The organism is Alteromonas sp. AMM-1, assembly GCF_047290655.1.
GTDB classification, from domain to species: domain Bacteria; phylum Pseudomonadota; class Gammaproteobacteria; order Enterobacterales; family Alteromonadaceae; genus Alteromonas; species Alteromonas mangrovi.
In genome coordinates, this window is sequence record NZ_JBLBUE010000013.1 from 1 (window position 1) to 57,671 (window position 57,671).

Annotated in this window: 51 protein-coding genes and 1 tRNA gene (1 of these 52 running past the window's edge); 36 read left to right on the plus strand and 16 right to left on the minus strand. The window is 48.8% G+C overall.

Annotation, left to right across the window (positions count from 1 at the left end; all coding sequences use genetic code 11):
* The 3 genes from ACLR2L_RS04485 to ACLR2L_RS04495 form a co-directional block, all read left to right on the plus strand.
* On the plus strand, positions 1-397 hold a 397-nt coding region (locus tag ACLR2L_RS04485), incomplete at its 5' end, for a succinylglutamate desuccinylase/aspartoacylase family protein (RefSeq protein WP_413366068.1).
* A gap of 18 nt (positions 398-415) precedes the next feature.
* Positions 416-619: a lipopolysaccharide assembly protein LapA domain-containing protein gene (locus tag ACLR2L_RS04490; RefSeq protein WP_140958739.1), complete on the plus strand. Its 204-nt coding sequence runs from the start codon at positions 416-418 to the stop codon at positions 617-619.
* 31 nt (positions 620-650) lie between these two features.
* Positions 651-1,037: a zf-TFIIB domain-containing protein gene (locus tag ACLR2L_RS04495; protein ID WP_413366070.1), complete on the plus strand. Its 387-nt coding sequence runs from the start codon at positions 651-653 to the stop codon at positions 1,035-1,037.
* 14 nt (positions 1,038-1,051) lie between these two features.
* Here ACLR2L_RS04495 and ACLR2L_RS04500 read toward each other — a convergent pair whose 3' ends face one another.
* Together ACLR2L_RS04500 and ACLR2L_RS04505 are read right to left on the minus strand one after the other, a co-directional pair.
* Positions 1,052-2,146 (minus strand): acetate/propionate family kinase, encoded by a 1,095-nt coding sequence (locus ACLR2L_RS04500; RefSeq protein WP_413366072.1) that lies wholly within the window; start codon positions 2,144-2,146, stop codon positions 1,052-1,054.
* A complete protein-coding gene (locus ACLR2L_RS04505) occupies positions 2,143-3,537 on the minus strand; it encodes a bifunctional enoyl-CoA hydratase/phosphate acetyltransferase (protein ID WP_413366074.1) in 1,395 nt (464 codons plus the stop codon). Before ACLR2L_RS04505 ends, ACLR2L_RS04500 begins: the two co-directional genes overlap by 4 nt.
* A 170-nt stretch (positions 3,538-3,707) precedes the next feature.
* Here ACLR2L_RS04505 and ACLR2L_RS04510 point away from each other — a divergent pair, with 170 nt between their 5' ends.
* Positions 3,708-5,441 (plus strand): PHA/PHB synthase family protein, encoded by a 1,734-nt coding sequence (locus tag ACLR2L_RS04510; RefSeq protein WP_413366076.1) that lies wholly within the window; start codon positions 3,708-3,710, stop codon positions 5,439-5,441.
* 20 nt (positions 5,442-5,461) lie between these two features.
* Here the strand turns inward: ACLR2L_RS04510 and ACLR2L_RS04515 are convergent, their stop codons facing one another.
* The 3 genes from ACLR2L_RS04515 to ACLR2L_RS04525 all read right to left on the minus strand — a co-directional run bounded on the left by ACLR2L_RS04515 (position 5,462) and on the right by ACLR2L_RS04525 (position 8,308).
* On the minus strand, positions 5,462-5,983 hold the full coding sequence (locus ACLR2L_RS04515) for a DUF1566 domain-containing protein (RefSeq protein WP_140958748.1): 522 nt from the start codon (positions 5,981-5,983) through the stop codon (positions 5,462-5,464).
* Between the two features lie 2 nt (positions 5,984-5,985).
* Positions 5,986-7,665: a DUF1566 domain-containing protein gene (locus ACLR2L_RS04520; RefSeq protein ID WP_413366078.1), complete on the minus strand. Its 1,680-nt coding sequence runs from the start codon at positions 7,663-7,665 to the stop codon at positions 5,986-5,988.
* Positions 7,666-7,756: 91 nt separating this feature from the next.
* Positions 7,757-8,308, minus strand: a complete 552-nt coding sequence (locus ACLR2L_RS04525; RefSeq protein ID WP_413366080.1) for a sugar O-acetyltransferase — start codon at positions 8,306-8,308, stop codon at positions 7,757-7,759.
* Between the two features lie 192 nt (positions 8,309-8,500).
* Between ACLR2L_RS04525 and ACLR2L_RS04530 the strand changes: the two genes are divergently transcribed.
* The 25 genes from ACLR2L_RS04530 (at position 8,501) to tldD (ending at position 37,827) form a co-directional block, all read left to right on the plus strand.
* Positions 8,501-9,454 (plus strand): MSHA biogenesis protein MshI, encoded by a 954-nt coding sequence (locus ACLR2L_RS04530; RefSeq protein WP_140958753.1) that lies wholly within the window; start codon positions 8,501-8,503, stop codon positions 9,452-9,454.
* Positions 9,451-10,068 (plus strand): hypothetical protein, encoded by a 618-nt coding sequence (locus ACLR2L_RS04535; RefSeq protein WP_413366082.1) that lies wholly within the window; start codon positions 9,451-9,453, stop codon positions 10,066-10,068. The genes ACLR2L_RS04530 and ACLR2L_RS04535 overlap by 4 nt, the downstream gene beginning before the upstream one ends.
* Entirely contained in the window at positions 10,065-10,712 is a 648-nt protein-coding gene (gspM, locus tag ACLR2L_RS04540) for a type II secretion system protein GspM (RefSeq protein WP_413366084.1), read from the plus strand. Before ACLR2L_RS04535 ends, gspM begins: the two co-directional genes overlap by 4 nt.
* Positions 10,702-11,052 carry a hypothetical protein gene (locus tag ACLR2L_RS04545; protein WP_413366086.1) on the plus strand — a complete coding sequence of 117 codons (351 nt, stop codon included), beginning with the start codon at positions 10,702-10,704 and terminating at the stop codon, positions 11,050-11,052. The genes gspM and ACLR2L_RS04545 overlap by 11 nt, the downstream gene beginning before the upstream one ends.
* A complete protein-coding gene (gene mshL, locus ACLR2L_RS04550) occupies positions 11,033-12,739 on the plus strand; it encodes a pilus (MSHA type) biogenesis protein MshL (protein WP_413366088.1) in 1,707 nt (568 codons plus the stop codon). Before ACLR2L_RS04545 ends, mshL begins: the two co-directional genes overlap by 20 nt.
* A gap of 2 nt (positions 12,740-12,741) precedes the next feature.
* Entirely contained in the window at positions 12,742-13,665 is a 924-nt protein-coding gene (locus ACLR2L_RS04555; protein WP_140958761.1) for an ExeA family protein, read from the plus strand.
* Positions 13,662-14,735 (plus strand): tetratricopeptide repeat protein, encoded by a 1,074-nt coding sequence (locus ACLR2L_RS04560; protein WP_413366091.1) that lies wholly within the window; start codon positions 13,662-13,664, stop codon positions 14,733-14,735. Before ACLR2L_RS04555 ends, ACLR2L_RS04560 begins: the two co-directional genes overlap by 4 nt.
* Positions 14,732-16,540 (plus strand): GspE/PulE family protein, encoded by a 1,809-nt coding sequence (locus ACLR2L_RS04565; RefSeq protein WP_140958765.1) that lies wholly within the window; start codon positions 14,732-14,734, stop codon positions 16,538-16,540. Before ACLR2L_RS04560 ends, ACLR2L_RS04565 begins: the two co-directional genes overlap by 4 nt.
* On the plus strand, positions 16,533-17,759 hold the full coding sequence (locus ACLR2L_RS04570) for a type II secretion system F family protein (RefSeq protein WP_413366093.1): 1,227 nt from the start codon (positions 16,533-16,535) through the stop codon (positions 17,757-17,759). Before ACLR2L_RS04565 ends, ACLR2L_RS04570 begins: the two co-directional genes overlap by 8 nt.
* Position 17,760: 1 nt before the next feature.
* Positions 17,761-18,270, plus strand: coding sequence for a hypothetical protein (locus ACLR2L_RS04575; RefSeq protein WP_413366095.1), 510 nt, complete (start codon positions 17,761-17,763; stop codon positions 18,268-18,270).
* A gap of 30 nt (positions 18,271-18,300) precedes the next feature.
* Positions 18,301-18,939 (plus strand): prepilin-type N-terminal cleavage/methylation domain-containing protein, encoded by a 639-nt coding sequence (locus tag ACLR2L_RS04580; RefSeq protein WP_140958771.1) that lies wholly within the window; start codon positions 18,301-18,303, stop codon positions 18,937-18,939.
* 68 nt (positions 18,940-19,007) lie between these two features.
* Positions 19,008-19,514, plus strand: a complete 507-nt coding sequence (locus tag ACLR2L_RS04585; RefSeq protein ID WP_413366097.1) for a prepilin-type N-terminal cleavage/methylation domain-containing protein — start codon at positions 19,008-19,010, stop codon at positions 19,512-19,514.
* 17 nt (positions 19,515-19,531) lie between these two features.
* The gene (locus ACLR2L_RS04590) at positions 19,532-20,095 is read left to right on the plus strand and encodes a type IV pilin protein (RefSeq protein ID WP_413366100.1); all 564 of its coding nucleotides are present in this window, start codon (positions 19,532-19,534) and stop codon (positions 20,093-20,095) included.
* Positions 20,085-20,678 carry a type IV pilus modification PilV family protein gene (locus ACLR2L_RS04595; RefSeq protein ID WP_413366103.1) on the plus strand — a complete coding sequence of 198 codons (594 nt, stop codon included), beginning with the start codon at positions 20,085-20,087 and terminating at the stop codon, positions 20,676-20,678. Before ACLR2L_RS04590 ends, ACLR2L_RS04595 begins: the two co-directional genes overlap by 11 nt.
* Positions 20,678-21,520 carry a PilW family protein gene (locus ACLR2L_RS04600; RefSeq protein ID WP_413366105.1) on the plus strand — a complete coding sequence of 281 codons (843 nt, stop codon included), beginning with the start codon at positions 20,678-20,680 and terminating at the stop codon, positions 21,518-21,520. The genes ACLR2L_RS04595 and ACLR2L_RS04600 overlap by 1 nt, the downstream gene beginning before the upstream one ends.
* On the plus strand, positions 21,510-21,935 hold the full coding sequence (locus ACLR2L_RS04605) for a type II secretory pathway protein (protein WP_413366107.1): 426 nt from the start codon (positions 21,510-21,512) through the stop codon (positions 21,933-21,935). The genes ACLR2L_RS04600 and ACLR2L_RS04605 overlap by 11 nt, the downstream gene beginning before the upstream one ends.
* 67 nt (positions 21,936-22,002) lie before the next feature.
* The gene (locus ACLR2L_RS04610; RefSeq protein ID WP_413366109.1) at positions 22,003-27,054 is read left to right on the plus strand and encodes a DUF6701 domain-containing protein; all 5,052 of its coding nucleotides are present in this window, start codon (positions 22,003-22,005) and stop codon (positions 27,052-27,054) included.
* 152 nt (positions 27,055-27,206) lie between these two features.
* Positions 27,207-28,250, plus strand: coding sequence for a rod shape-determining protein (locus ACLR2L_RS04615; RefSeq protein ID WP_140958785.1), 1,044 nt, complete (start codon positions 27,207-27,209; stop codon positions 28,248-28,250).
* 38 nt (positions 28,251-28,288) lie between these two features.
* Positions 28,289-29,155, plus strand: coding sequence for a rod shape-determining protein MreC (mreC, locus tag ACLR2L_RS04620; RefSeq protein ID WP_413366112.1), 867 nt, complete (start codon positions 28,289-28,291; stop codon positions 29,153-29,155).
* Entirely contained in the window at positions 29,148-29,627 is a 480-nt protein-coding gene (mreD, locus tag ACLR2L_RS04625; protein WP_370298050.1) for a rod shape-determining protein MreD, read from the plus strand. Before mreC ends, mreD begins: the two co-directional genes overlap by 8 nt.
* A gap of 10 nt (positions 29,628-29,637) precedes the next feature.
* Positions 29,638-30,216, plus strand: coding sequence for a Maf family protein (locus ACLR2L_RS04630; protein WP_140958789.1), 579 nt, complete (start codon positions 29,638-29,640; stop codon positions 30,214-30,216).
* The gene (rng, locus tag ACLR2L_RS04635; RefSeq protein ID WP_140958791.1) at positions 30,213-31,679 is read left to right on the plus strand and encodes a ribonuclease G; all 1,467 of its coding nucleotides are present in this window, start codon (positions 30,213-30,215) and stop codon (positions 31,677-31,679) included. The genes ACLR2L_RS04630 and rng overlap by 4 nt, the downstream gene beginning before the upstream one ends.
* Complete coding sequence (locus ACLR2L_RS04640; protein ID WP_413366115.1) at positions 31,676-35,581, plus strand: YhdP family protein; 3,906 nt, start codon at positions 31,676-31,678, stop codon at positions 35,579-35,581. The genes rng and ACLR2L_RS04640 overlap by 4 nt, the downstream gene beginning before the upstream one ends.
* Complete coding sequence (locus ACLR2L_RS04645) at positions 35,565-36,401, plus strand: carbon-nitrogen hydrolase family protein (RefSeq protein ID WP_413366117.1); 837 nt, start codon at positions 35,565-35,567, stop codon at positions 36,399-36,401. The genes ACLR2L_RS04640 and ACLR2L_RS04645 overlap by 17 nt, the downstream gene beginning before the upstream one ends.
* Positions 36,385-37,827: a metalloprotease TldD gene (gene tldD / locus ACLR2L_RS04650; RefSeq protein ID WP_413366119.1), complete on the plus strand. Its 1,443-nt coding sequence runs from the start codon at positions 36,385-36,387 to the stop codon at positions 37,825-37,827. Before ACLR2L_RS04645 ends, tldD begins: the two co-directional genes overlap by 17 nt.
* Positions 37,828-37,858: 31 nt before the next feature.
* Here tldD and yjgA read toward each other — a convergent pair whose 3' ends face one another.
* Positions 37,859-38,404: a ribosome biogenesis factor YjgA gene (gene yjgA / locus ACLR2L_RS04655; RefSeq protein ID WP_413366121.1), complete on the minus strand. Its 546-nt coding sequence runs from the start codon at positions 38,402-38,404 to the stop codon at positions 37,859-37,861.
* Between the two features lie 72 nt (positions 38,405-38,476).
* Here yjgA and pmbA point away from each other — a divergent pair, with 72 nt between their 5' ends.
* The 3 genes from pmbA to ACLR2L_RS04670 all read left to right on the plus strand — a co-directional run bounded on the left by pmbA (position 38,477) and on the right by ACLR2L_RS04670 (position 43,846).
* The gene (gene pmbA / locus ACLR2L_RS04660) at positions 38,477-39,808 is read left to right on the plus strand and encodes a metalloprotease PmbA (protein WP_140958799.1); all 1,332 of its coding nucleotides are present in this window, start codon (positions 38,477-38,479) and stop codon (positions 39,806-39,808) included.
* A 156-nt stretch (positions 39,809-39,964) separates the two neighbouring features.
* Positions 39,965-40,894: a choice-of-anchor A family protein gene (locus ACLR2L_RS04665; RefSeq protein ID WP_413366123.1), complete on the plus strand. Its 930-nt coding sequence runs from the start codon at positions 39,965-39,967 to the stop codon at positions 40,892-40,894.
* An 81-nt stretch (positions 40,895-40,975) separates the two neighbouring features.
* The gene (locus tag ACLR2L_RS04670; RefSeq protein WP_413366125.1) at positions 40,976-43,846 is read left to right on the plus strand and encodes a tetratricopeptide repeat protein; all 2,871 of its coding nucleotides are present in this window, start codon (positions 40,976-40,978) and stop codon (positions 43,844-43,846) included.
* A 65-nt stretch (positions 43,847-43,911) separates the two neighbouring features.
* On the opposite strand, the gene arcA is transcribed toward ACLR2L_RS04670, so the two are convergent.
* The 7 genes from arcA to ACLR2L_RS04705 all read right to left on the minus strand — a co-directional run bounded on the left by arcA (position 43,912) and on the right by ACLR2L_RS04705 (position 50,957).
* Complete coding sequence (arcA, locus tag ACLR2L_RS04675; RefSeq protein WP_140958805.1) at positions 43,912-44,619, minus strand: two-component system response regulator ArcA; 708 nt, start codon at positions 44,617-44,619, stop codon at positions 43,912-43,914.
* Between the two features lie 152 nt (positions 44,620-44,771).
* On the minus strand, positions 44,772-46,427 hold the full coding sequence (locus ACLR2L_RS04680) for a sensor histidine kinase (RefSeq protein WP_413366128.1): 1,656 nt from the start codon (positions 46,425-46,427) through the stop codon (positions 44,772-44,774).
* A gap of 120 nt (positions 46,428-46,547) precedes the next feature.
* On the minus strand, positions 46,548-46,886 hold the full coding sequence (locus ACLR2L_RS04685) for a hypothetical protein (protein WP_413366130.1): 339 nt from the start codon (positions 46,884-46,886) through the stop codon (positions 46,548-46,550).
* Positions 46,883-48,310, minus strand: coding sequence for a glycogen synthase GlgA (glgA, locus tag ACLR2L_RS04690; protein ID WP_413366132.1), 1,428 nt, complete (start codon positions 48,308-48,310; stop codon positions 46,883-46,885). Before glgA ends, ACLR2L_RS04685 begins: the two co-directional genes overlap by 4 nt.
* Before the next feature lie 61 nt (positions 48,311-48,371).
* Positions 48,372-49,457, minus strand: coding sequence for a methyltransferase (locus ACLR2L_RS04695; RefSeq protein WP_413366134.1), 1,086 nt, complete (start codon positions 49,455-49,457; stop codon positions 48,372-48,374).
* The gene (trmB, locus tag ACLR2L_RS04700) at positions 49,454-50,173 is read right to left on the minus strand and encodes a tRNA (guanosine(46)-N7)-methyltransferase TrmB (protein WP_140958816.1); all 720 of its coding nucleotides are present in this window, start codon (positions 50,171-50,173) and stop codon (positions 49,454-49,456) included. Before trmB ends, ACLR2L_RS04695 begins: the two co-directional genes overlap by 4 nt.
* A 97-nt stretch (positions 50,174-50,270) precedes the next feature.
* A complete protein-coding gene (locus ACLR2L_RS04705; protein ID WP_413366136.1) occupies positions 50,271-50,957 on the minus strand; it encodes an alpha/beta fold hydrolase in 687 nt (228 codons plus the stop codon).
* Between the two features lie 123 nt (positions 50,958-51,080).
* Here ACLR2L_RS04705 and mutY point away from each other — a divergent pair, with 123 nt between their 5' ends.
* Entirely contained in the window at positions 51,081-52,124 is a 1,044-nt protein-coding gene (gene mutY, locus ACLR2L_RS04710; protein WP_413366138.1) for an A/G-specific adenine glycosylase, read from the plus strand.
* Here mutY and ACLR2L_RS04715 read toward each other — a convergent pair.
* On the minus strand, positions 52,119-54,506 hold the full coding sequence (locus tag ACLR2L_RS04715; RefSeq protein ID WP_413366140.1) for a response regulator: 2,388 nt from the start codon (positions 54,504-54,506) through the stop codon (positions 52,119-52,121). The genes mutY and ACLR2L_RS04715 overlap by 6 nt on opposite strands.
* A gap of 310 nt (positions 54,507-54,816) precedes the next feature.
* Between ACLR2L_RS04715 and ACLR2L_RS04720 the strand changes: the two genes are divergently transcribed.
* The 3 genes from ACLR2L_RS04720 (at position 54,817) to ACLR2L_RS04730 (ending at position 56,727) form a co-directional block, all read left to right on the plus strand.
* Positions 54,817-55,950, plus strand: coding sequence for a response regulator (locus ACLR2L_RS04720; protein WP_413366142.1), 1,134 nt, complete (start codon positions 54,817-54,819; stop codon positions 55,948-55,950).
* Between the two features lie 123 nt (positions 55,951-56,073).
* The gene (locus tag ACLR2L_RS04725; protein ID WP_140958841.1) at positions 56,074-56,349 is read left to right on the plus strand and encodes an oxidative damage protection protein; all 276 of its coding nucleotides are present in this window, start codon (positions 56,074-56,076) and stop codon (positions 56,347-56,349) included.
* Between the two features lie 302 nt (positions 56,350-56,651).
* Positions 56,652-56,727: transfer RNA gene (locus tag ACLR2L_RS04730), tRNA-Phe, on the plus strand.
* A 60-nt stretch (positions 56,728-56,787) separates the two neighbouring features.
* Here ACLR2L_RS04730 and ACLR2L_RS04735 read toward each other — a convergent pair.
* Entirely contained in the window at positions 56,788-57,075 is a 288-nt protein-coding gene (locus tag ACLR2L_RS04735) for an ATP-binding domain-containing protein (protein WP_413366144.1), read from the minus strand.
* Between the two features lie 44 nt (positions 57,076-57,119).
* Positions 57,120-57,671, minus strand: part of the annotated coding region (locus ACLR2L_RS04740; protein WP_413366146.1) for a UvrD-helicase domain-containing protein (this coding region is incomplete at its 5' end). 975 nt of the annotated region lie beyond the right edge of the window; 552 of its 1,527 annotated nt are in view.

A 57,671-nucleotide genomic window follows, 5' to 3' on the forward strand; every position in this document is an offset into this window, starting at 1 on the left:
CGTGTTGTCGAGTTTAGGCATGGTGCCAAAACGACGTAAACGCGCTCAAAAAATTGAACCCTTTGTCGCCAACCGCAGTTTGTGGCTGCGTGCACCGGAAAGCGGCATAGTGCGCAACCTGAAACAGCTGGGTGACAGGGTAAAAAAAGGCGATTTACTGGCAAATGTGTGCAGTCCAAGTGGTGCCTATATTCATCCGGTCACTGCGCCGCGTTCTGGGATAATCATTGGGCAACAGAATATTCCGCTGGTGCAGGAAGGGGATGCGATGTTCCATATTGCGATGTTCGAAGAGCCAGGTGATGTGGTCGAAAATATGGACTTACTGGTGGAAAACCTGATGCCCAGTGAAGACGCAGTACCAGTGGATCCACAAACTGTTTTATCTGCCGGATAGATGGGCGGGGAGAGAGCAATGAAACGTGCCAAAATGACGGCTATTATTACGCTATTAGTGTTATGTGCCGTGTTTATTTTACAAAACACCAGTACAGTGGAAATTACCTTTATCTTCTGGACAGTGAGTATGCCCAGGGCAGTTTGGATTGTGGTAGTGCTTCTGGTGGGTATCGTTATAGGTGCACTATTGAATCATAACAAGCGGTATATTTTTCGGTAGCGCTGTCATTATCCTGAGAGGGCAAACTTCTATGCGAATTGGTATAAATTTGTTCTGTCCAAAATGTCACGGGAAATTCGACCATGTGCAAACGCCAATGGGTGTCATTGAACGGTGCAGAAGCTGTGGCGGATTATGGTTTGATGTACTGGAACACGCCGATCACAAAGTGATCGCCAAGGCCATCGATACCGGCGATAAAGAATTGGGCGCCTTGTATAACGACACCCGGGATATACATTGCCCGGTTTGCGTGAACACCCGCATGTTAAAAATGACAGACAGTGCGCAAACTCATATTCAGTTTGAAAGTTGCCCGGGCTGTCATGGTCGATTTTATGACGCCGGCGAGTTTGCCGATTTTGCACAGTTAACTATCAGCGATGTCCTGAAGCGCGTGGGTATACTGAAAAAATAGTATTGTGCTGGCATTTACTTGTGCAGCATAGCGCGCATGTGTCGGGCAATCACTGCTTCCTCATCGGTGGGAATAACCCTTACTTTCACAACACTGTTAGCACTGTGAATAACGGGTGAATCGTTAAGATTTGCCGTTTCGTTGATTTCTACACCTAACCAGCCAAGTTGCCCACATACCCGTTGGCGAATAGCCGCAGCGTGTTCGCCAACGCCTGCGGTAAACACCAGAGTGTCCAGCCCTTGTAATTCAGCAACCAAGGAGCCTATGGCTTTAATGATATAGTGGCAATATAAGGCAATAGCCTGTTCTACGGCTGGCTGATCGGTGTAGTCCAGCAGTACTCGCAAGTCACCGCTCATGTCAGACACACCTTTTAACCCGGAATCTTTGTATAACATTGCCGTGAGCGTGCTGGCATCTATGCCTAATTGGGTTTGGCAATGCAGCACAAGGCCAGGGTCCAGGGAACCACAGCGGGTAGCCATCATAAGCCCTTCAAGTGCTGTAAACCCCATCGTGGAGCTGATACTTTTACCTTTGTACATGGCACACGCGCTGGCGCCGCTGCCCAAATGCAAAACAATGCATTTCCCACCACTTCCTGGGGTAAGGACGGCCAGCTGCTGACTGATGTATTCGTACGACAGTCCGTGAAAGCCATATCGACGCAAGCCTTTATTGCGCAGCGTCGCTGGCAGTGCATACAGGGTGTGCAGTGTTGGTTGCGACTGATGAAATGCCGTATCAAAACAGGCTACTTGCGGCAATTCCGGGTGCGCTTCCCGTAATACGTCGATAGCATGCAGGTTATGAGGCTGATGCAAGGGAGCCAGTCCACAAAGATCATGCAAAATAGCAAGATTGTTGTGATCAATGACCACCGGTGCTGCATATTTTTCACCACCGTGTACAACACGATGGCCAACGGCTGCCACGTTACCGGCATGATGTAATATGGATTCCAGCGATTGCGAAAAGGTCGCTGGTGAAATATCCATATTGCCACGTTCTGCAACACTTAAGTCGTCAATGTTGAACACGGCATATTTGAGCGTTGAGGAACCACTGTTAATAACCAGATAGTGCCCGGCAGAATCTGCATTCATTGCCCTTGTCCTTCACGTTTGCGCTGAAAGACCAGCGCCATGGCGCAGGACGCCTTGCGCGTCATGGGGCCCCCCGCACGACTGGTGAGAATAATCGGTGCCCGGGCGCCAAGCACAATACCAGCCCCCTCAATGCCAGACAGATAGCGCATTTGTTTGAATAACATGTTGCCGGATTCCAGATCGGGTGCAACCAGAATATCGGCATCCCCTGCTACCTGAGACATAATGCCCTTCGATTTTGCGGCTTCGCTGGAGATGGCGTTGTCCATGGCTAATGGCCCATCCAGCAATCCTCCGGTGATCTGCCCGCGTTCGGCCATTTTGCACAAAGCGGTAGCATCCAGTGTGGACGGAATTTTCTCTTCAACGGTTTCCACCGCAGACAGGATCGCCACTTTGGGCGTGCTGTTAGTGAGCGTGCTCACCAATTCGATGGCATTTTGAATAATGTCTTTCTTGGCAGCCAGATTCGGCCGGATATTAATGGCTGCATCGGTTAAAAACAGTGATTTATGGTAGCTGGGAGCATCGAGTGCAAAAATATGGCTCATCACCCGGCCAGTGCGAAGCCCATATTCTTTATTGAGCACTTCATGCATCAGTTCGTCGGTGTGTAAATGGCCTTTCATCAGGGCTTCTGCTTCACCCGCAGATACCATTTTTACTGCCGTCTCTGCAGCAGCGTGGCTGTGCGGTGTGTCTACCAGCCTAAACCCGGTAATATCCAGATCGTTTTCCGCAGCAACCTGTTCGATTCGAGCCTTCGGACCCACCAGAATGGGCTCAATCAGGTTGTCTGTGGCCGCTTCTATCGCCCCAGCCAGAGAGTTCACATCAACCGGGTGCACCACACAGGTTTTGAGCGGACGCATGCCTTTCGCCATGGTCATAAACTGCTGATAGCGAGCGCTGGATTCTTCTTTCAGTTCTATTGCGGGCAGAGAAGCGCGCGGGCGGGCAATACTCTCAATCGGTGCTTTAACCAAGGCTTGCCCTGTGATCACCGTTTCGTTTAACTGATTTACACAGGTGCAGTTTAGCAGCACTCTGTGATGCTCCTGCTTTTCGGCTACGGTCACTGTAACGGTCAGATTGTCGCCCAGTGAAACCGGCTTCAAAAAGGTAAAGTCCTGTTTTAGATAAATAGTACCCGGCCCGGGGAGTTGGGTGCCTAACACAGTCGAAATCAGCGAGCCGCCCCACATGCCGTGAGCAATAATGTGATGAAACTGCGAACTGTTGGCGTACTCTTCGTCCACATGTGCCGGGTTCACATCGCCCGACATGATGGCAAATAGCTGAATATCCTTGCGCGACAGTGTGCGGGTAAGTGACGCTGAATCGCCAATGTGAATAGCATCAAATGGCTTGTTACGGATCATATCCATGTAAGGTCTCCGTGAGAAAAAGGTCAAAAACAGCAAATTGCGGTATCAGATTAACTTATTTCGAAAATTCGATATTGATACCCATCAAGATCAAGCTTTTTAATGATTGCTGGTGATAAATTAATCGTATCAGTCTGCAAATTTTCCCGTGCCTTCAGTAAGGAATTACCATGATCAATCGTGAAAGCAATGTCATTGAATACACCTATGCCGACCGGCATGCCACTCCGGATGATGTGAGCGAACCGCTAAAACCCGATTACGCCATCAATCAGCTGTTGAGCCAGTTCACCGGAGGCATTGACCCGGTTGCCTATGGTCTGGCGTTCGCAGATTGGCTTATTCATCTATTGCTGTCGTTGGGCAAACAGCAGGCGCTACTGGATTTGTCTGTTACGCATGCATGCGGGCAAAACCCCGAATGTGAAGATGCTGCGGACGACAACCGTTTAGCGGGTGCAGAATGGATGCCCTGGCCTTATGCCTTGTATCGTCAAAACTACCTTGCTATGCGTCAATGGTGGCAGCTTGCTACCCGCGATGTGCAAGGCGTGGAAAAGCATCACACCGATATGGTTAACTTTGCCGTGCGTCAGTGGCTCGAAGCGTTGTCGCCGGCAAATTATCTATTCACCAACCCCAAGGTAGCGAAGGCTACGCTGGAAACATCAGGTAATAATCTGGTGAAGGGGATGGATAACCTGTTACACGATATTTCCCGACAATATTTGGGCGAAGCACAAAAAAATGACAGCCTGTATCAGGTGGGTAAAAACCTGGCCGTTACCCCTGGTAAGGTGGTGTTTAAAAATGCCTTATTAGAGCTCATTCAGTATTCACCCTCTACGGCAACGGTAAAAGCAGAGCCTGTGCTAATTACCCCTGCCTGGATCATGAAGTACTACATACTCGATCTTTCCGAGCACAATTCGCTGGTAAAATTCCTCGTTGATCAGGGGCATACCGTGTTCATGATTTCGTGGAAGAATCCCCGGCAGGACGACCACAATGTGGGGCTGGTGGATTACCTGAAACGGGGGCTGGGTGAAGCCATCGCTGAAGTGCAAAAACGCACACCAGAGCAGCGTATCCACGGTGTAGGGTACTGCTTGGGCGGCACGCTGCTGAGTATGGCAGCAGCCTGGTTGGAGCGTGAGAACCGCAGTCCGTTTTGCTCGTTGACACTGCTGGCTGCGCAAACCGATTTCAGCGACGCGGGCGACTTGCGGTTGTTCATCGATGAGAGCCAGTTAGCGATGTTGGAAGCGGTGATGGCCAAAAACGGCTATTTACCTAAAGAAAGTATGGCCGGCACCTTTGTTATGCTGCGGGCAAACTATCTGTTGTGGGCGCGCTGGGTACAGGAGTATCTGATGGGTGAACGTCAGCATGCCAATGATTTGCTTGCCTGGAATCAGGATGCCACTCGCATGCCCGCGCGTATGCACTCAGAATATTTGCGCCAGTGTTATCTGAATAACGCACTGGCTGGTGGCCAACTCATGGTAGATGGAAAACCCATAGCGTTATCGGATATTCAGGTGCCATTGTTTGTGGTGGGTACGGCCAAAGATCACGTTGCACCCTGGCAATCGGTGTATAAGGTGAACCTGTTGATCGATAAAGACATTACCTTTTTACTTACCAATGGTGGTCACAACGCGGGCATTATCAGTGAGCCTGGCCATGCTCACCGGGTGTATCAGGTGGCGACCAGAAAAGAAGACGGGCAGTATTTACCGCCCCAGGCCTGGCTGGATGAAGTACCGATGCACGAAGGTTCATGGTGGCCGGTGTGGCAACAGTGGCTGGTCGATAATTCGGGAGCAGATGTACCGTCCCGACAGGTTGAAGCACAGCCCGGACTGGCTGACGCTCCGGGACTTTATGTGCTGGAACCCTGAGGCGAGACAGAGGCGAGAGCTTATTCGGTAGGCAATTTAGTGCGTACCAGTCGCAGATAAACGGTGCGGTCTTTTTCCTTAATGGAATGACTGGCGTTAAAAAACGCGACTGTCCAGGCGCGCAGCGGATCCAGTACCGACGGCGTTGAGGTCCAAAAGCTGTCTGGAGGCGTGGCAGGGAAAAACGTGCTGTTAATGGCCGGGCGAACACAATCCCGCTCAGCCAGGCTGGCCAGTTCCTTTAAGTTGGGTACCCGCCAGCCCTGTAATAAATCTGCGTCGTATTCATAAGCGTAAGTCAGTGCTTCCTGCCAGGTCATTTGCGATGCCTCACCGGTACAGGTAGTACCATCGAAGGTTTGCCCTACCGCACAGCGCTGCCAGATCAAGCCGGTGGGCGTGTGCAGGGTTGTGCTGGTGGTTATATTGGCGAAATCTTCGTCCGGTGTAGTGTCATCGGCATTGGCAAGACAGGTTTGTGCAAATCCGGAATGTGAAACCGTTAGTAAACACAACATTGAAAAGAGAATGCGTTTTCTCATGATTATCGCCCCGCTCTTACCAGCCTGATACTGGCCGCAGATGATTTGTTCAGGAAGTTATCAACGCCGGAGATAAAGTCGATTGCCCAGGCATTTTGTGCTGCATCGTTGCTTACGCCATCGGCACTGGGAAGACTGGTCCAATACCACAATGCGCTGGCGGTGCCATTACCGGTATAAGGGAAATACTGGGTATCAATACGCGGTGAACTGCCTTTGCCAAAATGCACCAGCGATAACAATTCACCATGGGTCGGTAAACGCCAGTCGTAAAAACCGCATAAGCCAGCACTGTTGATTGCGGTAATATATTCTTCGGTATTGCAATTGGTAATGGAACACTGGGTGCTGGTGCCATTGAGTGCGCCTTCAGCACCGCCGTTGTTGTCGGTGCTGTACCAGCTGTAAAGGTGATCCTGATCGCGCAGACCGCCATCAGTGGTTTTAATCTCCCAAACCAGCCCGGTAACGTTGTCGCGTACACAACTGAATTGCGTTACGTCATCATCCTGCTCATCGCCGTTGGCGTTGAGTTTGGTGAAATCGAACCCGGCCTGTCCGCGGCCAGCTTTATTCAATATACCTGCGCTTGCCAGTGCGTCTGCACCTTTGTGTGCATCCTGGCCGGGCCATGCGTTTTGATGACTGGTGCCATTGGCCGTGTTATTGGCCTGCAGTGACATACCGGTATCATTCAGTACACGAACCGGAAACGGGCGCACTGTTACCCTTTTGGTTTCCGTTACAACATTCCCATAACTGTCTTCAACGGTAAGATAGAACTCTAACGACGTTGTGCTGGTCACCAGTGGTGCAATGGCATAGGTATCCGTTTGCGTGGCCTGAACAATGGTTGGCTCACTATCACCGCTGTAAGTCCACAATGCACTCAGTGGGTATGCTGCCTGTAACGAACTGCTGGCGGTACCGTCGAGCAGAATTATTTCGCCGCCAAAGACGGCCTGATCCATTCCGGCGGATACCTGTGGCTGGGTTTCAAAGGCAGACAACACCGTAATCGAATACGTTGTGCTGTTAGTGGCGCCTTCCTGATCGGTTACCGTGAGTGAAAATGTCAGTGTTTGACGGTTATCAGCAATTGGCGTAGCAATGACCAGTGTGGATTGGTCAGCTTCCAGTCCGGTAAGCACATCGCTGCCTGCTGTTTGTTCCCAAAGCCATTTGGCAATAGCGTTGCTGTCGGTGTTATCACTGTCAAAACTGCTCCTGCCATCCAGTGTAACCGATACGCCAGCCGGGTAAGTACCGGGGTCGGCATCCGGCCAATCGGCAACGGTAATCACCGCAGTTGGTGCGCTGTTCTGAGGTGTCACCGTAAGTACAAAGCTGTCTGTTGCGGTTTGGCTGCTGGCATCGGTAGCGGTAACTGAAATCGTGAATTGGGTTTCGCTGGTAACCGCTGGAGCAGTTAAGGTTGCCGCCGAACTGGTGGTGGCTTCCTGGGTGATTGTTACCGATGACGGTGCAGTCCAGCGATAGGTTACGTCTCCTGAAGGGTAAGACACCTGTGCCGACAGCGAAATCGAGGATTGCTCTGCTATCGTGCGGTCGCGCCCGGCATTAACGGCGAAGGTTTCGCTGGCGGTCTCTTTGCTCAATCCGCCACAAGCTGTCAGCAGCGAAGCCGTCATTATCAGGGCGAATAGTTTTAATTGCGTCAAACGGATATACGTCATGTCACCTGAGTTTTGTTGTGAGTCTTTGGAGCCGGACTGCTTAAACCATAGTTGGTTATCGGCAACCCTGCTTAATTCATTGAGGGTTTTGCTGAATTTTCCTTATTACTTTGGCAGGGTGGCCGTAGGCGAGGGCATTGGCCGGAAGAGATTGGGTAACCACGCTACCTGCGCCAATTACGCAGTTATCGCCAATGGTTACACCGGCCGAAATATAAACATTGGCGCCTACCCATACCCGGTGCCCCAGGGTAACTGGTAAGGCAGTTTCCTGTGGCTGGGATGGTCCCGGTGTAAAGCGTCCCACCACGGTACTTATCACCGTATTTGGCCCAATCAGCACCTGATTGCCAATGTGTACCGGGCAGGCGTCAATAATACAAACGTGATGATTTAAAAACGTACCCTTGCCCAGATGGGTATTTATTCCGTACTCCACCCTGAGAGAGGATGCTACCTGCACGCCTTTAGCTTTTGCGAACAAGTCCGATAACAGCAAGGCGCGTTGAGCAGATTCTGCCAGGGGCAGTGCGTTGAATTTGTTGCACAGCAATAATGCATGCTGGCGAGCATCACTCAGCGAGTTGTCGGTTGTCAAATAGGGCTCTCCGGCAACTACCGGCGACATTGTGTGTGGGGGGCTAGTGGCATTCAATACTTTATGGCCTATGATTAGGAAAGCAAATATTCAGAGCCTTAAAGCCCACAATGCTATCAAGAGACTGATATAACTCAACTAAAAGGTAATACCATGGGCTGGTACTTTAATGCAAACTCTGGTGTAATCGGCATAACTCTTTTAAGGACATAACTGAATTTCATGCGCATAGGTTGGCGTACATACTTAAAGCAAGCATTCAGAAAAAAATCGGCCTACTACGCGGTGGGTGTTGCGATTTCCCTGGACACAGTCACGTTTTGTGCTTTGCGTAAGCAAGGCGCGGCGTTGCACGTTGCGCATGAAGAAACCGTTAGTTTTGGCCAATGGGGCAAAGCCCTATCCCGCTGGACAGAAAAGCACAATCTGGCTGGCACGCCTGCCTATGTGGCATTTTCGATTCACTGGTACCAGATGTTGCAAATTGATCGCCCTGCTGTAGAAGCGGATGAAATTGTTGCGGCGATGACCTGGTCGGTAAAAGAACTTACCGGCAGCGATCAGGAAATGGTGATTGATTACATCGACTTACCGGTACCACTGGCTGGCGCTGCGAAGGTTAATGTGATTGCGATACCTAAAAAAGACGTGGCGACTACCTGCGAATACATTTTTGAGTCGGGTTTGACACTGCGACACATTACCGTGGAAGAAGTGGCTACCTGCGACTTAATTGAAGCGTCCTCAGACGCCATTCTTACTTTAGTCCAGGAAGCGGGCGAGGAAATCTGTCTTAATATCGTGAAAAATGGCCACTTGTACCTGAGCCGACGTTTAAAAGGGTTTGAAAACCTCGGCAGCTTTACCAACGAAGAGCTGCAAATGGGCATTGGGGAATCGCTGAGTGTACAGGTTCAGCGTTCAATGGATTTCTACGAAAGTCAGCTTCGCCAGGCTCCTGTTCGTCAGATTAAATTGCGACTGGACACCCAGCATACAGATGCACTTGCGTTGCAAATCAATCAGGTTGTGAATGCCGACGTTAGTCAGTTAATACCAGCCGGTATTGTGTGTGATACCCCGCTGCCATTACACCGTTTGAATTACACCAGCCTTGGTGCTGCCCTGGGGGCCACCAAAGCAATGATGGTAGTACCTGCGGAGGCTGCCGCGTGAAGCAGCGTATCAACCTGTATACAGCAGAATTTACACCGCGCCTGGATGTGTGGTCGTTAAGTACGGTAACGGCGGTGTGGGGTCTTGCCTTTGTGATTCTGGCCATAGTGTGGGCTGGCGTGACCTGGTATGGTGCAACTTTACAGGAAGAGTTGATGGCCAAACAACGCCAACAACAGCAACTTCTGCTTACCGTGAGTACGTTGCAACAAGCCCTCGAACAACGCAAACCCGACGCTGGCCTGGAACGACAGTTAGAGCAGCGTCGGCAGGAATTGAGCAACCGTCAGTTACTGTTGAGTGAACTGAGTCTGCGCGAACAAATTAAGCGGCAGGGATTTGCAGATCTGCTGGATAATTTGGCAGCTAAAAACAGCCGGGATATTTGGCTTGAAACGATTCAGGTAAGTGAGCACATGATGTTGCTACAGGGTCAGCTTAGCAAACCGGAGGCAATGCCACAGTGGCTGCAACGCCTTGGGCAAACAACATCGTTTTCCGGACGAACCTTCGATTCGGCCCGATTGTTCCGCGACGAACAGCAACTGCGTTTTGAACTCAGTATGTCGCGTACTGCTGAGTCAGGCGCGCCAGCGCAGGGAGGCCAGCGATGAGCTTTGCGAAATACGATGCTCAGTTTGAAAGCCTGAGTCAGCGCGAAAAAGTGCTGATATTTGTTACCGGCCTGATTGTGATTATGGCGATTATGGTGTTTTTGCTGATCGATCCTGCACTGCAAAAAAACACCAAAACGGCTGATTCGCTTCCGCCATTAGTAACAGAAATTCAAACACTTCAGCAAACCTCTATAATTTATGAACAAGCGTTAGCCGAAGACCCCAACGAAAAACTGCGTGAGCAAATTGCCAGTGTGAACGACCGCATGCAAGTACTGCAAAACCAGTTTTCTGCGCAACTGTCGGATTTGATCCTGCCAAGGCAAATGCCGGTGCTGATTGAACAGGTATTTGCTCAGGCAGAAGGGCTTAAACTGGTTGAAATGGCATCAGTGACGCCGGTGAATATTTTTGCCGATAACCCGGCAATGGAGGGCGTTCCTCTGTACCAGCACGGTGTGAAGCTCACCTTCGAAGGTCGCTTTTTTGCGGTGCGGGATTTTCTGGCCAGTCTTGAACAGTTGACCAACCAAATATATTGGCGTTCAATGGCTTACCAGGTTTCCGAGTACCCTAACGCCGAAGTGACACTGGAAGTGTATACCCTGAGCACAGAGAAGGCGTTTATTGGTGTTGAATAAATTAATTGTTTTACTCATGCTGCTGAGTTCGCCGGTGGTAGCGCAAACACTGGAAGATCCAACGCGTCCGTCTCATTTTTCATCATCAACACAACAAGCTGTCAGTGGCGTAAAGCTGGTACTTGAAGTGGAAGCGATCATGCGGGTAGGCCAGCAGCGTCGTGCTGTAATTAATGGCAAGGTTGTGTCAGAAGGGCAGAGTATTCAGGGGGCAACTGTAAAGGCCATACATCCTTACAGTGTCGATATCGTTCATGAATTGAACGGTGAATGGGTTGAGAAAACCCTGTGGGTTGCCAAAAGCGGTAACGTAAAATCCAATGCAGCAGAGAATTATTAACATGGGATACGTGGGCAAGCGGTTTATCTTCGTTGTCATCGCCACATTACTTTCGGGGTGCCAATCTTCTGCGCCGCCTTCGGTGGTGGAACAATCGCTAAAAGAGCAACTTGCCAGGCAGATCGCCCACGAGCAAGCCAAACAGCAACAGAGTGCAACGGTGTCGTCTTCATTAGAAGCGGTACCCAAAAATGTGACGGATTTACTTAGTGAAGTGCCGTTAACAGGTCAGCCTGCTTCTTTGTTTGGCCCTGAAAAATACGATATCGAAGCTGATGGTGTGGCCGTGCGTGCATTTTTTGCTGGTCTGATGGCCGAAACGCCATACAGCGTTGCAATTCATCCCGAAGTGAGTGGCGACATTTCACTGAGCCTGAAACAGGTAAGCATGGAACAGATCATGGAGTTGTTAGGTGATCTGTATGGCTATGATATCAGCCGTAAGAATAACGTATATCGGGTGCTACCAGCGGGCATGCGTACCGAAACATTCACCGTAAACTACCTGCTGATGACACGCGATGGTGCTACCCAAACCAGTATTATCTCCGGCGGTGTGTCTCAGGCCGATGGCAACAACAGCAATAGCAACTCTAATAGCAACTTCAACAATTTTTCGGGCAACTCCGCCAATAGCAATAATCTGGGCAACCAGTTTGGTAACAATGCCAACGGTACCTCTATTTCAACCCGCACAGAAACCAATTTTTGGGATGACCTGAAAACGTCACTGGAACTGATGGTAGGTAACGAAAATGGTCGGGCGGTATTTGTAACACCACAAGCTGGATTAGTCACCGTGCGCGCCATGCCCGACGAAATCCGCGACATCAAACGCTTTCTGAAGGTTTCTGAAGCCAGCTTGCAGCGTCAGGTTATTCTGGAAGCCCGTATTCTGGAAGTGGCTCTGGACGATGGCTATCAACAAGGTATCAACTGGTCAGAAGTAGTGGCGAGTGCAGGCAGTACTGATTTTACCTTCGCAAATTCAGCAGCCACCATTGGCAACGAGATTTCAGCTTCGCTTGGTGCAGTAACCAGTTTGTCCTTCTTAAATCAGGATTTCTCCGGCGTTATTTCACTGCTCTCTACCCAGGGCAATGTGCAGGTGCTCTCCAGTCCGCGTGTAACGGCTATAAATAATCAAAAAGCGGTAATCAAAGTGGGCGACGATGAGTATTTTGTTACTGATATTTCCAGTCAAAATACCATTACCTCAACCACCACGTCGGTTGTGCCGGATATTGAATTAACCCCCTTCTTCTCGGGGATCGCGCTGGACGTAACGCCGCAAATTGATGAAAACGGCTCGGTGTTATTACATGTGCATCCCTCAGTTATTGAAACCAAGGAACAGGAAAAAGTGGTTAGCCTGAACCAGGAGCAGATTGTGCTGCCACTGGCGCAAAGTACTATCAGGGAATCCGATACCATTATCAGAGCAGCGTCGGGTGAAATTGTGGTGATTGGCGGGTTAATGCAAACCAGTATTACTGACAGCGAATCCAAAACCCCTTTGTTAGGCGATATTCCGTTGCTGGGTGAGTTATTCACTAATAAAAGCCAGCGCGAAACGAAAAAAGAGCTGATTATTTTACTGAAACCTACTGTAGTGGGCAGTGGAACCTGGGCTGAGCAAATTGAAATGAGCCGTGAAAAGATGGCTGACTGGTTGTACGTAGAATAACTATGTACCTGTATCACTTTGGTATTCGGGAATTACCGTTCACACTCACGCCAAATACCAGTTATTTCTTTGGCCTGCCTACGCACAATGAGGCAATGCAGGTATTGCTGACAGCGCTGAAAACCGGTGAAGGCTTTATTAAGGTTACTGGTGAAGTAGGTACGGGAAAAACCCTGATATGCAGAAAGCTGTTAAATGAACTGCCAGAACACTTTGTTACAGCCTACATTCCGAATCCTTTGCTATCGCCTACGGAATTGCGCCGGGCTGTAGCTAACGAGTTGGGAGTTGAATTATCTGCAGACTCTGATCAGCAGGAGTTTACGCAACGAATTCAGCAGCGCTTGATTGCCATTCATCAGTCGCAGCAAAGTGCGGTGCTGATCATCGATGAAGCCCAGGCATTGCCAGTTGAGAGCATTGAAGCATTGCGTTTAATGACCAATTTGGAAACGGAATCCAGAAAATTGCTACAAGTAGTGCTATTTGGCCAGCCTGAATTGGATGAAAAACTGGCGCTGCCGGAATTACGCCAATTGCGTCAGCGTATTACGTTCAGTTATAGCCTGTCGCTGATGGATGCCGATCAGGTTTATCAGTATGTGCGCCACCGGGTGTCTGTTGCCGGATATCGGGGAGGTGATTTGTTTAACCGCCGTTGCTGTGAGCTGCTGTTTAAGGCCAGTGGCGGAACGCCGCGCATAGTGAATGTGTTGTGTCATAAAGCACTGATGCTGGCTTTCGGTGAAGGGAAAACCAGTGTAGAACCTGAGCATATTGCATTGGCGAGTGCAGACACCGAAGCGGCCAGAACAGTCAGTCATCAGTGGTGGCAAACGGCAATGATGAAGTGGGCTACGGTGGCCGTGAGTATTGTATTTATCGGTGTAGTAGTGGGCATTATTTTCATGGAGAAATCTGTTTGAGCGTAGTAAACAAAATGCTCAGAGATTTAGAGCAGCGCGAATCCGGTGACGCAACGCAGGCCAATTACCAGCCGCCAGCGAAGAAAGCCGTGTCTACTCGTTTGTTGCTGATTATTGTAGTGGGCATTATTGCCATTGGTTTAACCCTGTTTTGGCCCGAGCAAAATTCAACGCCTGTAGCGCAATCCCCGGTAGTACAGCCCATTAATCAGTCGGATAGCCAATCGGATCGCCAACCGGATAGCCAATCGGATAGCCAATCGGATAGCCAACCTGAGAGTGGACCTGATAGCCAGCCTGCTAATCAGGTGGCATCGCCGGTACAGCAATTATCCGGTAATCTTCAGTCACCCTCTGAGCCCACTCCAGCGTTACCGGCAGCGCAACAAGGTGCCATTGTGGCAAGCAGCACAATAACGGCAATAACGCCGTCTATTACCGTTGATGACGCTCCCAAAATCGCAGCTAAACCCGTGGTTCGCAGCAGTAACGACCCCAATAAAACCGGCTTGAAGGCGCAAATTGCAGATGCCATCGAGCGCAACAATGCCAACGAAGCCATTCGCCTGCTAAAAACACTTATCCTGCAACAGCCCGATAATACCGCAGCGAAAAAGCGCCTGGCCGCGTTGTACTTTAGCGAAGGTCGCAGTGAGGATGCGCAGCGCTTGCTGCAGGAAACGCTATCCAATACGCCTTCCGACAGCAGTGTCCGCCTAATGTATGCCCGGTTAATGGCACAAAAAAATGAACCGGATTTGGCCTATTACACGTTAAGAGAAGCTGACGATTTTCCACCCGCTAACATTGAACTGCTGGGTTTCAGGGCATCTATGGCCCAACAGTTAAACAAGCCGGAAGAGGCGCTGGCCGATTACCGTGTGCTGGTGAATTTAGACGCACGCAATGCCAAATGGTGGCTGGGTCAGGCCGTTGTGGCCGATAAACTGGGTGAGCGCAAACTAGCCATAGACAGTTATCGAGAGGCATTTGCCCTGCAAAGTCTCGATGTCAGCATACAGCGTTTTATACAACAACGCTTACAACTGTTAACCGGAGTAGCGCCATGAGTGTAAAAGTACGCTTAGGCGACCTGCTGGTTCAGCAGGGACTAATAGACGAATCTCAGCTAATGGCCGCTCTGGCGGAACAGCGTCAGACCGGACGTAAGTTAGGGGCCACCCTGATTGCCATGGAACTGGTGTCAGAGCAACAATTGCTCGAGTTGCTATCAACTCACTTAAACGTACCGTTGATCGACATCGACCAATACACGGTTAATCCTGCCGCCGTTAAGTTGCTGCCAGAAGTGCAGGCGCGTCGTTACCGGGCGCTGGTGCTGGAAGACAAAGGCAACACTTTACTGGTAGGTATGAGTGATCCCGCTGATATTACCGCGGTGGATAACCTCAGCGAACTGTTGCCAAAACCACTGGAAATAGCAGTGGTCAGTGAGCAGCAATTATTTAGTGCCTACGACAGTTTTTATCGGCGAACCGAGGAAATTGCCTCGTTTGCTCAGGAACTGGCCAACGAATACCGCGACGACCAGGAATTTGAACTCAATGCCGGTCTTGCCGATGAGCAGGACACCGCCGTTGCCCGCCTATTGCAATCCATCTTTGAGGATGCGGTACAAGCTAAAGCTTCTGACATTCATATCGAACCCGATGAACAGCAATTACGCATTCGTCAGCGCGTGGATGGTATTTTGCAGGAAACGGTGATCCCCGAGCGCAATATCGCTGCGGCACTGGTGTTGCGCTTAAAACTCATGGCGGGTCTGGACATCTCTGAAAAGCGATTGCCGCAGGATGGGCGTACCCAGGTAAGAGTAAAAGGCCACCGAATCGACGTGCGTTTGTCTACTATGCCAGTGCAGTCGGGTGAAGCCGTAGTAATGCGTTTGCTCGACCAGTCTGCGGGTTTGCTTACGCTCGATCAAACAGGCATGCCCAAGCCACTACTGGATCGCCTGCGCATTTTATTGCAGCGGCCACACGGCATGATTTTGGTTACCGGGCCAACGGGCTCTGGCAAAACCACTACCCTGTATGGTGCGCTCAGTGAACTGAACAAGCCGCAGCGCAAGATTATTACCGTTGAAGACCCGGTAGAATATCGTTTACCACGTATTAATCAGGTACAGGTTAACAGCCGGATTGGTCTGAACTTTTCCAATGTACTGCGTACCACCTTGCGTCAGGACCCTGACATTATCATGGTGGGTGAGATGCGCGATCAGGAAACCGTCGAAATTGGATTGCGCGGTGCACTAACCGGTCACCTGGTATTGTCTACGCTGCACACCAATGATGCTATCTCCAGCGCCATACGCTTGCTGGATATGGGCGCGCCAGGCTACCTGGTGGCCAGTTCACTACGTGGGATCATTGCCCAGCGTTTGGTTCGTCGAATTTGCGACAACTGTGAAACCACCTACACGCCCACACACGATGAATTGTTCTGGTTAAGTCATATCGATAAGCATGTCGACAAGGTTACGTTTAAGCGCGGTATGGGCTGCCAAAAATGCAATCACTCCGGCTATCGCGGGCGAATAGGGGTTTTTGAGCTTCTGGAACTGACCGATCCTATGATGGAAGCGCTTAAAAACGCTGATACCGCTGCGTTTAGTTCACATGCAACCCGAAGCCCGGGCTATAAGCCTTTGTCTCATGTGGCATTAACCTATGCAAAAATGGGCCGAACCACCGTTGAGGAAGTACTTAAATTGGTGGAGATGGTGGCTGAAGTGCCGCAGACTGAACATGGTGTTGAACAGGCCGAAACAGTGCTACACCCGCAGAACGACAGCGAAAAGCCGGGTAAATCCGCAGGCGGATTGAGTCTGGAGGATATTCCGGATGCCTAAGTTTGAATATAAAGGGCGTGAGAGTAATGGCGAAATGCGTACGGGATTAATCGACGCCCTTGATGCCAACGCAGCGGCTAAAATGCTATTGGCCCGCAGTGTTACGCCTATTTCTATTCATCCTGCTGCCGGGGCGGAAGCACATGCAACCGTTGAGACGGTTAACTTTCTCACTCCCAGGGTTTCACTTGACGAACTGGTGATATTTTCGCGTCAAATGTACTCCCTTACTCATGCCGGGATCCCTATTTTAAGGGCCGTAAGTGGTCTGGCGGAATCCACCAGTTCGTTGCGGTTAAAACTGGCGCTAACCGATATCATCAGCTTACTTGAACGCGGCCGAACGATGTCGTCAGCCATGCATCAACACCCTAAGATATTTTCAAGGTTATATGTGTCGGTCATCCACGTGGGTGAAAATACCGGTAGGCTGGATCAGTCGTTCCTGCAACTGGCCGCTTATTTAGAGCGCGAGCAGGAAACCCGCCGGCAAATAAAAGCGGCTACCCGCTATCCTATTTTTGTTGTTATTGCCCTGATTGCCGCGTTGGTAATTATGAATGTATTTGTTATTCCAAAATTTGCCGATATGTTCAGTAAATTCGGGGCCGAGTTACCGCTGATGACGCGATTTTTGCTGGGCATGTCAGACTTTTTTGTGAATCAGTGGATGTTCCTGGTGGGAGGCGTACTCTTGCTGGTGTTTTCCGTTCGGCACTATCTGAATACTCCTGAAGGACTATTGAACTGGGATCGGCGAAAACTGCGGATGCCAGTAATTGGCAGTGTGCTGGAACGTTCATTGTTAGCGCGCTTTTGCCGCAGTTTTTCCATGATGCTGCAGGCAGGTCTGCCACTCACGACGGCGCTAAATCTGGTTGCAGAAGCTGTGGGTAATCGCTATATGGAACTGCGCATCATTACAATGCGCCAGAGTATAGAGAAAGGCGAAAACTTGTCCCGGGTAACTCAGGCAAGCGGTTTGTTCACACCTATGGTGTTACAAATGGTGAATGTGGGTGAAGAAACCGGACGCGTGGATGAGTTGCTTGCCGAAGTCGCCGGTTTTTACGAACGCGAAGTAGACTACGATTTAAAAAGTCTGACCGCCAGAATTGAACCTATTCTGATTGGGATAGTAGCAGGCATGGTACTGGTGTTGGCATTGGGTATTTTTACGCCAATGTGGGACATGATGAGCGCGATAAAGGGAAAGTAGGGTGAAGCCAAGAGACGAAACCGATGAGAATCTGCGCCGGGTAATGATAAACCTGGTGGTGATTGCGGTTTTCACCATTTTAATGGGCACCGCCATTGTGTACATGTACGACGCAGAACCCGACATTGAAGCTGAATTGATGGACGGCTACGCCAGGCAGTTTGCTGGCAGTGCAACCAATGCTCACTGGCAATGGCAGGCCGAAGGCCGTCCGGAAATGATCATGCTGGTGCATTACGATCGCGATGGTAAAGAAGTCGGTCGCAGGCCGGTGCGCATGGCTCACTTTGGCTGGCCAAAGGTAGAAGCTAATTCAGAGGGTTGCACCCGTGTGTGGGAGCAATTGCTGAATATGCCAGCAAAAGTTGAGGGATTCAGAGTAATTGGCGAGTATTACGCCAGTGACAATGACGATGCAAAAGTGCCCAATGCACGATGCCGGTTTCGGGTGAGTACCGGACCGTACTTTGATTACAGTATATACACTGGTGTGGTTACCCGCGGCGAATAAACTGCGGGCAATAAGGGTTAGGAGATAAACATGATAAACCGAATGGCTGGTTCAACTGCACCTCAGGGGATTGCAACCAAGCAGGGCTTTACCTTAATTGAACTGGTAATCGTGGTGGTACTGCTTGGCTTGTTGGCTGCCGTTGCCATACCGAGATTTCTTGATGTTACTGAACAAGCTGAAGATGCCACTGTAGAAGGGGTGGCGGGTGGCTTTGCTACCGGGGTGGGACTGGTTCGCGCCGAATGGGAACTGGAAGCGCGCCCTCAGGATAATCAGGCCTCCAATCAAACGTTTGTAACGCTGGATGGCATTTTGGTAGCGGTAGATAAGAATACCGGCTACCCCACCGGCCAGTTAAATAACGATGGCAGCACAGAAGACGACAGCATGACTAACCTGGACTGCGAGAGCATTTTCAACCTGATTATGCAAAGTGCGCCAACCATTACGTCTGACTGGGCTAACCGTCCTTTTGACAAATTCAGGTACTTTACCACCGCCAGTAACGGTACGGGCTCCGGTGGTAACGATTTATGTTTTTATTATCTGAGTAAATCGGTGCAAAACCGAACGGTACAACCTACCGACGATACCGCGGGTGATGGCTTTATTTATGACCCGCGAATCGGCCAGGTGGTTGTGTTTAATAACATTTCGTCTAATTAACGGGCTTTGCACTGTACTGTAGACTAAAATAGTGAATAATAGCGTTATCCATTTTAAGGGGAATTAACATGCAGCAACGTGGTTTTACGTTAATCGAACTGATCATCGTGATCGTAATCTTAGGGATTTTGGCAGTAACAGCGGCACCTCGCTTTATTGACTTCCAGGGCGATGCTCGGGCTTCAACTGTCGAGGGTATAAAAAGTGCATTGTTGGGCGGAGCTCAACTAGTTTATGCGAAGTCAGCTATCGCTGGAGAACAGGATAATCCAACAGGCACTGCAAATAACGGTGCGCAGGTGACAATAAATAATGTAGCTATTGAAACTCATTATGGTTATCCAGAAGCCGAATCGATGACGTTTACAAATTTGGCAGGTTGGACTGATATTAGTGATACAGATTGGGATATGACATTGAGCACAGCAACTGGCGGCCCAAGTACAGGAAGTACCGCGTTTACTCCAGATGGAGTAGCTTACTCAACTACGGCTAATGCTGCGTGCTATGCTTTGTATACAGAAGCAACAGCTAGTACTCCTGCAACCGTTACCGTTGTTACTACAGGCTGTTAAGTTAAATCAGGCAGTCGATGCAGCATGATATAAGGTTAAGTCGCGGTAATTGTTCGCAAACTGGTTTCAGTTTAGTTGAGCTAATTACCGTGGTGATACTGATAGGTGTGCTGTCTGTGGTTGCCGCAACGCGATTCCAAACCCGTAAGGGCTATGTGGAATACACCTATCAGGACAGACTCATTACTGCCCTGCGAAACATGCAAACCCGCGCGATGCAAGACACTCGCAGCGGGTTTTGTTTTCGTATCAATCTGGCCTACGGCACGGCAAGCGCCTATGGTCCTCCTTCGTTAAATTATGCGCCCGGCAACGGTTCAGCTACCTGCGCGAGTGGAATTAGCACCAGTGCGCCCGGGTATCTGGCTGTTCAGGCAGCAGAATTGGCCGCGGAATCTGTGGTACTCAGCAGTGCAGACGGCAATTACAGCAATTTTTCGTATTTAGCATTCGATGCACTTGGCAGGCCTTTAAACGGCGCAGCCAATTGCAATACCGGCAGACCCTGCCGGATTACCCTGACCGGGGAATCAAGTGTACAGGTATGTGTGGAAAGTCAGGGATATGTGCATGCGTGCTAATTCCCGTGCTTACACCCGTGGCTTTACATTGATTGAGCTGATCATTGGCATCGTGGTGTTTTCCATAATCATGCTGGTGATCATTGGTGTAATTGGGCCGCAGTCGCGTCTGAGTATTGAGCCTATCTGGCAGATCCGCGCCAGTGAATTAGCCCAGTCGTTGTTAACGGAGATCAACGCCAAGTCATTTGATGAGCAATCTGATCACACCGGCGGAGCCACGCGATGTAACGAAGCGCAAAGTTGCACTGCGTCGGGATCTTTGGGACCGGATAGCGGTGAAACCCGTAACAGTTTTGATGACATCGATGATTACCACGGATTAAATCAAACCGGCGCCAGTATTCTTAATGTGCAAGGCCAATCCATGCTGAATAACGGTGTTAGTCTCTACAATGGCTTTACCGCACAGGTTTCGGTGTATTACGACAGCAACGAAGACGGTATTAACGACGACGATGCCGACCAGAATGGTGTGCCGGATACGGGTACCCTGGTGGGCAATGTGAAACGCATTACGATCACGGTGATAACACCGGGCGGTGAGCCGTTAACCTTTGCCAGTTATCGGTGGAATTTTTGATGCGAAATAGCAAAGGTTTTACCTTAATTGAGCTGATTACCGTGGTGATTATCCTGGGGGTAGCCAGCGCGGGCATTGCTGCCTTTGTGCGCAGTTCTATGCAAACGTATATCGACGTGAGTACCAGGGAACAACTATTAACAGAAAGCCGTTTTGCCATAGAACGGTTAAAGCGCGAAATAGCCAACGCCGTGCCTAACAGCGTACGTATTACCGGCAATACCAGTTACCATTGCCTGGAATTTGTACCCATAAACTGGGCCACTGTGTATACCCGGTTACCCGCACCGGGCAATCTGACCATGGATGTGGTTGCCTTGCACGATATCAACGATGTGCCTTACTCCCTGCCAACAGGCGATAATTTTGCTGTTGTGTATCCTACCCGCAGTGAAGATGTTTACGACGCTACACGAAGTAAGCGAGTAAACGTAACAGCCTGCAGTGACGATGGCGATGGCAATTGCAACACGCTGGATGATAGCGATGATGTAGTACAGCTTACGGTTACCGGTCAGTTTGCGCAGAGTTCACCTGCGTCCCGGGTATACCTGGTGGATCGCGCCGTGAGTTTTTGCGTGTATCAAAATAAGCTTATCCGCTACGAAAATGACATTATCACCAATCAATTAGGGGCGTTTCCCGGATTGCCTGTGCTGGCTGAGCACGTTGCCAATAGTCTGTCGTCAAATCCGGTCGGCAATCCAGCCGAGGATGATCCGTTTCGGATAGTGTCAACCAGCTTGCAGAGTAATGCCATTGTGGAAGTGCGTCTGCGTTTTGTGGATAACGACGAGCAGATAGCCTATCAACAGGAGATACACGTTGCCAATGTGCCATAATCCTAAACAGCAAGGCAGTATGCTGGTGATCACCTTGTTTGTTATCGTGGTGTTGTCGTTTTTGGGCCTTACCATGATCAATTTATTGTCGGGTACCAGTCAATCGGTGATCTACGAAGTACTGGGCGCGCGGGCAAAATTTGCTGCGCAAAGTGGCTTACAGCGTATTGCCGCCAGTGCATTCCCCTTAAATTCGCCGGTAGCCGCATGCAATACCACGTTCACCAGCAGTACTGCACTGGGTCAGGGTGACGGTTTAGAGAATTGCCTGTATCAGGCAACCTGTACAACGACAGCCATCACCAAACAAAGTCAGCAGTATAACTATTACCGTTTCGCGAGTACCGGGGTGTGTCAGGCGGGTGATATCTGGGTGAGTCGTACGCTGGAAATGGACGCATTTGAAGAACAGTAATGCGGCATTCGCCGTAGTGCTATACGTTGAACTACAATAACTGAATATGGGTGTGAGGGCATAAACGTTGAAGCAGTGGTGTAAACAGCTTTTGGCATTGGTTGGGGTGTCGGCCTTTTCTGTTGGGGCGTATTCCGCAACCTGTCAGTCGGTGTTCCCGGATCCGGCTTCTTCGCATTCAACTTCAGGTTACATTCAGTTTCAGCCACAAGCCAAATTGATTGGCAGTGACGGTTTGCTCAATGTAGCCACTATGCTCGACAACAGCGGAGGAGTAAGTTGCGATACCGCCGCTTGTCTGATTACGGGGAGCCCCAGTGGTGGTATTTCTTTACCGTCTTATCAGTATTCCTCGAGTGCAACGGATGTGCGGGTAAACGACTACTCCAGCGGTACGCTGCAGGCAGGGCAATACCGCACCGTAACAGTGGGGAATGGCGGGAGCCTTGCTACCAATGTTGCTGCGCAACCGTTTATCATTAAAACGCTGAATGTCAATTTTAATGCCACGCTAACGTTAAGTTCGGGTGTGTATTGGATAGAACAACTTACCCTGGGGCAAAACGCCAAAATAGTGCTGGCATCGAATGCCAGTGTTGTGATTTACACACGGGCAATGTCTACCAATATTAACAATGCCATTAATGTCAATGGTCAGCCTTCTCAATTGCTGATTCTGTCGGAAGGCTATGTAAGTATTGGGCAGTACTCTCAGGTTAAGGGATTCATTTACAGCGCGAGCAGCGTCACTTACAACACCGACATTACTCATGTGGGGGCTACTAATGCTCAGCAGATTATTTTGCATGACCGCACCAGGGTTACATACGACCAGACTGCATTAACCTCGCTGAATGTTGACGGGCTATGCACGCAACCGGCCACTGTACCTGCGCCTATTGCACACTGGAGCTTAAATACTTGTGCACTTACCGGCGCCAGCGGAGAAGTGGTTGATAGTATCGCGGGTAACAACGGTCGCTCGGTTAATTCGCCCAGTATCGACAGCAATGGTCAGTACTGTCAGGCAGCGTATTTCCGCGGAGATAAAGATTATCTTAATCTGCCTCATAGCAGCGCCTATACCGTAGCGCAGGGCTCGGTATCCTTCTGGATGAACACCAATAACCTGGCATATTTTAATGTACCTCAGGAAGGGGGTATGGCTCTGCTGTCAAAGGACGAAAGCGGGTTGGGCAATGGTGGGCATTTTTCAATGTGGGTAACCAGCACTGGTGCGATTAAAGTGAATCAGCAGTCTGCCTCAACTACCTATCAACTAAACACTTCGCCTGTGATTGTAGAAGGGCAATGGCACCATGTAGTGTATACCTTTGGCTCGTTGGGCATGCAGGTGTATGTTGATAACGTGCTCGTTGGCACTAACGCTAACTATACCTCTGGCTGGCAAAGCAATACTAAGCCGTTACTGGTAGCCGCGAATGCAAACCGGCATAACCCACAGGACAGTGCCTATAATGATCTGGGGGATTTTTACCAGGGTCGTATCGACGACATTCGGTTGTTTCGCCAGCAACTCAGTGCCGAACAAATTGCACTACTCAATGCCCAGGCCGAAGAAACCTGTATTACCTGCGGCTCCAACGCAACCCTGATTTCTCACTGGAAAATGGATGTGTGCAGTTTAACCGGTGCTGCCAATGAAATTGTGGATGTGGTAAGGGGTTATAACGGCAGGGCAGTAAATGGGGCATCAGCGATACCGAATGGTCGCTTCTGTCAGGCGTCTGGGTTCGATGGCAGTGCGCAACACGCTAACATTGCTCATGGCTCCGCCATGCAGTTGTCGTCTGGTACGTTAACCATGTGGTTTAAAGTCGCAGACCTGGACCACAATCGCGACCAGTATGGAAATAGTCTTCAGGGGATTTTTTCTAAGGATTCCAGCGGTCTGGACTATGGTGGTCAGTTTACATTGTATGTCGACCAGGACGGTAAACTCATTTTCCATCAGGAAACCCAATCCCAGTCCTTTGATATTTATACTGGCAGCGTGATCGAAGAGCGCGAGCAGTGGTATCACCTGGCTTACAGTTGGGGGCCGGGCGGTATGAAAGTGCACCTAAACGGCGTTTATCTTGGGGGGTATTTTCAGAGTGGATTCAGCTGGCAGCAAAATCAGGAGCCTATTATTTTAGGGGCCAGTGCAACTAACTCCGGAAACTATCAGTCGCAACCCTGGGAGCTTCATCATTTCCTGCGTGGAGAAATCGACGATGTGAGACTGTATTCTGGTGAACTCACTACTGCCGATGTGCAAGCACTGTTTACCGCCTCCGACTACGCGTGTACTACCTGTAACGGAGCGGGACCGCGCCTTCACTATAAATTTGAGGAGTTAACCTGGCCTGCCATTTCCACTGTACTGGACTCTTCAGCTAACTTGAATAATGGAACCCCAATGGGGAATGTGCAGCCGGTTTCCCCCAGCAATGATATTTCCTGCCGGGCGCTCGATGTACCAGAGAACTACAACACTTATCAGGCGGCGGTGAATACCAACCTGGATCTGAATCAGGTGGGTGACCGTGGTACAGTCTCCTTCTGGTATCGCAGCGATCAACCGTGGATTGGTGGTGGCAATCGTCAGTTGTTCGATGCCTCATCGCAGTTTTACTTTTATATGTCGCTCACAAATAACGGCGAATTGGGCTTCGGGATGGAAGATGCCAGCGGTAACAACATGGATGTGCGAACCCAGCAATTGGGGTATGCCGCCAACGAGTGGGTACACATTGCGTTAACCTGGAATATGCCAGGCGAAGACATTGATTTGTATGTGAACGGCAGTCGCGTTTTTATGTACGGAAACTGGAATCTGACCAATCCGGCACTGGGCAATCTTACTACCATGAAGGTGGGTGATAATTCGTCATCCAACTTTGTGGGGTACATGACTGCGAATTCCGCAAACGGTCAGTTTGATGATTTCCGCCTGTATGATTACGAGCAGTCACGCGAACAAATGCGCGCTGATATGGCCGATGTGGAACAATGTTATGCGGTACATCATTATGAAATTACGCATCCGTCACAATCACTTACCTGCAGCGCTGCAAGCGTTACAATCAAGGCCTGTGCAAACGCCAGTTGTTCAGAATTAGTGAGTGAAGCGGTGAGCGTTAATCTGCCATCCGGAAACTGGTCTGCGTCTAATCCGGTTACTTTTACTGGTACCACTACGCTAACCCTGGCCGAAACGACTGAGGCACCGTATACCCTTTCAGTTACCGCGGCCAATCAGGCTTCATCACCGTTAAATGCTACTCAGTGTACCAACAATTGTGTGATTAACTTTGTTAATGCAGGCTTTGAATTCTATGATACCGCGAATCCTTATCAGACAGCGTTGCCTGACCTTATCGCCGAGTCTGATTTAGGGAGAATAGGATTAAGAGCGGTGCAAAATAACGCGGGCGTATGTAAGGCGTTACTCAATGGACAACAATCGGTAACACTGGGTTATGATTGTGTGTCTGACAACACCGCCAGTTATTCACCGGATCAATGTAGCGTGCCATTCGCGGGTATACCCGTCTCAGGCAATGGTTTGGGGGAAAACAGTGCTGCCGTAACGCTGACGTTTAACAACAACGGCGAAGCGAGTCTGGCTGGTCGCTCTTATGCCGATGCCGGGCGGCTTGCGCTGTCGGCAACCGCAACCATTAGTGGTACAACGATTTCGTCTGGTACCAGCCAGTTTGATAGCGTACCAGCACAGCTTCAGGCTACGGTTGATGCTGCTACGGTAAATCGGGCCGGTGCGGGGCATAATCTGAGCATAAAAGCACTGGGCGCCAATGGTAGTACCTTGCCAGGCTATGCGCCGGGCAGTTTACAACTGGCGGTAATACGACTGTTGCCAGTTTCTGCATCAGCCAGTGAAGGCCAGTACTACGTGAGTGCAAATCAGTCGGTAGCCAGCAGTGATGCAACTACCTGGAATACGGTTGCTTTGCCGTCCTTCGTAAACGGTGTTTATACATACAATGACGCTTATATAAGCGAAGTGGGTACTTACCAGTTTGATCTACAGGATGCAGGTTATTTGGGGCAGACGATTGCTGCCGATAGCGTGAACCTTGGACGTTACACTCCGGCGTACTTCGATGTGTCTGCCGCAAATACGCCTCAACTTGAACCGGCTTGTAGCGCTGCATTTACCTATCTTGGTCAGTCTTTTGGTTTTGCCGCAGGCGCCGAGCCTTCCGTGCAGGTAACCGCCTACAATGCACGGGGGCAGGTAACCGCAAATTACACCGATTCGCAATGGGCATTGTCGCCTTCAACAGCGGCACTCAGTAACCTGTATGTCACCGATAACACTGGGTACACCGGCAGTTTGTCTGTGATTTCAGCCGGGACTGAACCGGTCATCACTGAGAATGTGGATTACGATGGCAATGGCGTAATGACTATCTACGATACCCGTCTGTCATACAGTAAAATTGCTACACCCACTGCGGCGCCGGGGTATGGTTCAGCGTTTAACTCAGATCTTGATATCGTGTTAGGGGCCAGTGTGCTCACTGATGCTGATGGTGTGTGTTATCAAACCAGTTATCCCAATGGTTGCGAAAGCTTCACGCTCGCGTCAGTGCAGGGCAGTGAAATGCGATACGGCAGATTGCGGCTCGATAACAGCTACGGGCCTGAGTCGGCATCATTGCGCATGCCGGTAGTGGCTGAGTACTACAATAATGGCAATTGGATACTCAACACTCAGGACAGTTGCACTGCGGTAGCTTTTACGCAAAGCAGTGGTCAGCTAACACTTGAAAATACGTCAACGGGGGCGGATGAACAGGATATAACCGGGCTCTTATCCGGCATAGCCGGTAGCGGTACGCTAACCAATGGTGAAAGTGGCAACGGTGTGATAGCCGTGGGGCCGCCGCTTTCTAACGGGGTTGGGGTGAGGGGCGCTGTACGCATCCGGCTGGATCCGTCTGCACCCGGTGCCAACTGGGCTAATCATCTGAACATAGACTGGGACGGTGACGGTGATATTGATGCCGATGACAGCCCCGCTGCCGATCTCTTCTTTGGCATTTATCGGGGCAATGACCGCACTATCCACATGCGCGAAGGCTTTTAACTGAGATATTTTTTCTTTAATGGGGGCAGTTTACTTGCTCAAAATAGCCCCCATTGTTAAAGTGTGCGCAACGTTATCAGTTTGCGTCTGAGCGCTGTCTTCCCACACCTTACGGTGTTAATTCAGACGTATATTACAGGAAATACCACTACATGTTTAAGAAGCTTCGAGGCATGTTCTCTAACGATCTGTCCATCGACCTCGGAACAGCGAATACGCTGATCTACGTTAAAGATCAGGGGATAGTATTAAACGAACCTTCCGTTGTTGCCATTCGCCAGGAGCGAGCCGGCGGACCTAAAAGTGTCGCAGCCGTAGGTGCGGAAGCAAAGCGCATGCTTGGACGAACACCAGGTAACATCCGGGCTATCCGCCCAATGAAAGACGGTGTGATTGCCGACTTCTACGTTACCGAAAAAATGTTACAGCATTTTATCAAGCAAGTTCACGACAATAACTTTTTACGCCCCAGCCCCCGGGTACTGGTGTGCGTACCTTGCGGTTCTACACAGGTAGAGCGACGGGCAATTAAAGAGTCGGCGCTGGGCGCTGGTGCACGCGAAGTGTACCTGATTGACGAACCTATGGCGGCTGCAATTGGTGCGGGTCTACCTGTATCAGAAGCAACCGGTTCAATGGTTGTGGATATCGGTGGTGGTACTACCGAAGTTGCCATTATCTCGTTGAACGGCGTGGTGTACTCATCGTCAGTGCGCATTGGTGGTGACAAGTTCGACGAAGCCATCATCAACTATATTCGCCGCAACTTTGGTTCACTGATTGGTGAAGCCACAGCAGAACGCATTAAGCACGAAATCGGTGCGGCGTACCCAGGTGAAGAAGTTCGCGAAATTGAAGTGCGTGGCCGCAACCTGGCTGAAGGTGTACCGCGTGGCTTTATTCTTAACTCCAACGAAATTCTGGAAGCGCTGCAAGAGCCATTAACCGGTATTGTGTCTGCCGTCATGGTAGCGCTGGAACAATCTCCGCCTGAACTTGCATCGGACATTTCTGAGCGTGGTATGGTGTTAACCGGCGGTGGTGCACTGCTTAAAGACCTCGACCGCTTGCTAATGGAAGAAACCGGTATTCCGGTGGTCATTGCCGACGATCCGTTAACCTGTGTGGCGCGTGGAGGAGGTAAAGCCTTCGACATGATCGATATGCACGGTGGCGACTTGTTTAGTTACGAATAAACGAACAAGGCAACCTCCTCAGGTTGCCTTGCTGTTTTATGGATACCATTTTTACCCGCGGCCCCTCACTGAATAACCGGCTGGCATTGGCGTTAACCATGTCGGTGGCTTTGATGTTCCTGGATTTTAAGCTCGATGCTTTTTCTTCATCGCGGGTATTCCTGAATTCACTGATGAGTCCAATTCAGTATCTGGCCAATTTGCCCGGACAGTTTCTGGAAGTCAGTGCCCAGCGATTCACCTCCCGACAAGCACTCATAGCTGAAAACGAGCAACTCACTAATAAACTGCTATTGATGAGCGAAAAATTGCAGCGATTCGAAGGTCTTGAACGTGAAAATGCACAGCTTCGCAGGCTGCTGGACGCGCCGATAAGACAGGATATGCGCAAAATGGTGGCTGAATTAATGGCGGTAGACAATACCCCTTACAGTCAGCAGATTGTTATCAACAAAGGCGCAATCGACGGTGTTTTTTTGGGCCAGGCTATCCTGGATGAACGCGGTATCGTAGGCCAGGTAATGGAAGTAGGTTCCACTAACAGCCGGGTTTTACTGATCAGCGACGTTACCCACTCCATTCCGGTGCGCTCGGTTCGCAATAATGCACGCTTTATTGCCAGCGGCGGGGGCGTTATCGACGAATTGTTTTTAGAGCATGTCTCCCACAGCACTGATGTCGAAGTAGGCGATGTGTTAGTTTCGTCTGGATTAGGCGATGTATTCCCGGAAGGCTATCCGGTTGCCGAAGTAACCGAAGTGGTACGCGACGAATCCCGCCCGTTTGCACAGGTAACTGTACTGCCTCTAGCGCGCCTCAATCGCCTCAAATATTTGCTGCTGCTGTGGCCAGTAGATGGTGACGCTGCTCCGGAAACAGATGACGTTGAGGGTGCCGATGATTAAGGTTCGTCACTACACTATTGCCATCAGCATAATCATTGCCATGGTATGCCAAATAATACCGGTGCCCATTCAGGTAGATATGTATCGACCTGATTGGGTGTTAATTGTATTGGCTTACTGGGTTATGGCGCTACCACACCGGGCAAACGTTGGTGTGGCATTTATCAGCGGTTTGGCAATGGATATTTTGCTTGGCACCGCACTGGGCGTGCACAGTTTCGCCCTGAGTGTATCGATTTACGTACTGGCAGCAAACTACCAGCGCCTGAGAAATTACTCGGTATGGCAGCAGGCCGTGATTATTGGAGTGGTAAGTGGCCTTTATCATTCATTGCTATTCTGGCTACTGCGGTTACTCACCGATGTGACATTCCGTTTTGAGGAATTATGGCCAGTAGTGACATCCATGGCTTTGTGGCCCTGGATGTTCTGGCTGTTGCGAAAAATAAGACGTCAGTTAAGAATTGCCTAAGGATAGCCTGATGCAAGCAAAAACGCTGTTGTTGGCGTCGGCTTCACCGCGCCGCGCCGAACTATTAGGCCAGATTGGGGTCAAATTTACACAAGCTGGCGTGGATCTGGACGAGTCGGCATTAACCAACGAGTCGCCCAAAGCACAGGTGCTGCGCCTTGCCGCAGAGAAAGCCAATACCGCTTGGCAACAATCTGAACGCAACGCACAGGTTGTTTTGGCATCCGATACCATGGTGGTACTCGACAACAAGGCTTTGGGAAAGCCGCTAAACGCTGAACACGCCATTGCGATGCTACAATCCCTGAGTGGTCGTCGGCACGACGTGATGACATCGGTAAGCGTAAGGGATGCCACCAGGCAAAAAACTATTTGTGTGGTTACTCAGGTTGAATTTGGACCGTTAAGCAACTCGCAAATCATCGAATACTGGGCAACGGGTGAACCCGCCGATAAAGCCGGCGCTTATGGTATTCAAGGCATTGGCGGGCAGTTTGTTAAGTCGATCAACGGAAGTTACAGTGCGGTAGTGGGGTTGCCTTTGTTTGAAACCGCACAATTGCTCAAAGAATTTGAGGTTATGTCATGAGTGCAGAATTATTAATTAACGTTACGCCGTCGGAGTCACGGGTGGCGCTAATTGAAAACGGCATTCTGCAGGAAATCCATGTAGAACGGCATACCAAACGCGGTCTGGTTGGCAATATCTATCGTGGCAAAGTCAGTAGGGTATTGCCCGGTATGCAGGCAGCATTTGTCGACATAGGACTGGAAAAAGCCGCCTTTTTGCATGCCTCTGATATTGTTATTCACAATGAAGTGGTTGGTGAAGTGTCAACCAGCCATCTGGAAAAGCACGATATTCGCGAACTCGTCCGTGACGGTCAGGATATTGTGGTACAGGTAGTAAAAGATCCTATTGGTACCAAAGGTGCCAGACTCACTACCGATATCACCATTCCCTCCCGTTATCTGGTATTTATGCCCAGCGTTACCCATGTAGGGGTGTCGCAACGCATTGAAGACGAAGCCGAGCGCGACAGATTGAAGACTCTGGTATCGGAATTCTGTGATGAGGAAGGCGGGTTTATACTGCGCACCGCGGCAGAAGGCGTGAGTCATCCGGAAGTGGCTGCTGACGCGGACTTCCTGCGCCGTTTGTGGAGCAAAATTCAGCAGCGCCTTAAACGTCGAAAATCTCATGTGTTGTACGAAGATCTGCCATTGGCACGACGTGTGCTGCGCGACTTCGTAGGTACCGAATTAGATCGTATCCGCATTGACTCCAAACTGTCGTATCAGGAACTGTTTCAGTTCACCAAAGAATACGTGCCAGAAATGAACCGCAAGCTGGAGTATTACCCTGGCGATCGTCCGATATTTGACTTATACGACGTTGAAAACGAAGTTCAGCGTGCCCTGGAGCGCAGGGTCGACCTGAAATCCGGTGGCTATTTAATTATCGATCAAACAGAGGCCATGACGACCATCGATATCAATACCGGTGCGTTTGTGGGTCATCGCAATCTCGAAGAAACCATTTTTAATACCAATATCGAGGCTACTCAGGCCATTGCACGTCAGTTGAGACTGCGCAATCTGGGTGGCATGATCCTGATCGATTTTATCGACATGACCGATAACGACCACAAGCGCCGGGTCTTAAGCAGTCTGGAAGGGGCCATGGCCAAAGACCGGGCCAAAGTAAACATTCATGGGTTTACGTCACTGGGATTGGTCGAAATGACCCGTAAGCGCACCCGTGAGAGTCTTGAGCATATTTTGTGTGGTGAGTGTCCGGTGTGCAAAGGGCGTGGCTCGGTGAAAACGCTGGAAACCATTTGTTTTGAGATCATGCGTGAAATCGTGCGGGTAAACCGCGCTTATGATGCCGACAAATTTGTGGTTTATGCGTCGCCCACGGTTGTGGATTATTTGCTGGGTGAAGAATCTCACATGCTGGCAGAACTGGAAGTGTTTGTTTCAAAACAAATCAAAGTACAAGCTGAAACAATGTACAACCAGGACAAGTACGATGTGGTAATGATGTGAGCCGATTCCTGTCTGTTTCCGCCTATCTCGTCAGGAAACTTTGGCTACTCAGCGCCATTGTACTGGTGCTGTTTGCCGTTTTGTTAAGTGTGTTGCGCTACACCCTGCCTTATCTGGATGAAGAAAAACACCTTATCGAGGATTACCTCAGCGCTCAGTATGGCATAAATCTTACCATCGACAGTTTATCTGCGGCCTGGCAAGGTACCGGGCCAAGCATTGTGCTCAATGGTGTTGAATTTACCCAAAACGACCTGTCTCCTGTTGAACTGCGTTTACAACAGGTTTATGTAGAAGTGGATTTTTGGCAATCCATCCAGCAACGGGAACTCTCTTCCAAGCGCTTAGACCTGGTAGGGTTGACCGCCAAAATTGATACTCAGCGTATTGAGTCTGGTGAAGCCGATGATTTTCCTATTGTTGAGGCATTACGCAGTTTGTTTTTAGATCAACTGCAGAGTTTCTCATTGCAACATGGCGAGGTAACACTGGTAACGCCTACCGATGAGCAGGTTATTGAGCTCTCTGAATTGGTGTGGGTAAACCGTGACGAGCGTCACCAGGGTCGCGGCGAAATTCGGGTCCAGGAGCTGACCAATAATTCTGCGTCTTTTATTCTGGACTTGTTCGGCGATAAATCGTCGTTGCAAGGTACGCTCTACGCAAAAGGTGAAGCGCTTGATATTTCGCCCTGGGTGAGTGCCCTGCTGCCAACCCGTTCGCCGGTTGAGGAAAGTCGCGGCAATTTTGAACTTTGGGCCTCGCTGAATGAAAGTCAGGTAACGGCAGTACAGGTTAACTTCGACGAGAGTGATATCGCCTGGCGTATTGCGGATGATTCAGCCCTGCAGAGCCATATTCGTGGCGGCAGCATACAAGCCATACCGGCAAACGATGGTTGGTCTATCCGCATTGACCAACTGGTGCTGCAATCGGGCAAACACACTTTAGTTACCGATTTAGTGGGCCGTGCCGACAACAACGGCAATGCGCTATTCAATACCGTAAAACCACTCACGCTATCGCCGCTTCTGTCGCTTACTCCATTATTTTTAAGTGAAGATGGCGGTGAGCTGATTAACCGGCTTCAGCCAGAAGCGGAACTGGCAACGTTGCAACTGCAATGGCAGGACAAGCAGTTTTCGGCGGTAGCAAAAGTAGTTGATATGCAGTGGCATCAAAGTGGTCATGTACCGGGCGTGAATTCGCTGGATGCTGAGTTTTACTGGTATCAGGACCACGGCGTGCTTGAGCTTGATGCGTCTGACGTGGCCTTTTCAGTAAACAACTTGCTGCCTCAGGATATCGACCTCGCCCGAGTGAAGGGCAGAGCCTATGTGTTTGCCGACAGTAACCAAAACTGGCAACTATGGATTGACCGCTTGGCAGTTGATGGCGAGTTAGTGAGTTTTACGCAGGCATTGCATTATCAGTTCGCAAACAAGCATCTTTCAACCACGTTGAATGTAAGCAAGATGCCGTTAATCAAAGTGCCGCAGTTATTCCCTTCAGCCTACATGGGCGAAGGCACAGTGAGCTATCTGAACCGTGCGTTTAGTGGCGCGGGTGAAGTAGATCAGGCGACGGTTATCTGGCATGGCGCAGTAGACGCGTTTCCCTTCACGCAAAATCAAGGTATCTTTCAGGCAAGCGTAGCCATTAAAGACGCTGAATTTACGTTTTCCGACCAATGGCCAGCGCTTAAAAAGCTCAATATGGATTTGCTATTTGAAAACGAGTCCCTGTACATGCGCAGTGATGCCAGTCAGCTTGGCGCTATTCAGTTAACCGATTTGCGAGCAAAAATTCCGCGATTAACGGGGTCATCAATTCTCTCAATTGATGCGAATGGCGCGGGTACAGGTAAGTCTTTGGCCGGGCTAATGCTGGCGTCGAGTATGAAAGAGTCGCTGGGCAAGGTGCTTGCTGAGGACGTAGTGGTGAGCGGTTCGGTGAATGCCAAATTGCACCTGGATATTCCGCTGAGCGGCGAGCAGGTATCAGCCTCAGGCATTGCTACCCTGAATAAAAATCAGGTAGTGGTGACCAGTCTTGATTTAGCCTTTACCAACACGTCAGGTGAGGTGGTATTCGACAATGCCAATATTACGCTCAATGGCGTAACAGCTGAGTTAACCGAGCAACCCGTTGCAATACAACTCACTGGCAGCCAGTTAAGCGATGAATACTTACTGGATATTCATTTAACGGGAAACTGGGCAACACAGCCGCTGATGGCGCGCTTCAATCCTGCTTTTGATACTTACGTTAGCGGGCGCAGCAACTGGCAGACTGATGTATCTGTCTCTCTCTCAAATAACGGCTTTCAGTACCATGCAACACTCAATAGTGACCTGCATGGAGTTGCATCACGCCTGCCAGCGCCTTTTAATAAAGCGTCTACTGATCTGATGCCGTTAATGGTGCTTGCTGAAGGTAATGAGCAGGCGACTAATGTCAGTGTTAATGTGGGTAGCGAGGTGCGCTTTAACGGTGTGCTTCCCCATGTTGAAAAGCAATTTTCCCGTGCCCATTTGGCATTGGGTAACAGCGATTTTGTTGGGCTTGGGGTGGGCTTTAGCATTTCAGCTGATTTAGCAAAAGTGGATGTGGCCGACTGGTATAAGGCCATAGAATTGCTGGTGGGCGGATTTACACCCGCTACAGGTAATAGCGAAACTGCCAGGAAACCCTATTTCTCAGTGCCTGAACGTATTTTCATAGAAGCGGAAAATCTGGTGGTATTTGATCAGATACTCACGGGTGTCGATATCACCGCCAAGCAGCAGAATAATAACTGGCTACTGGATGTATCATCTTCCCAGGCCAAGGCTGAAGTGCGTTTATACGATGCTTGGCTGGAACAGGGGATCGATATCAAAGCCGATTTCATTCACCTTACTGAATGGAAAGAAAAGGAAGGCGATAAGGATGAAAAGAAAAGCAACGCCAGTGAATCCGTAAAATATCAGTATAAACCGGCAGAGTTACCGCCTATCCGTTTTCATTGCGGTAACTGTGTGTTACTCGATAAGGATCTTGGGGAAGTGGATGTCGAAATAGTCAGGGTTGACGACGGCATGCGCTTTAAACAACTGAGTGCCAAAAATACCTATGGGGCAATTCAGATGTCGGGTGCGTGGCTCACACAGGACAATGCTGAAAGCACCCGCTTAGAGGGTAATGTAAACAGCCGTGATGTTGGTGCGTTTCTCAATTTGCTGGGGGTCAATTCGGGTATTAAAGATTCAGCCGCCGAGGTAGCCTTTGTGCTCGACTGGCAGGACTCGCCTTTCAATTTTTCAATGGCATCACTGAATGGCAACATTAACACCCAGTTAACCGATGGCTATTTAACTCAGGTCAGCGATAAGGGCTCGCGAATCTTCACCTTGTTCAGCCTGAACTCGTTGGTACGCAAGCTTAGTCTGGATTTTCGCGATGTATTTGCCAAAGGCTTCTTCTACGACGATATTCAGGGCAGCTTCCAGATCGTGGATGGTGTAGCCACCACCAATGATACGCTGGTAGATGGCGGAGCCGGCGAAATTGAAATTACCGGATACACTAATCTTGCTGAGCAAACGCTGAATTACAATGTGAGTTTTGCTCCCAATGTAACCGGCAATCTGCCCTTTTTAGTGTACTTTATGGTGAATCCGCCTACGGCATTGGCCGCATTGGCGCTGGATCAGGTATTGACCTCAGCCAAAGTGATCTCTAATGTGAATTATCATATCACTGGCACAATTGACGAGCCGGTGCTGGAAGAAGTGGGCCGCGATAGCAAAGACATAGCGTTGCCGGCACAGCAGTTGCCTGGTGAACATCAGGCTCCAACGCCCACGGAATCGGATTCACCGGTTATCGTACCCAAGGACTCCAATGACGCAGACAGTTAATCTTGTTGCGCTGCAAATGACATCCGGCCCGGATGTCACCGAAAACTTAAACACAGTAGCAACTCAACTCGCCAGCGCCAACCTGCCTGCAAATAGTCTGGTGGTGTTACCCGAATGCTTTGCCTGCTTTGGGACCCGTGATGGTCATTTACTCACAGTAGCAGAGCCTGAGGGTAATGGGCCTATTCAAACTGCATTAAAGGTGCTGTCCCGTCAGCATAACTGCTATCTGGTGAGTGGCACCTTGCCAATGCAATGCAACAATCCGGACAAATTTACCGCATCCAGTTTGTTGATAAGCCCGCAAGGTGAGCAACTTGCGCATTATCAGAAAATTCACTTATTTGATGTGTCGGTAGCCGACAATACCCGGTCGTATTTTGAGTCGAAATATACCCAACCGGGAGCGCAGGTGGTGGTGGCAGATACGCCTATCGGTCGCATTGGTATGGCGGTGTGTTACGACGTGCGCTTTCCAGGATTATTCGATGCAATGGGCGAAATTGATATTCTGGTACTGCCTGCTGCCTTCACTAAAGTAACCGGCGCGGCACACTGGCATACGTTATTGAAAGCCCGAGCGGTGGAAAAACAATGCTTTGTGGTAGCAGTAAACCAAACCGGCGTGCACCAGAATGGGCGTGAAACTTTCGGACACAGTGTTATTTTATCGCCATGGGGCGAGCAACTGGCACAACGTGCTACAATGCCAGGAGTAGTTCAGCAATCCGTGAACCTGGCCGAACTCGACACATATCGTCAGTCGATGCCACTGTCACTACACAATCGATTCAGGAGTCATTTTGACAAATCAAGTTGAAACGCATTTACTCGGAGATTCGGGGCTTTCCCGACAAAGCCTGGAATCAGCGCTGGCGTCTATTTATACGCATCAAACCGACTATGCCGATTTGTATTTCCAGTCCAGTTTGCACGAAAGCTGGGTAATGGAAGACGGCATCATTAAAGAAGGCAGTTTTAACGTAGAACGCGGAGTGGGTGTTCGGGCCATCAGTGGCGAAAAAACCGGTTTTGCTTACTCAGACGAAATTAGTCAGGAAGCTATCCTTAAAGCCTGTGGCGCTGCGCGCAGTATTGCACCTCATGGCGGTACGCTAAAAGTAGCATCGCTGAGCGATGTAACAACCGTATCGCGTTATGCCAGTGACAATCCCATTCAGGCAATGGCAGAAGCCGAGAAAATTGCCTTATTAAAAGCAGTGGATGCTTACATCCGCCAACAGGATCCCCATATCAATCAGGTTGTGGTGTCGTTAAGTGGTGTGTATGAAGAAATTCTGGTAGCAGGCAGCGATGGCACATTTGCTACCGATATTCGGCCATTAGTACGCCTGAATTGTTCTGTTCTGCTGGAGAATGGTGATCGTCGTGAACGTGGCAGTGCCGGAGCGGGTGGACGTCATGCTTATTCGTTCTTCACACAACAGGACGACGGTAAACCTTATTATGAAAAGCTGGCCGATGAAGCATTACACATGGCCAGAGTGAACATGGAAGCTGTTGCCTCTCCTGCTGGCCTTATGCCAGTTGTATTGGGCAGTGGTTGGCCTGGTGTGTTGTTACACGAAGCGGTAGGACATGGTCTGGAAGGTGATTTCAACCGCAAGGGCGCATCTACATTCAGTGGCCGTATGGGCAAGCGAGTTGCAGCTAAGGGGGTGACCGTAGTGGATGATGGCACGCTGGACAATCGCCGTGGCTCATTAACGGTTGATGACGAAGGGACTCCTACGGCGCACAATGTACTCATTGAAGATGGCATTCTAACTGGCTACATGCAGGACAAAATGAATGCGCGTCTGATGGGCGTGAAGCCTACCGGTAATGGTCGTCGCGAATCCTATGCCCATTTGCCAATGCCCCGTATGACAAATACTTACATGCTGGGCGGGCAGTACAGCCCTGAAGAGATCATTGCCACCATTGATAAAGGCATTTACGCGCCTAATTTCGCTGGCGGTCAGGTAGATATTACTTCAGGAAAATTTGTGTTCTCCAGTGCCGAAGCGTATTTGATTGAGAACGGTAAAATCACCGCGCCTATCAAAGGGGCTACGCTGATTGGCAATGGGCCAGAAGTGATGCAGAAAATCTCGATGATAGGTAACGACCTGGCTCTGGATCGCGGTGTTGGCGTCTGCGGTAAGGATGGGCAGAGTGTGCCAGTTGGCGTTGGTCAACCAACCCTTAAAATTGATGAACTAACAGTAGGCGGTACGTCTTAACGCAACCGCCCGGCTAAGCCTGATAACAGGCTTAGTCAACAATAAGGCCTTTCAGGTACTGGAATAACTCGCGGTACGCTTTGGGCGGCTTATTGTTACTGCGCTCTTTAACGATAGCCCGATGGAAATGACGCAGTTGCTGACGCTCAAGCTGCGGAAATTCGATCAGTAACGGCTCAATGGCATCGTCGCCCTGACTGGCAATAGCATCGCGTGCTTTTTCCAGTTTATGGAGCAGCGCATTGTGTTCATTGTGCTGGTGTTGAAGTTTAGCCAGTGCTATTTCTATCGGCTCCAGATCGCGGCTGCGCATTAGCTTTCCAATAAACTGCAACTGACGGCGATAACCATCTTTTTTGCGGTTTATCCGGCGGGCCAAAGCGACGGCATCACCCAACTCGTCATCGAGCGGGATGGTTTTTAAGTGTGCGTCAGACAAATTAACCAGCTGTTCACCAACTCGCTGTTGTTGGGCAGACTGACGTTTGAGTTCGGATTTACTGACGGGCTCATCAAAACCGGGATAGTCGTCGTTGCTAACCTGGTTTTCGTCATCGTATTGACTCGGGTCGGTCATGGGACTCTCGTGTTAAACTGAATAATAGTAAATTGTAGCCCATGAACAATGGACATTTATAGCGAAACTTCTATGCAAATCGAACAACAACTCGCAGAAATTCAATCTAAAGTTGCCGATGTACTGAGTCTGGCACTGAAAAAAGGGGCAACGCAGGCTGAAGCCAGCATGTCGAAAGTGGAAGGGATCTCCGTATCCTCCCGTATGCGTGAAGTTGAAAATATTGAATTTACCAATGATGGCGGACTGGGCATCAGCGTGTACGTGGGTAAGCACAAGGGCAGTGCGTCTACAGCCGATCTCAGTATGTCAGCATTGACACTGGCCGTTGAAAAGGCTGTGGATATCGCCCGTTACACCAGTGAAGACCCTTGTACCGGCCTTGCCGACGCAGAGTTGATGGCTACTGAGTTTCCGGATTTAGAATTATATCATCCGATTCCGCTGGACCCCGAAAAGGCCATTCAAACCGCCATTGCTGCGGAAAGCGCTGCGCTGGATTACGATGAGCGGATAACCAATACCGATGGTGCCAGTTACAACGCCAACATTGGACTACGGGTGTATGGCAACACGCATGGGATCAATGCGGGATACACCAGCAGTCGCTATAGCCTTAGCTGTATGGTAATTGGCAGTCAGGGCGAAGATATGCAGCGCGACTACGCCTATACCGTTAATCGCAATGCCAGCTTACTGGACAGCCCTCAACAGGTAGGCAAGGAAGCGGCAAAAGCAACGGTAGATCGCTTAGGTGCACGAAAAATCAAAACCGCAACGGTGCCGGTACTGATCGACAAGCAAATTGCGGCAGGACTATTTGGGCATTACATTGGCGCCATCAGCGGTGGGTCACTTTATCGTCGCTCGTCGTTCCTGTTGGACAAGCTGGGTACTCAGGTTTTCCCATCCTGGCTTAATATCATTGAGCGACCACATTTGAAAGGTGCGCTGGCAAGCAGTAACTTCGACAGTGAAGGTGTGGCAACCCGCGACATGACGATTGTTGAGGACGGCTTGCTCTCAACCTATCTGTATACCAGTTATTCGGCCCGAAAGCTCAATACAGTCACTAACGGCCACGCGGGTGGTATTCACAACCTGATTGTGAACCATACGGGGCAAAGCGATGCCGAACTGCTCAAAACCATGGGTACAGGTTTATGGGTTACTGAACTCATGGGACAGGGTGTGAATATCGTTACCGGCGATTATTCGCGAGGTGCCGCTGGGTTTTGGGTAGAAAACGGTATTGTTCAGTATCCGGTTCACGAAATAACCATTGCCGGCACGTTGCAGGACATGTTTGCCAACATCGTTGCAATTGGTGCGCAGCAGGACGCTCGTGGCAGCGTAAGCACGGGGTCTGTGTTACTGGATAAAATGACCATAGCGGGCGCTTAAAAACAAGTGGTACGATCTGTCAGGATTTTTATCACTTTTTAAGAAGTTGGTTTTTTTTAAATAATTTAATCATAAAATTCATATGGTTATTTTTTGGATCGATATTTGCTTTGACGTTTGTTTAAGAGCGGCAGGGAAGAAATAAGGTACATATCTTTGAAAACACTTAATCAATTATTAGCGTCGTTAGCCGTTGTCGTGTCGATGAGCACAGTAGCGTCCGTTGAAAATGTAGGTACCTATAACCTGATTTTGAAAAACGATCTGAACACCAGCAGTGATATCGAAGGCCGCATCATGATTGGTGGCAACATCGATATGGCTGGCAAGTCGCTGGATGTTGCAAGCCGTATAGCGGCAGACCCCGTGGTTGACGCTGTAACCGTTGTTGGCAACATCACTGCAAACGATGTAAAAACCCAAAACGGTAATATTGTTTACGGCGGTTCGGCTGGCAGTACAAACCTGATTTTAAACGGCAGTGGTGCTGTCGTTCAGCAAAGTCAGAGTGTGCTTCAAAATCAGTTTGATGCGATTTATCAAAGCGTGATTGACGACAGTAATTATTACAAGTCACTTACTGCTAACGGTACGTTTAACACGTCAGATATGAATAACCTGAAGTTTGAATCGACCAGTAGCGATGATCTGCTGGTATTTAATATCAACGGTTCTGATTTGTTAAACGGTAGCTTTAGTTTTGGTTTTACGCCCACAGTGCCAATTATTATTAACGTGGCAGGTACCGGTGCGTTGAGTATTAACGCTAAGGCTTTTGGTAACTTTACAAAACAGGTTGCCTCTCTGGTATTGTGGAACTTCTACGATTACACCTCAATTGGTTTTAATGGCGACGGCTGGAACGGTTCGGTGTTAGCTCCCAATGCAGACATCACCAGTGGTACCGGTAGTCTCGATGGCGGTTTTGCAGCGCTGTCTTATACAGGTACGGTTGAACTGCACAATCAATTGTTCACGTATGTGCCGCCAGGTAACACGCCTGGTGAAGAAGTACCCGCACCACCCGTATTCTTTTTGTTGTTTGGTGGTCTGATCGCCACCCTTGCACTGAAACGTCGTAAGTAGCGCAAAAACACACATGGTTAAGAAAAGGCTGGGATCCCAGCCTTTTTGCTTTTTAAAATTCGTAATATTATGGCAATCACTATGCCCCGGTTACAGGATATAAAATTACCTTTGTACTCAATTATTTTTGGTAAGCAAATGGCATACGCCGCCGTTACAAGACTCACGAAAGTAGTAGTATTACTCCTTGTTATTGGGGGGGTAAATGCTGAGTCACAATCTGATACGGCGTCAATCGAGTGTGAAAAAGCCGAATTCAGTTACGAACAAGGCGATGCGGATACCGCGCTGATTCACCTTAAGCGTTGTCAGCAAGCAATGCCCGAATATTTGCCTGCACTGGCTTTGCTTGGCAAGATCCAGAGCCGGCAAAAGGCCTATCCTCAAGCAGTTATTACGTTCAACGACGCAATAAAGCGTGGTGCAGATGAATCCCTGTTCGCCAGAGAGTGGGCGGATGCGCTGTTAGCTGTACGTGAGTATGAAGTAATAAAGGATTTTGCGGGTTATGTAGCGTTCCCGGACAGCCAAAAAGCATACTGGCTACTGGCCCGGGCCGAATCCTGTATGGCGCTGCAGGAAGAAACCTGCGCGAGGGAAAGCTATAACCTGCGTGGCGAGATAGCTGATGACATCGAGCAACCCCTTGGGCTTGCCGGTATCGCTATAAAAACGCGAAACTGGAAAGCCGCGAATCGTCATTTACAACAAGCGCGTAAATTCAACGATACTGATATTCGCGTTTGGCTTGCCATGGCACAGGTGAGTCAGGGACAGGGAAAGATTGAGCAGGCATTGGATTATGCCGCACTGGCTTTTCAGATAAACCCTGAGCATCCCCTGGTGCTGAGAATTATGGCCGATTTGTATCTGGCCGCCAACGACGACGCTCAGGCGCTAAGCACGGTTGATGCGATATTGAAGCAGTCGCCCCAGGACCCTTACGCGCTGCTGGTAAGTAATAGCCTGACAAGCAACACCGAACGGGCGTTGCAACTTCAGGCTGTAAAAAATCAAATTGAAAAACTGAGGGCTTCGCTGACCGAGCCTTCAGATGAATTAATGTATTTACAGGGGTTAATTGCCTACCAGGAAGGTACGCTTGAAACCGCCATTACTCAGTTTGAACACCTTTACAAGGAAAAGGCCTATTTTCCGCAGACTATCGTTCTGCTGGCTAAAACTCAGGTGCAACTCGGGCAGCGGGCAGAGGCGATAAAGGTTCTGGAAGCAAACCAGGATCTATTACTAACGGAAGCACCAACTGCATACGCGTTGTTGATTGAGTTATTCATAGAGCAAGGTACCGTATTTAAAGCACTGGGTAGTTGGCAAACCTTCATCAGTACTTACCCTAAGCGAATTGACGCGCAGTTGCTGGAAGTTAAAATTTTACTCGCCCGTGGCTTACTGGACCGCGGAGCTGAAAAACTTACCGTATTGCAACAGCGTTATCCGGACTCAACCGAAATTCAAACCGTATATGCCGTGGTGATGGCCAGAGCCAATCAACCTGAGCGCGCATTAATGGCCGTAAAGCAATTGTTGGGAGCAGAGCCACAAAGTGCTTATCTGCTTAACTTTAAAGGTGCTCTGCATCTGATGCTTCATCAGTACGCTGATGCAGCAACGGCATTGGATGAGGCGCTCAGACTATCGCCTGATTTAACACCCGCAAAAATCAATCGCATTTGGCTGACTTACCAGCAAGGTGAAACCGAGCGGGCTGTAAATGAGGCGAGAGAGCTTTCCAGCAGGCTGCCAAGAGATTTAGCGGTTGGTCAGTTGTATGCAGGGTTGTTATTGTCGTCAGGGCAGTCTGGTCAGGCAATGAACCAGTATCTGCGTTTAATGCAACTTGATGATACGCAGCAAAGCGTAATAGAAGCGTTGGTAACACTGCGCTTACAAAATAATAATCTGGCTGCCGCGATTCAGGGGCTGTCCCGCCTGATCGAGTTGGAATACAACACCGTGCAAAATTTGTTGCGTCGGGCGCAGCTAAGTATTGCGTTGGGTGAAGTGAAGAAGGCCGAAATCGACATTAAAAAGGCGGCATTACTTGCCAATAACGATCCACTTCTGTTGGTGGCTGCAGCAAATGCTGCTCTACAAGCAGGTAATTCCCGGCTTGCTATTCAAAGTTTACACCGGGCGCGGGAGCTCATGCCTGACGATCTGTTAGCGGGCGTAAAACTAGCGGAAATATTCCTGAACGAAAACCAGAGTAGCGAAGCAGAAGTGGTCCTGAAACAATTAGTGAAGGCCCATGCTAATCAGGTTGATGTGTGGTTGTTAAAGGGCCGTCTGGCAGAGCAACAGGGTGATTTGAATAACGCTAAAAGGCATTACTATAAGGCATTGTCGCTGAATGGCGACTACGACCTGATTTACGCAAAACTCTACACACTAACCCAATACGGCGTGGGCAGCGATGAGTTCGAAAAAATACTGATTGCTAAAGTGTCCAAGCAGCCCAATGTGATATTCACGCGCAACTTACTGGCTCAGTTGTATTACTATCAGTTGCGGTTCGAGTCAGCAGCAAAACACTATACATATTTGTACGAAAATCTGCTGCCTGAAGACAAAAAGCCTGCTTTTGCCCGTCGTCTTGCGCAAACTTACTTTCATTTCAATACTGCAAAAGGGATCGAGTATACCCAAATCGCGCTTCAGAGCGCACCTGATGACCCGTACGTGAAATCATTGGCTGGCTGGTCACTAACACTACAAAACAGGCCCGCAGAAGCGGTGAAGCTGTTACGTGAGGCTTATACTCTGGATGGTAATAATCCCGACACGGCATACTTTCTTGCTTATACACTGGCGCAATTAGAGCTTAACAGCGAGGCACAACAGGTCGTGTCGCAATTAATAAATAAGCAGCGCGGCTTTGCATATGAGAAAGAAGCGCAAGCACTTGTTGCCAGGCTCAAAAACGCGTCCTGACAGAAACAAAAAACGCCTGGCAATGCGAACCATTGCCAGGCGTTAAATACATGCTTCGCCTGATTTTAGTTATCTACGGAACCGCAGAAACGGTAACCTTCACCGTGGATAGTTACGATCAACTCTTCTTCGCTTGGCTGTGATTCAAAGTGTTTGCGAATGCGACGGATTGTTACGTCAACAGTACGGTCATTCGGGCGTAATTCACGGCCCGTCATTTCCATAATTAACTGTTCACGCGTCAGGATTTTACCCGGGTTGCTCAAGAACAGATGTAATGCTCTGAACTCACTGCGCGGTAAACGGAATTCGTGACCACTCGGGGATATTAATGAACGGCTGTCGCCATCCAGCGTCCAGCCGTTAAAGCTTACACGGCTTGGTAAATCATCGTCTTCAGCGCTGCTGTTAGTGCGGTTCAACAGGTTTCTGGCGCGAATAGTGAGTTCGCGCGGATTAAACGGCTTGGTGAGGTAATCGTCAGCACCAATCTCTAATCCTAAAATTCGGTCAACGTCGTTATCACGACCTGTCAGGAAAATCAGACCAACATTTTTGCGGTCACGCACTTCCCGAGCCAGAATCAAACCATTTTTACCAGGCAGATTAATATCCATAATTACCAGGTTAATGGTGTGATTTTCAAAAAAATCATGCATCTGTTCGCCGTTTTCTGCCTCGAAAACGTTATACCCTTCGGCTTCAAACAAACTCTTTAACGTGGTGCGGGTGACCACTTCATCTTCTACTATCAATATATTGGGCGTCTGCATGTTCACACTCTATTTACTATTGTTGTGTTTCTGTTCAAAGTTTAACAGATTTATATCGCTATTGGCGTATTTTGTCTTGCAATTTAGTTGCCACTTTAGGCTAAATTACTAGCTTAACCCAGCATTGTTCAAGAAAAATATCTACTCTGCGCTCATTTAACTTGTTTTTTTACAGTTACCGGAAAGGACAGAACAAATTCTACGCCCTTACCTGGCTCACTCTCCAGCTTTATGCTGCCATCGAGTGCCTGGGTGACCAGGTTAAATACCAGATGCATACCCAAACCTGACCCCCCCTGACCCCGTTTGGTTGTAACAAAAGGATCAAAAATACGTTTTTTTATGGTTGGTGGTATGCCACTTCCGTTATCTCTGTAAATTATTTTCAGTTTTTTGTCATCCGTCAATGCTGCAATGATGTCAATTTGCCCATTTTCAACCCCTTCGAAGGCATGAATGAGCGAATTCATGATTAAATTTATCAGAATTTGATTAATTGGGCCTGCTTTTGACACCACATTCAGTGATTCGTTGCATTCCACGCGAATGTTATGTGTAACTTTTTTCAGACGTGGACGCAATGACATGAGTGTTTCTTCTATCAGTTGCTTAACGTTAATGTCGCGAGCCTCTTCACTCGACTGATCAACCGCTACCTGTTTAAAGCTGGAGATTAAGTCAGCTGCCCGGTTAAGGTTGCGATAAATAATGTTGAGGTTTTCTTTACCTTCTTCAATAAACCGCTTCATGCTGCTGGCTTTCAGGGTTTTATCGGCAAACTGCTGATCGAGCACTGCAAGTCTGTCAAGCATCATGGTTGAGGCAGTAATTCCCAGTCCAATAGGCGTATTTACTTCATGAGCCACCCCGGCCACCATGTCCCCTAATGAGGCCATTTTCTCATTCTCTACAATCTGGCGTTGGAATTGATGAAGTTTTTCCAGGGTTTGGATGAGTTCAGTGTTGGCTTCCTTTAATGCAACAGTGCGCTGATTAACTTCTTCTTCCAGCCGGCTGTTTAACTGTTGATGTTGCTGCTCGGATTGTTGTTGCTTGAGTACGTACTCCTGCATGCGGGTAAGCAACACATTTATGGTATCAATAAGTGCATTGTATTCCCTGATGTTGCAATGTTTGGCCTGGTTTGAGTAGTCGCGGCTGCGCGCGACACTTTGTAGCACCAATACTAAATCCTGCACCGGGCTACTGAGGGTATGACCAAATCGGTAGGCAACCAGAAACGCAACAATGATAATCAGTAGCAGGGTGGCAATTTGTACTGTAATGGAATTACTCACAAACGCGTTGTAAGCCTCGGCTGAAATACGGATATACACATATCCGTAGGTTTGGTTTTTGGCGTTGATCGGGCGGATAATTTCAAACACATCGCCGTCAAATCTGGCTGTGTAATACCGGGCCATGTTACCGATGCGACTCTCCACAGCGGTGTTGCTGGATTTGGTGTATAGCGCCACCATCTCTGGGGTGGGGCTTTCGTTAATACTGTATATGTGGGCGTTTAATACATCGTCGTAGTGTTTAAGACTGTTGAGCAGCAGATTAAGGGCGTCGGTTTGCGCCGCCTTTTGTTCGAAATCCAGTGGGATCACCGATAAAACCGGCAGTGACGCTGCTGCAATCATATCGGCAACTGCGCGCGTTTCGTTTTCCAGTTGCGTTTTCATTCTGGAATGCTGGGTATAGTTAGATATCACCGATGAAATCAGCAGCGCTCCACCGGAGATTGATAACACCAGCCAAAGCAAAATGTTGCGAATGGATAGCCGTGACGGCGTCTGCAGCATGGTTTAATGAAGTGTATTTGATAATAACTTAATATTGGCGCATAAATGTTAAAAAAGAAAGAAATCAGCAGGATATTCTCAGTTTTTGTTTCCCGAGAGCGGCTTTTTAAAGAGGGGAGGTTACTTCTTTGCCCAATCCGGAACAGGAACTTCCAATAATATAAACACATCTGCTACTGGCATCTGCAGATGACTGGCGATGGATTGGAATGTATCAGGCTGCTGAGGAAGCGGTAAATCAGTTAGATCAGACAAGCACAGACACACCATACCGCCTTTTGGAATATCGAGAGCAGGAATCGGGGCTTTGGCAATACGGTACAGAGTATGAGGACACAGGCTGGTGCGTTCAGGTGCCTGCACGCATTGTTCAGGCACCTGGGCAATCGCTGCCGGACATAACATCACTGCAATCATTAACAGATGTTTACCTGTGATGTTGCATCCGGTTATTCTCATGCAAGCATACTCTCGTACAGTGCAATATAAGATTCAGCCGCCGCTTTCCAGGTAAAACGGGTACGCATGCCTCTTTGCTGCATGATTCTGAACGTATCGGTACATTCGTAGTAAGCCAACATGGCGCGACGGATACAATTTAACAGAGCGTCGGGCGTTGGCTCGAAAAACACAAAGCCGGTTGCGTTTTGTGGGTCTTGTTCAGGATCGATGACCGTATCTTTTAAACCGCCCACTCCCCGAACGATAGGCACGGTGCCGTAGGCCAGACTGTACATTTGATTTAAGCCACAAGGCTCGAATTGCGAGGGCATCAGGAAGAAATCCGCCCCGGCTTCGATGAGATGTGCATGTTCTGTACTAAAGCCATTAATGAAAGCAAATTTACCCGGATGCTGTTCGGCAAATTCACCTAAATCCTGGCACACGCTTGGATCGCCAGTACCAATGATAACCATTTGAAGCTTGTGCTGCATCAGACGTTCCAGGATTGGAACCAGATAGCCAAAACCTTTTTGTTCGGTTAAGCGACACACCATACCAAACACCGGCATACGTGGCTCTACAGACAGGTTTGAACGTTTTTGCAGATTAGCTTTACATTCTGCCTTGCCGGTTAAATCATCAGCATTGAAGTGCGCAGGAATATAGCCGTCTGTCATTGGATTCCATTGGCTGTAGTCACATCCGTTTAAAATACCTGACAGGTCGCTGGCGCGCTGCACTAAGCGATCGTGAAGCCCATGGCTGCCAAGGTTGGTTAATAACTCGGTAGCGTAGTTTGGACTTACTGTGGTTACTTTGTTGGCGCATTCAATGGCAGATTGCAGGTAATTGATGTAACCGCCATGTACCTGGTCCAGAATGCGAGGATGATGACGTAAAAAAGGAATGTCTTCGAGCCGGTGCACGCCCTGAAACGCAGCGTTGTGTATGGTAAACACAGAGCGGGTGCGGGCAAAAAAGCCAGACGGGTCTTGCTTCATTAAAAATGGCAGCATAGCGCTGTGCCAGTCGTGGCAGTGAATAATATCTGGTTGTTCATTCAGGCTTTGCAAAGCGTGCAGCACGGCACCACTGAAAAACGCAAAGCGCTCGCCGTTGTCGCCATAGGCCTCATAGGCGCTGTTGTATAAGCCATCCCGGTCGAAATATTCCGGGTAGTCAACAAAATATACATTGATGCCGCGCCACGCTAAATGACGAAGAGTAAAGTGATACACCTTACTCTCAGTAAACAGTGTTTGCGCCGGACAAGCTTCTGGCAAATTGTGTTGTTTGGCGATGGTTTTGTAATAAGGCAGATAGATACTGACATCGTGGCCTGCGGCTTTGAGTGCCAAAGGCAATGCCTTGCCGACATCTGCCAGCCCACCGGTTTTTACTAAATCTTCAACTTCCGAGATAGCAAAGACAATCTTCAACCTTTTTCTCCTGCGCGTACCGTGATTCTTCTGTTGGAATCACAAATTACCACAGAAAAAATTAATTTTGTGCAAAATAAACAGAGAATCTGGTGTTTTGCGCCAGTGTAGCGGGTTGCTTAAATTGTTCGGTAAGCAATTCGGGATAAGGTAAAAAGCGATTTGCCACCAGATACAGTTTGCCATTGCTGGTTAAACGCTGCTTTACACCGGCAATAAAGTCGCGCGAAATGCGGTAGTCGATTTTTACGCCAGTGTGAAATGGAGGGTTGGTTACAATTGTTTGAAACCGATGATTCACGCCATGAAGCGTGTCTGCCGCAATAATGGTTCCCTGACTATTGTTCAGCGACAACGTATGCGCACTGCTCCATAAAGCCAGAGCACTTACATCGAGCAATTCAGTTTGGGTGCGCGCGCCAACACTGTGCAGGTAACTCGCAATTACGCCTGAGCCGCACGCAAAATCCAGCAAAGTGCCCGTCAAGGTAGCTGGCAATTTAGTTAGCAACAGTGCTGTACCTTCATCGAGCTCCCGGTGACTGAATACGCCGGGCAACGAACACACTTGCCACTCGTGCTCTTTGAGTGAATAGGTATCAACGGCTGTCCAGTCGTGTAATGAAAATTGACCTGGTGCGTTTTCGATATCACAGGTCACCCAACTGCAGTGACGGGCGGAGTCGAGCTTGTGTACCGCACCAAACTGCTGCATGGCTTTGCCTGCGCTTTTGATGCCACCCTTGTTTTCGCCAATCACGTGAACCCGCCCGGTATTGCCTACCAGATGCGCGGCCATAGCCATCAGCATGTTCAAATGCGCTTTGGCTTTTGGCATGAAAATGAGCACATCGGTTGCGCTGGCTTGCGTCACGGCAGGCGCAAATATGTGCTTATGATTACCTTGTTCAGCAACCATATTAATTGCCTGGGGTTTATCGCATATGTCCCGGCTATCGAACTGCGCTGCTCCGCTGTGCCCGGACGCCTGGCAAAATACATCGTAATACTGATGTAATGCCGTGAGGCTAAATGTCTGCAACGCAGGAAACAACCCTGCATCGTCAGCATTAATCACTAACCAGTCGCCTTGCTCCAACTGGTCGATATTGCGGATAACAAGTTGAGATGCCGGTGATAAACTCATTCAGTGCGCTCGTATATTAAATCCCATACGCCATGGCCCAGTTTTTGGCCACGTACTTCAAATTTGGTAATAGGGCGGTAGGCCGGACGTTCAACGTAATCGCCTTCCTGCGCCGTATTGGTATAACCCGGTGCAGCATTCATTACTTCTGCCATGTACTGGGCATAAGGTTCCCAATCGGTAGCCATATGGAACGTACCACCAGGGGCTAATTTGGTTCTCACTAATTCGGCAAATTCAGCCTGAACAATACGACGTTTATGATGGCGTTTTTTATGCCAGGGATCGGGAAAGAACAGTTGTAAACGATGCAGGCTGCCGTCTGGGATCATGTTCTTCAATACTTCAACAGCATCGTGTTCCATGACTCGCAGATTTTCAACGCCGAGTTCACCTGCGTCAGCTAAGCATGCGCCAACACCCGGGCGGTGTACTTCAATGCCCAGGAAGTTAAGTTCTGGTGCGGCATGGGCCATGGCAACCAGTGACTTACCCATGCCAAAGCCAATTTCAACCACAACCGGGGCATCTTTGCCAAAGGTGCCGGCCAGGTCCAGCGGCTGAGCCTGATATTCAATACCTTTCGTTGGCCAGTAAGTTTCCAGCGCGCGCGCCTGACCATTGGTTAAGCGGCCTTCGCGCTTAACATAGCTCTTAACTTTGCTGATATAAATGCCTGCGGCTTCGGCTTCTGCCTGCGTTTTAAATTGACCCATACTGTTCACTACCTCTGTTTCGCAGCGGCATTATCCACTTAGTGCTCGTAAATGCAACGATTATAGCGTGAAATGGCCGGTTTTGGCGGGCTATAGATTAAATCGGCAGGCCTTTCACGATCAGTGATGCAACTTCCTCTGGCTGTTCAATCAGCATCATGTGCCCACAGTGTTTCAGTATGCTCAGCGTTGCCTTCGGCAGGTTGTTGGCCGCCCTTTGAATTGACGGCAGAGAAACAACTGCATCAGCGTCGGCTGCGATCAGGTGTACTTGCACGCCAAGCGCTGATAGCTGGCTGGTTAAATCCTTACGTGGTGTAGTGCTGGAAACGTGAGCAAGTAATGTTGCGCCACCCAGATCGTCTGCCATGTCGCTTATCACCGGCAGCAGTGAATCGCGTTTATCCGGAATAATCATATTGGCTAGATACTGGCTTTGACGCGAAGAGAATTTGCCCTGTTTAAGTACCGCGAGTAATTGTTTGCGACGTGCAGTCTCTTCGTCGGTAAGACCAAGCGGTGAATAGCCTAAGAGTGTGAGTGAACTTACCTTTTCGGGGTAAGTAAGCGCCCACAGCACAGCGATATATCCGCCCATGGAGTAACCAACCAAATGCACTTTCTCACCGTCGGGTACTCTGTCGCTGGTAAGAGCAAGCATATCCTGCAGGGTATTGGCCCATTGCAGGGGGACGTAACAGCGCTGCATGGCAGGCAGTTTTTTCCATACAGGAAACCAAACGCGTTCGTCGCACAGAGTGCCGGGAAGAAAAAGTACAGTCATAAAAATAAACCTGATTGGGGATTGCAATCGTAACAGGCTCTACGTTGGTGAGGCAATCACTGATACACTTACTGGCTTTCGGGCCGTATTACACACATTATTTTTGGGAAGTTTGGGAAGTTTATGCAGCAGTTGTTTTCCGATCGCATATTAACCTGGTTCGACGAGCACGGGCGCAAACATTTACCGTGGCAACAGGATATTTCGCCATACCGGGTGTGGGTGTCTGAAATTATGTTGCAGCAAACTCAGGTAACTACGGTGGTCCCGTATTTTGAGCGCTTTATGGCTCGCTTCCCTACCGTTGTGGCGCTGGCCAATGCTCCACAGGACGATGTATTACAGCTTTGGACTGGCTTAGGGTATTACGCCAGAGCCAGAAATCTGCACAAAGCCGCAATATGTGTCCGCGATGTACATCAAGGTGTTTTTCCCGACACCCTTGAGCAGGTGATGGCACTACCTGGCATTGGGCGTTCCACCGCCGGGGCTATATTGTCGATTGCTGGAGGGCAGTCGCATCCCATTCTAGACGGCAATGTTAAGCGGGTCCTGGCGCGCTATTTTGCTATCAGCGGCTGGCCCGGCGCGAAAAGTGTAGAGACTTCACTGTGGGAATATGCGACTGAATTAACACCGCCAGAGCGCGCAAATCACTATACCCAGGCCATGATGGACATGGGCGCAACCCTGTGTACGCGCAGCAAACCAAAATGTGATGCATGTCCGCTGCAAACTGATTGTGTAGCCTACGCACAGGGCAAACAAACTGACTATCCGGGTAAAAAGCCTAAAAAGGCACTGCCAGTAAAGCAAACTGTGATGAGCGTTATCCTGTGCCAGCGCGCGGTGCTGTTACAACAGCGCCCGCAAACCGGAATCTGGGGAGGGCTTTGGAGTTTCTTTGAGCGGGAGCCGGGCGCTGCGCTATCGTCTCAATTACGCCAACTGATTGGGGAGCATGAATCGCTAAATTTGGTGGAGCCGTTTCGGCATACTTTCTCGCATTATCACCTGGATATTCAGCCAGAAATACTCAGCTGTGAGCGTGTTCCGCAACAGCTTAGCGAACCAGGCTGGCGATGGGTGAGTCTGGATGAACCGCTGGAAGTAGGTGTACCCACTCCGGTCACCAGAATATTGAAAGCGTTGGGCAGTAACTTATAAACCCGAATGGTTGTGTTGTTCCTGAATCAGTTGGTTTGTTAACTCATCGGCAAGAAGCAGGTTATAGTCTCCCAGCGCATCTTTAATTTCGGTAAGTGCTTTGAGGTACAAGGGATATGTTCTAATGGATGACGTGATGATTTCAAGGGATTGCGTATTGTCTTTGAATATGGATTGAGAGAGAGACTGCAAGCGCTCGGTCAGTGTCATGGTTAGGTCTATCCCACAGGCGTGATCGTTTTCCTCAGGTGTCTGCTGTGTAAGCCACGCCGACAGCAACGGTAAAGCACTCAGCGCATTATTCAGATTCGCTATTTGTTGGTGGGATGGCCGTTTATCACTTTTTAGCGCTGTTTCTATTTCCGCTGCCGTGGCGGAAATGGCAAGCAAACCCAGGTTACCACCTGTGCCTTTTAGGGTATGCGTGAGTGATTTGGCAGCACAGGTATCCCCGATTGCCAGAAACGCTTGTAGGTTTTCCCCTGCGCGTTGGTATTTGCCGATAAAGCTGGTTAGCAATGAATGAAGCAATGCCTGCCTGCCGTTCATGTTTTGGTAAGGCTTCAGTAAATCAATGCCTGCAATATCCGGAAAGGCTGGTGTTTTTGTGGTGGCCGGAACGGTTATCTCTGCAGTAACGCCATCTAGCTTTAATACGTTAATAATGACCTGCGCGATGGTCTCTGGCGCGATGGGTTTCGATATATGGTCGTCCATTCCACTGCGCAAATGCTTGGCTTTGTCTTCTTCCCTGGAATGCGCAGTCATAGCGATAATTGGCGTATTTGACCGGAATTCTGGCAAATTCCGCAATTCTTTCATTGTGGAAATACCATCCATTCCGGGCATCTGTATATCCATAAAAATAAGGTCAAAGCATTCATGTTTCACTATTTCCAGAGCCTTAAAACCAGAGTCACAGGTAATCACTCTGCATCCCAGATCGATCAGCATTGCCGCGGCTACCTGCAGGTTAATATGATTGTCATCTACAACCAGTACGGCGAGATTAGTAAACTTGGGGGCGGATTCTGTGTCGAGTTTGTCGGTATAGCGAATAATCGATTCACCGGATAATGCCTGAAACAGTTCTTTGGTTCGAACCGGTTTGAGTAAGTGATAATCCGCATCCTCACCGTCATTAATGATGTCTTCATAGTTTTCCAGTGAGATACAGGTTACGTTGCATGCTGGCAGCCTGCTTTTTATGGTGGGTATTTTGATGCGATCAGCATTACTCATATGACTAAGATCCAGCAGGAAGTGCAGCGCATTACCGGATGCATTCAAACTGTCAAATGCTACTTCATCAAAGGTATCGCAAAGCGTTAACGAGGCGATACTTGTGTTAGAAAATATAGATGAGAGCTTGGTCTGATATTGCAGGCAATTGGTAAGCACCACAACGTGCTTATTGAATAGCCTGGGATTATACACATCACACAGAGTATGTTGGTCTGCAACCATTGAGGCAAGTGAAAAGTAGAACTCTGAGCCTTCGCCAGGAACACTGCGAACGTGTAAGCTGGATGCCATGGCGTTGATGTAACTCGCTGAAATAGCCAGCCCAAGTCCTGTGCCTCCGTATTTTCTTGTTACTGAGGAATCACTCTGTGAGAAGGCTTCGAACAAGTTCGTCATTTTGTCTGGTTGAATACCGATACCCGTGTCTTTTACGCTAATGGTAACACCTGTTGTTTCGTTGAAGTCCGCCGCTAATACAACAAATCCCTGGTCGGTAAACTTAATGGCATTAGACAGTAAATTACCGATAACTTGCTGAAGCTTGTGGCCATCTCCAATGAATGAGTTAGGAATTTGTGGCGAAATAATCGTGATGATGTCGAGGTCTTTCTTTCGTGCGTTAGGTGCAAAATTATGCGCCACCGTTTCGAGTGTATGCCTCAAGTCAAATTCGTGTTGTTCAAGTGTTACGCCAACAGCATCAATTTTTGAAAAATCGAGAATGTCATTAATAACGGCAATGAGTAGCTTGCCGCTTTGAATTGCTGACTGGATTAAAGAATTGCGCTGGAGGTCACTTTTGCATTTGCGCATTGAGTAGAGCATACCCAGTACGCCGTTAAGGGGCGTACGAATCTCGTGACTCATATTGGCTAAAAATTCAGATTTTGCCTGAGCGAGCTTGATAGCTTCGTCTCTTGCGTCAGCAATTTCCTGAGTGCGCTTTATAATTTCGAGTTCCAGGCCGTCCATGTATTGCTCGAGTTTACAATTCGCCTCATACAGCTGAAGTGACCGTTTGGTGAGTATACTTTCAGCTTCAAGTTTGGCTTGACGCTCTCTTTGGTATTTTCGTTCCATGACTTGTAACTGCTTTTGCAGGTTTTCGAGTTGAGATCCCGTTGTTTGTGTAGTCATGAAAACTAACCCTCTTAGCGCACATTTATATATAGACGTCTATTTTCAACTTTACTAGTTAAACAAACGTTTAAGATATAATACCTAATTTTATGTGCTTGCTAAAATATGCGCTCTTAGCAATTAGTCTTAATTCGTTAATACTTATATTTTTATATATACATGATTTTTATAATTTATTTATTTTTACATAGTCATTTATAAATATTTTAGCTCAATAATTATACATAATATTCTTCCCAAGTTGACAATTATGAATTAATCTTCTTACACGATTAAGATGAGGTCTTTTGTTGTTTAGGTGACATTTATGACATTTGGTGGTCAGCAAATTCTGATAATTGATGACAGCAAAGAAGACATTGGCTTCTTGCAGGCCATTCTTAGCGGCGACTACTCCATTGTCGCTGCCACATCCGGAGCGGGTGCTTTGGATATTTGCGCATTTGGAAAAATCACTCCGTCAGTCATTTTGCTCGACGTTTCTATGCCGGATATGGACGGTTATCAAACCTGTCAGGCCATCAAAGCACTGCCGGGTTTCGAGCAGGTTGAGGTTATTTTTGTTAGTGCCAACGATTCCCTCGACGAGAAGCGAAAAGGCTATGAAGCAGGCGGTAACGACTACCTGTCAAAACCAGTGAATCGCGACGAAATTCTGCAAAAAGTAAAATTAGCCGTGCTGAGAAAGCAAGCCCGTGAAGACTCCGAATCGCAGTCAAAAATGGCGTTGGATACGGCTATGACTGCCATTATGGATGCAAGTGAACAATCCAATGTTATTCACTTCTTACGGCAAAGCTTCTCCTGTCAGAGTGTTGAGGAGCTGGCGCAATCTATTGTTGATACCTGTGATAATTTCGGGCTGTTAAACACAGTTCAAATTCGCACTGACTGGCAGGCAATAACTAAATCGTCAGGCAATAACCCTTCACCGCTGGAAATCGAAATGCTTACGTCGCTCCAACAAATTGGACGCATATACCAGCGTGGACAGCGGTTAATACTCAACTTTGGCAATATTTCTCAACTTATCAAAAATCTCCCGGATGACGAGGCCAAATGCGGACGTTTAAGGGACCATCTGGCATTAATCCTCGAAGGCGCAGAAAGTCGCTTAAAAGCACTTAATGCAGTGGATGAAATGAAAAGTGTTATGGAAGGCACCAACGATGCGCTCTCAGAAATGGCAACCAAGCAGGCTAACCAAAAACGCCAAAACGTGAAAATCATGGATGAAATGATTGAAGAGATCCAGGTTGGCTTATTTGACTATGGGCTAACGGAGGAGCAAGAAAAAGTGCTGCTTGGCATGGTAGAGCGCTATTCAGAGAAGGTTTTTAGCGCGTACGAAGAAGGCCTTCAACTGGAAGACAGTATGGCGGTGATTTCAAGCAGTTTAAAACGCGCCATCAAGCAGTTTTTCCAGTCTGCTGAAAGTTAAGTGGAGCAATTTGAACAAGCTTGAATCGGATTTGTGTCGAGTGAATCGCAGATGACATGATTTCCGTTAACGGGCAATAGTGATAGACTGGCACCACATATAAGTTTTTAAGAGAAAGAATAAATGCCAAGAACGGTATTTTGTGTGCGCCTTAAAACAGAAGCCGACGGACTGGATTTCCAGTTGTATCCGGGTGAATTAGGCAAGCGTATTTTTGACAATATCTCTAAACAGGCATGGGCTGAGTGGCAGAAAAAACAAACTATGCTGATTAACGAGAAAAAGCTGAATATGATGGAGCCAACCGACAGGCAGTTTTTAGAAACACAGATGCAAGCGTACTTGTTTGAAGGTAAAGAGCCCACTATTGAAGGGTATGTACCGCCGAAAAAGGCGTGATTTTGTGCATGTTGAGCAAAGAATGCGCAGTTGAAAAAAATTCTGAGAAAAACGGTTGACTTAAAAGCCCGAAACTCGTTAAATACGCACCCACAGCAAGACGGGTAATTCACCTGACAATGCTAACCAGTTTTCGCCTCGATAGCTCAGTTGGTAGAGCAGCGGATTGAAAAGTGCAAGCTTATTGATTCAAAGTTTTACCAAGTGCTTGAAAATAGCGGGCTGTAACGTTAGAGTTTACTAACGTAGACTTTGCAAAGTTTTGCAAAGCTCTGAAACAAAAACATCGCACAATATTATGTGCCCAGATAGCTCAGTTGGTAGAGCAGCGGATTGAAAATCCGCGTGTCGGTGGTTCGATCCCGCCTCTGGGCACCATTCCTCTTGGTGTCATACAAAAACTAAACCTCTTATTTCAAAATCTTTGCAAAATTAGATTTAATCTATAGCTCTTATAATTTCGTTTTGACTGGCTACTACGTCAAGAATGTTAATATCTTCGTAATCATTACCATCTTTGTAATAGTGGGTGTTTGACAGCGAGTTGATCAGTAATAGCCCATTTTTTGGCCTTGTAATAGAGGTGTAGATAAGCCGATTAAACTCTTCCTTAGTTTCCATTACTGTACCGCTGAAGCGAGGATCAATCACAATACAGTTCTGACATTCCAGACCTTTAGCCTTATGCATAGTTATGACTTGTTCAGGCTCAAGAAGCCCTTTCAAAGCTGTTCTTAGTTTCTTAACTACCGAATTTGTTCTGACAAGAACTAGCGTATCGGTATTGTGGTGCATTTTGAGAAAAGCACTTGTTGGTTTACGTACATCGTCGAGTCTATCGACATGACAGATGTGTGGTGGTGTACCATCAGAGTCTGGAAGAACTCGCAAATCTCTGCTGTCAGTACTCGTAAACTGACGAACAAAGTTAGCATTAATAGTTGTTTCGATGCTCGATATTGTCGAGTGAGGTGGCACACATTTGCATCTTTGTCTTTCACAAACTTGGTTAGCAATTCCGGCTTGCTTCCTCTGAAACCATAGATAGACTGAGATATGTCTCCCACAAAAGTGAGCTCTATCCCAGATTCAAGCAGCCTGCCAAGCAGATTGATTTGTGCGCGGTTGGTGTCTTGCATTTCATCAAGTAGTAGGTGCTTGTGCTTTCTACCGAGCTTCTTGGCTGTGGCCTTGTCTTTTATCCTTCTTTCTAGCTCTCTAACGACATCCTCGAAATCCCAAAGTCTATTCACCTTTTTATATTTCTCATAGTGCTTAATGACCTCAAGGCATTCGTTTACCTTACTTTTGCCCAGAGTCGG

What these genes read in the sequence shown, in the direction of transcription:
- ACLR2L_RS04490 (WP_140958739.1), top strand. Translation starts at nt 416, where the DNA reads ATGAAACGTGCCAAAATGACGGCTATTATTACGCTATTAGTGTTATGT.
- ACLR2L_RS04495 (WP_413366070.1), top strand. Translation starts at nt 651, where the DNA reads ATGCGAATTGGTATAAATTTGTTCTGTCCAAAATGTCACGGGAAATTC.
- ACLR2L_RS04500 (WP_413366072.1), bottom strand. Translation starts at nt 2,146, where the DNA reads ATGAATGCAGATTCTGCCGGGCACTATCTGGTTATTAACAGTGGTTCC.
- ACLR2L_RS04505 (WP_413366074.1), bottom strand. Translation starts at nt 3,537, where the DNA reads ATGGATATGATCCGTAACAAGCCATTTGATGCTATTCACATTGGCGAT.
- ACLR2L_RS04510 (WP_413366076.1), top strand. Translation starts at nt 3,708, where the DNA reads ATGATCAATCGTGAAAGCAATGTCATTGAATACACCTATGCCGACCGG.
- ACLR2L_RS04515 (WP_140958748.1), bottom strand. Translation starts at nt 5,983, where the DNA reads ATGAGAAAACGCATTCTCTTTTCAATGTTGTGTTTACTAACGGTTTCA.
- ACLR2L_RS04525 (WP_413366080.1), bottom strand. Translation starts at nt 8,308, where the DNA reads ATGTCGCCGGTAGTTGCCGGAGAGCCCTATTTGACAACCGACAACTCG.
- ACLR2L_RS04530 (WP_140958753.1), top strand. Translation starts at nt 8,501, where the DNA reads ATGCGCATAGGTTGGCGTACATACTTAAAGCAAGCATTCAGAAAAAAA.
- gspM (WP_413366084.1), top strand. Translation starts at nt 10,065, where the DNA reads ATGAGCTTTGCGAAATACGATGCTCAGTTTGAAAGCCTGAGTCAGCGC.
- mshL (WP_413366088.1), top strand. Translation starts at nt 11,033, where the DNA reads ATGCAGCAGAGAATTATTAACATGGGATACGTGGGCAAGCGGTTTATC.
- ACLR2L_RS04555 (WP_140958761.1), top strand. Translation starts at nt 12,742, where the DNA reads ATGTACCTGTATCACTTTGGTATTCGGGAATTACCGTTCACACTCACG.
- ACLR2L_RS04565 (WP_140958765.1), top strand. Translation starts at nt 14,732, where the DNA reads ATGAGTGTAAAAGTACGCTTAGGCGACCTGCTGGTTCAGCAGGGACTA.
- ACLR2L_RS04570 (WP_413366093.1), top strand. Translation starts at nt 16,533, where the DNA reads ATGCCTAAGTTTGAATATAAAGGGCGTGAGAGTAATGGCGAAATGCGT.
- ACLR2L_RS04580 (WP_140958771.1), top strand. Translation starts at nt 18,301, where the DNA reads ATGATAAACCGAATGGCTGGTTCAACTGCACCTCAGGGGATTGCAACC.
- ACLR2L_RS04585 (WP_413366097.1), top strand. Translation starts at nt 19,008, where the DNA reads ATGCAGCAACGTGGTTTTACGTTAATCGAACTGATCATCGTGATCGTA.
- ACLR2L_RS04590 (WP_413366100.1), top strand. Translation starts at nt 19,532, where the DNA reads ATGCAGCATGATATAAGGTTAAGTCGCGGTAATTGTTCGCAAACTGGT.
- ACLR2L_RS04595 (WP_413366103.1), top strand. Translation starts at nt 20,085, where the DNA reads ATGCGTGCTAATTCCCGTGCTTACACCCGTGGCTTTACATTGATTGAG.
- ACLR2L_RS04600 (WP_413366105.1), top strand. Translation starts at nt 20,678, where the DNA reads ATGCGAAATAGCAAAGGTTTTACCTTAATTGAGCTGATTACCGTGGTG.
- ACLR2L_RS04605 (WP_413366107.1), top strand. Translation starts at nt 21,510, where the DNA reads ATGTGCCATAATCCTAAACAGCAAGGCAGTATGCTGGTGATCACCTTG.
- ACLR2L_RS04615 (WP_140958785.1), top strand. Translation starts at nt 27,207, where the DNA reads ATGTTTAAGAAGCTTCGAGGCATGTTCTCTAACGATCTGTCCATCGAC.
- mreC (WP_413366112.1), top strand. Translation starts at nt 28,289, where the DNA reads ATGGATACCATTTTTACCCGCGGCCCCTCACTGAATAACCGGCTGGCA.
- mreD (WP_370298050.1), top strand. Translation starts at nt 29,148, where the DNA reads ATGATTAAGGTTCGTCACTACACTATTGCCATCAGCATAATCATTGCC.
- ACLR2L_RS04630 (WP_140958789.1), top strand. Translation starts at nt 29,638, where the DNA reads ATGCAAGCAAAAACGCTGTTGTTGGCGTCGGCTTCACCGCGCCGCGCC.
- rng (WP_140958791.1), top strand. Translation starts at nt 30,213, where the DNA reads ATGAGTGCAGAATTATTAATTAACGTTACGCCGTCGGAGTCACGGGTG.
- ACLR2L_RS04645 (WP_413366117.1), top strand. Translation starts at nt 35,565, where the DNA reads ATGACGCAGACAGTTAATCTTGTTGCGCTGCAAATGACATCCGGCCCG.
- yjgA (WP_413366121.1), bottom strand. Translation starts at nt 38,404, where the DNA reads ATGACCGACCCGAGTCAATACGATGACGAAAACCAGGTTAGCAACGAC.
- pmbA (WP_140958799.1), top strand. Translation starts at nt 38,477, where the DNA reads ATGCAAATCGAACAACAACTCGCAGAAATTCAATCTAAAGTTGCCGAT.
- ACLR2L_RS04670 (WP_413366125.1), top strand. Translation starts at nt 40,976, where the DNA reads ATGCCCCGGTTACAGGATATAAAATTACCTTTGTACTCAATTATTTTT.
- arcA (WP_140958805.1), bottom strand. Translation starts at nt 44,619, where the DNA reads ATGCAGACGCCCAATATATTGATAGTAGAAGATGAAGTGGTCACCCGC.
- ACLR2L_RS04680 (WP_413366128.1), bottom strand. Translation starts at nt 46,427, where the DNA reads ATGCTGCAGACGCCGTCACGGCTATCCATTCGCAACATTTTGCTTTGG.
- ACLR2L_RS04685 (WP_413366130.1), bottom strand. Translation starts at nt 46,886, where the DNA reads ATGAGAATAACCGGATGCAACATCACAGGTAAACATCTGTTAATGATT.
- ACLR2L_RS04695 (WP_413366134.1), bottom strand. Translation starts at nt 49,457, where the DNA reads ATGAGTTTATCACCGGCATCTCAACTTGTTATCCGCAATATCGACCAG.
- trmB (WP_140958816.1), bottom strand. Translation starts at nt 50,173, where the DNA reads ATGGGTCAATTTAAAACGCAGGCAGAAGCCGAAGCCGCAGGCATTTAT.
- ACLR2L_RS04705 (WP_413366136.1), bottom strand. Translation starts at nt 50,957, where the DNA reads ATGACTGTACTTTTTCTTCCCGGCACTCTGTGCGACGAACGCGTTTGG.
- mutY (WP_413366138.1), top strand. Translation starts at nt 51,081, where the DNA reads ATGCAGCAGTTGTTTTCCGATCGCATATTAACCTGGTTCGACGAGCAC.
- ACLR2L_RS04715 (WP_413366140.1), bottom strand. Translation starts at nt 54,506, where the DNA reads ATGACTACACAAACAACGGGATCTCAACTCGAAAACCTGCAAAAGCAG.
- ACLR2L_RS04720 (WP_413366142.1), top strand. Translation starts at nt 54,817, where the DNA reads ATGACATTTGGTGGTCAGCAAATTCTGATAATTGATGACAGCAAAGAA.
- ACLR2L_RS04725 (WP_140958841.1), top strand. Translation starts at nt 56,074, where the DNA reads ATGCCAAGAACGGTATTTTGTGTGCGCCTTAAAACAGAAGCCGACGGA.